Genomic DNA, 57,671 nt, shown 5'->3' with positions numbered 1-57,671 from the left:
CGGAAGATGCTTAACCATGCCGACGAGGTGTGGCTTGACATGAAGGAAAAAATGAGCCAGGGGGACAGGCGGGCTGCCCATCTGCTCAACAGCTCCGCACATATGAACAACGCGCTGGCGAACCTCATAAGATGCACTGAGGACCCAGATTTCTCACTGGAGGTTCCGGAGTACATTATAAAATATCTGGGAAAGCTTGCGACATTTGTATACAGGGAAGCAATAGGGCACGTTATGCTTTGATGTCATACTGCTTTATGTGGTTCGTGAAAAGAACAGGCTCTTTCACGAATCTGTCAATGTAAGTGTTCTCCCTGTACAGGTTCATGAGATACCTGTCTATCTCATATTCCTCAAATATCCTTGTTTCCTTGAGTTTCTCCACAGCACTGCCGTATCCCATTCCCTTTTCAACAATTCTTACAGGAGTCCTGCCGGTCTTTTCCCTTGCCAGGTTCACGGCTTCCGCAAATGATATCTTCTCTCTTGAGCTGACATCCACCGCGCCCTTCAGATCCTTTGCTGATTCGATTACCTTGATGAGGTCCAGGATGTGAACAGGTGAGATGTTCCCGTCGCCAGGAAGTTTTGACGGGGAATCAGCCGCAAGCTTGAAAAGCCTGGGCACAAAACGATCGTTGTTTCCAAATACAACTGACGGTCTCACATTGAGGTGGTTCTTGACCCTGGCGGCATTGTCTTCTGCAATGCCCTTGGACCTGAGGTAGTCTGTCTGTCCATAATAAACGTTGATTGAGGAAATATGGATAAGCCGCTGTCCGCTGTCATATTTCAGCAGTGGCTCAACGATGTTCTTCATCCCGGTCACGTGGACACCGAAAAATTTCTGGTTTTTCTCGCTGTCAACACCAGCCGCATCCACCACAGTATCGTAGTCTTTCACTGCTTCTGCCACCTTCTCAGCATCCAGGATGCTTCCCTCTATCCACTGAACACCCTTTGAGTCCAGTTCCTTATTTCTCGTTCTGGAATAGTATGCGACTGCATCTGCATGCATGTTTAAAGCAATGTTGCTGCCAATATATCCCGAACCGCCAATTACTATGAGCTTCATCTTAATGCGCTACCACAGATCAAGAATACTCAAATATGTTTGCAATCACGGCCGATATATCATGATAGTAAATTTAATTAGAAATAGACCTATGGCGAAATAGGTTAATTATGAAACACAAGGGACAGAATGTATACATGGTGTCCGGCGGTGTAACAAAATTTGCAAAGGCAACGCCGGAAATGGACTTCAGGTTAAGGGTTAAGAAGGCTTTCGATTATGCTACCAACGATATCCATCTTGACCCGAAGGATATTGATGGATCTGTGGCCTCCTATTTCTCAGATCATTTCCAGCGCCAGTTGATGGCAGGCATCATGGTTCAGGATTATCTCGGCCTGACACCGAAACCAAGCAAGAGGGTTGAGGGTGGAGGAGCCACTGGGGGCCTGGCATTCCAGGCAGGCTACGAGGAGGTTGCATCGGGACGGATGGATGTCTGTGCAGTTTATGGCTTTGAAACAATGTCGCATGTGAACACATGGAAGGGCAATGAGTTCATAGCTCTTGCAAGCGATACCAATTTCGACTACCCTGTGGGGGGTTTCTATACAGGTTACTATGCAATGATGGCAGTGAGGCATATGCATGAGTTCGGAACCACTGTTGAACAGCTTGCAAAGGTATCAATAAAGAATCACGGGAATGCGATTCATAACCCCTATGCCCAGAGCCCCATGAAACTCACCGTGGAGGATGTCAGGAATTCCCCAATGGTATCATATCCCCTCACGAGGCTTGATGTCTGCACAATGTCTGATGGCGCAGCAGTTGCCATCCTTGCTTCAGAGGATAAGGCGTTTGAACTGTGCGACAACCCCGTCCTGGTCAAGAGCATAGGAACAGGTACAGATACCATGCGTCTTTCAGACAGGCCATTCCAGAAAGTACCCCTTCTGGCAAACGAAAAGGAATCCGATTACCGCAATCTCAAATACCCTGGTGTGCACTCATTCAGGGCAGGCAGGACCGCCGCGAAGGAGGCATATGATGCTGCTGGCATCACTGACCCACTCAATGAGATTGACCTTGTTGAGCTGCACGATGCTTACACATCATCGGAAGTGCAGACGTATGAGGATCTCGGACTGTGCAAGTATGGCGAAGGCGGATCATTCGTTGAGGAGGGCAAGTCCGCACTTAATGGAAAGGTTCCTGTAAATCCGTCCGGCGGACTGCTGGCCTCAGGACACCCGGTGGGTGCCACAGGAATCATGCAGTCAGTGTTCATGTTCTGGCAGCTCCAGCACTCTATTAAGAAACACTTCAAGGACGACGCACTGCAGGTCAAGAATGCAAAGCGCGGGCTCATACACAGCCATGCGGGAACAGGGACTTACGTTACGGTTTCAATAATGGAGGCGGTAAAATGACAATAGATTATGACGCAAAGATGCCGGAGACCCAGGAAGGAACAGAAGTATACAACGTGGATCCGCTCATAGTGAAGTCGCACTATGACATAGACTACATCCACAGTTATGCACAGGATTCGGAATTTTTCAGGGCACTTGGGAAGAAGAAGCTGATGGGAAGCAAATGCCGTAAGTGCGGATACACATATGCCACTCCCAGAGGACACTGCATGATGTGCGGCTCCGAAACAGACTGGTATGAGCTTCCAAATGAGGGCAGGGTGCACACTTACACCACCTGCTATTTCGGGAGTGAGAAATTCCTGCCAGAAACTCCCTTCAACCTCATAATGGTTGAATTTGAGGGAGTGGATTCACTCTTCATGGCAAGACTCATTGGTGCAGACCAGGAGGATATCAAGATAGGCATGAAGGTGAAGGCAAGGTTCCGGAGGAATCTGCAGATAAGCCCCACAGATGTATATTTTGTTCCTGCCAAGGAATAAGCAAAAATTCTTTACAACTTTCCCATATTCTTTTTTTGTGACTGATTTTTCCAACTACGACAGAAACGTTTTCCTGGTTAAGCTCGACCGGATGATAGACAGGGGCGCACTTCTTTCCCGGTACAGCCGGGCATCCGAACTGGACATCAGGGATGTTTACCGGAAGGAATTTTCCGGAAATGAGAAAAAAGGAGAAGATTTCTACAGGCGAGTTTTTGTTGAATACGGGGACGAATCCATCGCTGAACTGGTGACCGCACAGGTTGCAGTCCAGAACGTGAGCAATATAGCAAGCAAGATTATGGAGGAACTGCGGGTTGGGCTGTCTTTCCTTGAGAAATCATCCCGGTATGTCAGATATGACAGGAAATCATCGGGCAGATACCCGTTCATGGAAGCTGAAACCGTGGGAATAACCGGACAGAATGCGGCAGATTATGAGCAGTACTGCAACGATCTTTTCGATTTCTATTCACGGAATTATGAGGTGGCACAGAATTTTTTCAAGAGGAAATACCCGCTGGATAGCATACTATTTTCAGATGGGCATTCTGCAATGAAGATCTCAGATGCCGGTGAGATGGAGAGGAAAACCATGGAAAAATCCTACAATTCGGCAGTCAGAGCCAGGGCCCTTGACGACCTCAGGTTTCTCCTTCCAGGCTCCACACTGACAAACATAGGCATTTCAGGCAATGGTCGATCTTTCATACACCTGATCCAGAAGCTTCAGAGCACAGGACTTCCGGAAGCGGTAAAACTTGCCTCTGAGCTATATTTCGAACTCAGCACAGAACTACCGGAACTGCTCAAATCTGCAGTCTCAGATCATGGGAAGGAGCTCACGCGTTACATGTCAGGGTTGGCCAATTTCACTGCTAATCCGGATCTTGAAGCCCCAGCGCAGCCAAAAACTGTAACTCTCCTGGAATCTGATGATCGGAGAAAGGCACTGATCCGGGCCGTCTCCATTTATGAATTCTCGTGCGGATACGGCGATCTTCAGACCCTGATGCTTTCCAATGGAGAAATGCAGGACCATATGCTGGGTGAAAAAATAAGGCGCCTTGCCGATATGAGGGAAAACCGGAGGCATAAGCTGCACAGGGCCTTTGAGACCGTATGGTATCTCTTCCAGATCAATACAAACTATGGTGCATTCAGGGACCTTCAGAGGCACAGGTTCATCAGCATTGTAAGAAAACCTCTCACCGCGCTATATGGTTATGACACCCCCGATCTGTTCCAGGATTCAGCAGAATTCCATGAGCTGATGCAGAAAGGCAAGGAACTGTGGAAAGCAATCGTGAAGAAGGATGGGCCCATGGTTGCCCAGTACTCGGTTCCATACGCCTACAGGTATCCGGTCTCGGCTTACCTGAACCTGAAGGAACTGGCATTTTTCTGTGAGCTCAGGTCCACTCCCCAGGCTCACTATGATCTGAGACGAATAGCATCTGACATGTATGATGCCGTGAAGGCAGTCCATCCTGAGCTATCTTCCATGCTCAAATTTGTGGACACATCTGATTATGCACTTGGACGGCTGAAGTCGGAGCATATGAAGGAGCGTAAATTGAGAGATATTAAGGAAAATGTTGAATAGATATAATACAAACCTGTTCTACAGAATAAGGTCGATTAAAAAAGTTTATATTGAAGAACATATTTATCTGCCTACTTGAGGTGAAAGTCAGATGTTATCAGGACAGATGCCAATACTCGTACTTAAAGAAGGAACGCAAAGAGAACAGGGAAAGAATGCCCAGAAAAACAATATTGAGGCAGCCAAGACCATCGCAGATGCTATCAGGACCACTCTTGGGCCAAAGGGAATGGACAAGATGCTGGTTGATTCCATCGGGGATATAATTATTTCAAACGATGGGGCCACAATTCTGAAGGAAATGGATGTTGACCACCCGACTGCAAAGATGATTGTGGAGGTCGCAAAATCCCAGGACAGCGCAGTTGGAGATGGAACTACATCGGCCGTCATACTGTCAGGCGAGCTTCTCAAGCAGGCAGAGACGCTGCTTGAGCAGGGTGTCCATTCCACGGTCATAACCAACGGTTACCGTCTTGCGGTGAACGAGGCCAAGAAGAACATGGAACAGGTTGCCCTGAAGGCCACGGACGACGCAACTTTGAAGAAAATATCCATCACAGCCCTATCCGGCAAGAACACAAGCCTTTCAAGCGATTTCCTGAGCGATCTTGTTGTAAAGGCCGTGAACGCAGTTGCGGAAAACAGGGATGGAAAGATTGTTGTTGACACAGCCAACATAAAGGTAGACAAGAAGAACGGTGGTGGAGTCAGTGACACCCAGTTCATCAACGGTCTTGTGATCGACAAGGAAAAGGTACATTCAAAGATGCCTTCCGTTGTGAAGAATGCAAAGATTGCCCTCATTGATTCCGCTCTTGAGATCAAGAAGACCGAGATAGAGGCAAAGGTGCAGATAACAGACCCGTCCAAGATACAGGATTTCCTCAACCAGGAATCTGACACATTCAAGACAATGGTTGAGAAGATCAAGAAGAGCGGGGCTAATGTCCTTCTCTGCCAGAAAGGCATTGATGACCTTGCACAGCACTACCTCGCAAAGGAAGGGATATACGCAGTGAGAAGGGTCAAGAAGAGTGACATGGAAAAACTGGCCAAGGCCACCGGTGCAAAAATGGTGACAAACCTTGACGATCTTACACCAGACGCGCTAGGCAAAGCTGAGAAAGTTGAGGAGAAGAAGATCAGCGATGACAGGATGACCTTCATAACCGGTTGCGCAAACCCCAAGGCAGTGAGCATACTCATAAGGGGCGGAACAGACCATGTTGTATCGGAGATCGAGAGATCACTCAATGACGCCATAAGGGTAGTTGCCATCACCAAGGAAGACGGCATGTACCTTCCCGGCGGAGGTGCAATCGAGGCTGAACTGGCCATGAAGATCAGAGCCTTTGCAAATTCAGTGGGAGGAAGGGAACAGCTGGCAATCGAAGCATTCGCAAAGGCCCTTGAGATAATTCCTAGGACACTTGCAGAGAACGCTGGAATGGACCCAATAAACACACTGATACAGCTGAAATCAGAGCACGAGAAAGGACATTTCTCCTATGGCATTGACATTGAAAAGAACGGCGTAGGCGACATGAACAAGGTCGGTGTCTTTGACCCACTCAGGGTAAAAAAGCACGCACTGGAGAGCGCTGTGGAAGTATCAACAATGATACTGAGAATAGATGATGTCATAGCCAGCAAGAAGTCCGGCGGCGGAGAAGGCGGTGCTGGCGGTCAGCCCGGAATGGGTGGCGGCATGGGTGGAATGGGCGGTATGGGCGGAATGCCACCATATTGAGAACCATCCAAAAATATCTTTTTTTTATCAATTCAAATCTTTTCAATACCTGGCAAAAACTTGTTTGCTTTGAAGATTATGTCTTTTCAGATCATTGGTTTTTCTTCTCATACTGTGCCATAAGATCATCGGGATTCTGCATTTTTGGCCTCATTGCCAGACCCACTATTGTCAGGACAAACCCTGCAATGGCCATCAGTATGCCAATAACAAGAAGAAATCCATAAATGGCTGCCTGCAGCAGATTTGAATCAATGCTGTATGATATATTGGGCGCACTGAAGGAGATCAGATAGTATGTTCCGGGGACGTGCGCATCAAAGATCTGCTCATCCGTACCGGCAATGCTTTCATCCACTGAAGGACTCAGGCTGTGGGATGATATATTTGAGGAGGATGGCGAGGTCACGTTGGCATAATTATCATAGCTGGTCTGGTTCATGAAATAAAATTTCGGGCTTGAAGATATACCGATTACCGTTACGGCGGCAGAGCTGCTGAGGTTCAATGGCTGTGACACATAAAGTCCGCTTGCGGAATCAAGGGTGAAATCTGTATATGTATGAATAAGGCTGTCTCCAGCGAATAGACCAACAGCTGAAACAACTATACCAACAACAAGCATAATCAGGCCGATCTTCAGCACTCTCTTCCTCAATAATTCACCGAGACGGTCTCTTAAGCAACTATTCGAATAAATACATTTGTATGCAGTACAATGTATAATTGCTGTCAATGCTAGATTTCACGACTCGTTTTTTCTGGCCGTATCGAAGTAAATATTTAGGCAATGTGGCAATTCAGTGTCATGGAATTCAACCTATCCATGTCCAGCCAGAAAATAGAAAACCGCGACTTTGATGCAGTAATTATAGGGTCAGGTGCAGCCGGGATGTCTGCTGCTGTTTACGCAGCAAGGTCCGGACTGAAGGTTGTAATACTGGACCAGAGTGTGGCGGGTGGTCTGACAGCAGAAGCTCCACTGGTTGAGAATTACCTTGGATTCAAAGCCATTAAAGGAACAGATCTTGCATCAAACTTTGCAAAGCATGCACAGGAATATGCTCAGATAATAGACAGCACTCAGGTTACATCAGTAAAACAGGCAGAAAAAGGCTTCTCGGTGGAAACGTCAAGGGGAGAGTTCACCTGCAGATCAGTAATTGTCGCCACAGGCACATCCCACAAGCATTTAGGCGTACCCGGTGAGAATGAGTACTATTCAAGGGGGCTTTCCTACTGCTCAACATGCGATGGCTACCTGTTCAAAGGCAAGAGGGTGATTGTAATCGGCGGCGGCAATTCCGGTGCCATAGCAGCCATAAGCATGAGTGAGTATACATCTTCCGTGACCGTCCTGGAATACATGGACCATTACATGTGCGAAAAAGCCTATGAGGACAGCATAAAATCAAGGAAAATCAAATACATAACAAATGCCCAGGTAATGGAGATAGTGGGGGACAGGAAGAAAGTCACAGGTGTTCGGTACAGGGACAGGAATTCCAAGAATGAATCAGTGGTGGAAACCGACGGGGTATTCATATACGTCGGCCTGGTACCACAGACAGATTTCCTGAAATCATCCGGAGTGGAGCTTTCCGACCGCGGGTATATCGTTACCGACAGAAAGGGACGGACCAGCGTTGCTGGCATATATGCCGCAGGTGATGTGGTCAAGGATACTGAAGCCCAGATAGCAACTGCCGTCGGAGACGGCTGCCGTGCATCCCTTGCCATGTATGGAGATATGGTAAGGGCAGGAAAGAGGTAAACCAAAACAAGTTTTTATCTAATTTGGAACTATCCTGAAGTGGTGGTTCATTGAATCTCTATGAATACATGGGTAAAGAAATCTTCAGAAAATATGGTGTACCCGTTCCTGACAGTTACGTGGTTGATCAGGCTTCAGAAATTAAGGAATACAGAAAGCCGGTAGTTGTAAAATCCCAGATTCTTCTTGGTGGAAGAGGAAAATCCGGCGGCATTAAATTCGCAAGAAGTGCCGACGAGGTCAAGTCATCTGTTAATGAACTGCTTGGTGCAAAGATAAGGGGACTCACAGTCACAAAGGTTCTCATTGAGGATATGATCAACATCAAACACGAGTATTATGTGAGCATCACGCTCAACAGATCAGATCGCGCACCTGTGCTCATAGCAAGCCCATCCGGCGGTGTGGAAATCGAATCGGTTCCCCAGAACCAGATATTCACCAGGCGGATAGATCCACTGCTGGGATATTCCGACTATATCGGTAGGGAAGCTGCAAAATTCATGAAGTTTGACAAAAACCTCTCTGCACAGTTCAGGGATATTCTTGAAAAACTGTACAGGGTATTCCAGGAGGAGGATTGTGAACTGGTTGAGATAAACCCGCTGGTTGAAACAGCCGAGGGAAATCTCATAGCAGCTGATGCCAAGGTCATTATGGACAATGATTCCATGTTCAGGCACAAGGACATAAAAATAACGGATCCGGAGAAGACCCCACTTGAGCTCGAGGCTCAGTCCAAGGGGTATTCCTTCATTGAGCTAGATGGGCAGATCGGTGTGATAGCAAACGGCGCCGGCCTGACAATGGCCACGCTGGATGCGCTAACATTGCACAAGGGCAAGCCTCGAAACTTCCTGGATCTCGGGGGAACGGACGACGTGGAGATTGTGGTGAATGCCTTTGATCTGGTGTTGAAGGCGGATCCCAGGGCAATCCTTGTGAACATATTCGGTGGAGTGACAAAGGCCGATACAGTTGCAAACGGAATTGCTGCTGCAAAGAAGCGGTTCAAGATAACAAAGCCTATCGTTGTCAGGCTCAGTGGAGTTCATGAGGATGAGGGAAGGAAAATTCTCAAAGAGAACGGTATTGAATCTTTCCCCACAATGATGGAAGCAATTGAGAGAGTTGTTAAAGTTGCAGGAGGCGCTTAAATGTCAGTACTGGTAGATAAGAATACAAGGGTTATAGTTCAGGGAATAACGGGTCATCAGGGTTCATTCCATGCGGGGGAGATGCTGAAATTCGGGACAAACATCGTAGCAGGAACCTCACCAGGCAAGGGTGGAACAAAGTTCCAGGACAAGGTGCCGGTTGTGGACAGTGTGGCTGATGCCATGGGCTTCCAGCCAAACGCCACAATGATATCTGTTGCTGCACCATTTGTCAGGGATGCGGCCTTCGAGGCCATAGATCAGGGCATAAAGCTCGTGTACATCCTGACGGAACACGTTCCATTCCACGACACAATGGAAGTTGTCCATGAAGCAAAACTCAGGGGAATAACCGTAATAGGCCCCAACGGCCCAGGGATCACGGTTCCATTTGACTGCAAGATAGGCATAATGCCAAACCAGATCTTCAAGCAGGGCGACGTGGCCGTTGCATCAAGGAGCGGTACCCTCACCTATGAAATCGTGGATGCAATAACAAGGAGCGGAAGAGGGGAAAGCGCGGTAATTGGCCTTGGTGGAGACCCTGTGGTGGGCCTGACATTCATCGATGTCCTTAAGATGTTTGAGGCAGACGAGAGGACCAAGAAGATAGTCCTGGTTGGTGAAATCGGCGGAAATAACGAGGAACTTGCAGCAAAGTACATCAAGGAGCACATAAAGAAGAAGGTTGTAGCATATATAACCGGCAGGAGTGCACCACCTGGAAAGAGGATGGGCCATGCAGGGGCCATTATCGAAAAAGGAGTGGGAACTGCGGATTCCAAGATAAAAGCCTTCAACGAGGCTGGAGTCCAGGTGGCAGAATACCCCATGGATGTTCCAAAACTCCTCTGAGGTGATCAACATGAAAAGAGACATAATCTCAGTACTTGACATGGAGGACGATCTTGCAGACATAATAGATCTGTCCATAAAATTCAAGAGGCAGAGATATCAGGACTACGAGGGAACATATAACAGGGTTCTGGGCATGATATTCGAAAAGCCCAGCACAAGAACTAGAATTTCACTGGAAACTGCAATGGTGCAGCTTGGAGGACATGCCATATACCTGAACCCCAATGATATGCAGCTGGGCAGGGGAGAAACTGTTGCTGATACGGCAAGGGTGCTATCCGGCTTTGTTGATGTAATATCGTACAGGGCTTTCAAGCATGAGAACGTCCTTGAACTGGCAAGAAACGCCACCGTCCCTGTGATAAACGCGCTTGATGATGTGGAACATCCCGTGCAGATAGTGGCAGATTTCATGACCATCTATGAGAAGAAGCACAGGTATTCCAACCTGAAGATGGCATACGTTGGCGATGGAAACAACATGGCAAATTCACTGATGCTTGGGGGCGCACTTCTGGGAACTGATGTCACAATTGGCTGCCCCAAGGGGTACGAGCCAAGGAAGGACATAACGGAAAAGGCCAGGGACATCGCCAGGGGCACTGGATCCAGGATTGAAATCGTAAATAGCCCCGAAGCAGCCGTTCAGGATGCTGACATTGTATACACAGATGTCTGGATATCAATGGGTGAAGAGAAGCTGAAGGAGCAGAAAGAGAAAGTCTTTGGCAGTTATCAGGTGAACTCGGCACTGGTTGAAAAGGCAAGCAGGGATTACATTTTCATGCACTGCCTTCCTGCGCACCGCGGTCTCGAGGTCACGGACGATGTCATAGAGAGCCTGCACAGCGTGGTATTCCAGGAAGCGGAGAACAGACTCCACACTGCAAAGGGCATTCTGCATACCCTTCTTTCCTAATTTTTTCAATAAAAATTTCATATTGATTTACCTACACAAACCTTATCTCTAACCTGATCATCTAACAACAATGGCTCTTCCTCTAAAACCGAATAAGGAGAACAACCTGAACAAGATAATAGAGGAGCGCAGGGAATCTGCTAATCTAAGGGAAATCCCTCACGTTCTTATTCCCGTCTGGCAGATAAAGATCAGGGAAAGATTCGGGATCAATGTTGACAGGGAAATTGCCGAATATATTGTGCTTGCTGCCCACGAAAGAGGTACATGGCGGAGGCAGCGTGCCATAAGGAAGATAGAGAAGATATTTTTGAGCAGAGGGGAAACCCAGGAAGCGTCGGCCAGGAAGGCCAGGGAAGTTGTTGACCTGGCAGTTGGTTCACCAGAACATTAGATGAGCTTCCGTATAAGATCGCAGAAAGACCTTGAGATTAAACTTCAGGGGCTTCATAAGCCTGATAGTTTTAATAACTCACTGGAACAGTATCCAACTGATCCGGCACTTGCTGCTCACGTAGCCGTGACGGCCTATCTGGATGGCAATATATCCGGGAAGAGTATTGCTGACCTGGGCTGCGGTTTTGGCGTTCTTGCCTGCGCAGCAGCAATGCTCGGGGCAAGCCATGTGGTCGCCATTGAGATAGACCCCTTGCAGGCTTCAATGGCTGTTCAGAATTGCCGCGAATATCCAGTATCTGTCATAAACTCTGATGTTTATGAAATGAAGGAAAGAGTTGATACAACATTGATGAACCCTCCGTTCGGGTCTGTCAATCCTCACTCAGATCAGATATTCCTCTCCAGGGCAGTAGAATTCTCCAGTCATGTTTATTCCATCCACAATAAGAAATCCTCAGATTTTGTCAGGGAATTTCTTTCAGCACATGGTAAAATAAAGCGCGAGGAAGCAGTTAGCCTCCTTGTTCCCAGGATGTATTCTCATCATACTAGAGACTACATGAGAATCCCTGCTGTCTTCTTCTCAACAGACGTATCGTAATGAGCTTCTGCTGAGCCTGAAATGAAAACAATAATTAAGATGCTTAAAATCAGGAGAAGTGCCATGGCCGGGGTGGGGTAGTGGGCATCCTTGGGGACTGTGGATCCCCGGACCCGGGTTCAATTCCCGGTCCCGGCCCCTTCTTAAAAGTTCACTGCCATACGGCTTCTGCAATTATTATCTTATCATTCTTATGCATCTTTCTGTCACTAAAGGTATTCTTAATGCGTTCGTTTGAACACTGAATAAAGGTGGATGACCTTCTGAGGCCTGCCACGAGGTTACTATTCAAGAGTTTTAAAAATGCCTGTTGATTATGATTCTACTTCGATTAAATTTAGAATCAGCTGAGCACTCCTTGTGGCTTACCATAAATTCTTCCAGCTTGCCCTTGACTGAAGGTTGATCAGAAAGAATTGTGACACTTGACTGTGGTGCATTGTTATCCTACTGCGCAGTTCCTTCTCCATCTTTCAATCGCATTTCGGACAGCACTGTTTATGAACTCCTTAAGCAGAACTATAAGATTTATTCTTCCCTATGATTTCTTCAATGTCCCTAAGCAGGCCTTCCGGTACAGGAACCTCATAACATTCATAACAGTGCCCAAATGGAACTACATAGATGCACAGACAAGAGGCCTCATAAACATCTTCTTTGAGGCCACAAGAGAACAGGGAGTGTTCAAGGTCAAGCTGCCGGAACCCAATCCATTCAGGGGGAGAGGATTTCCTTGTCTATCCCAGGGTTCAGGTTCCCAACAGGGGACTCCGTGCAAAAACAATAACAGTTAAAGCTGTGAAATTCAACCTCCTGCCAAAGTGGTTGATAGACTCATATGAGCAGAAAAGGTATGGCGAAATAAGAAAGAAGCAGAAAGAGGTTCAGAGAGTGCTGCATTCAATGTCGGATATCCAGAAAGAGAAGGCCAAACCTAAAAGGAATATGAACCCAAACTCGATTAAGAACCTCAAGTCATTCCGGGACAGAAAGCAACCAGAAGGATAAACAGAAAGAAAGCTAGTATTTTCAGGGAAAAATTCAGATTCCTATAGCTCCTGACATGTTACATAAATTTAAAACGCAAGTGAAGATCTTTCTTCAACTACCTCTGGTTTCAATCTCTTTCAAAAAATGGCCTAAGTTTCATGACTATAACCTTAAGAGAAACCTGTAGGAAAAAACCTTATACATTCGCTATGCATTGTTCTATGATGAAGTATACTGTTATATTTGAAAGGGATGAGGCTGGATTCTATGTTGTCAGTGTCCCTGCACTACCAGGATGTTTCACCCAGGGTAAAACGAAAAGTGAAGCTCTTGAGAATGCCAAGGAGGCCATAGAATCATATATAGGCTCCCTTAAAAAGCACAATGAGCCCATTCCTGAAGATGTTGGAGAGGAAGTAATACTGAATGCCTAAGCTTCCGGTGCTGTCCGGGAATGATGTAATAAAGGCTCTTTCTAGGATAGGTTATGATTTCGACCATCAAACAGGAAGCCACATTACGCTCGTAAACCCATCCGGAAAGAAGATTACGGTCCCAAATCACAGAGAGCTGGGTCCTGGACTTTTAAGGGCAATAATCAAACAGGCGGGCTTGAGCATAGAGGAATTTCAGAAACTCCTCTAATCCTGTTCTATCTATTATCCAGTTTCCAGCTCCTTACTCTCAAATTGGCCATTGTCAACCTTTTTCTTATAGTGTTGGGAGATACCAAGTATTCTGCTGCAAGTGCCTTTATAGATGCACCATCCCTGTATCTCTGAATTATGGCCTTCTCTGGAAGATCTTTCAGAGGACCATGCATGGGTTTCCCTGACCCGGTTCCATGAAGCATTGCCCTCATCCTGCCCTCCTGGGTCCTTTCCACTATAAGATTGCGTTCAAATTCTGCCACAGCTCCAAGTATCTGGAAAAGCATCTTTCCCATTGGTGAGCTCAGGTCGATATTCTGGTCCAGAAATACCATGCTGACATTATGAGCCTCAAGAAAGGTCATGGTCTCTATGAGTTCCTTGAGGGATCTTCCCCATCTGTCCAGTTTGGTGCATATCACCAGGTCAATCTTACCCTGTTCTGCAAGCTTGAGAATCCTAGATCTTTCCGGCCTCTGGTTGGATGCCCCGGACATCTTCTCCTGGAATATTGCCCCTTCCACGGCGGGAATAAGGCCACAATCTGAAATGTATCTCTGGATCCTTTCAACCTGGGAGGTCAGGTCCTGGTCCCTTGTTGAAACCCTGGCATACCCTACGACATGTCTTGATAACTCATTGCTCATATTTCATTATCATATTGAAACGGTAAATAAGGGTAAAGAAAAGGGGTAAGTTATTGAAATGTTTCAATGAGTGCAGAGACATTGAAGAGCTTTTCCCAAAACCGTCCATTCTTTGGTAATTCGGTTGATTAACCGCTGATTTAAGATAAGATTGCCTCGGATACACCACACTGGAGGTGATTCCACCATTTTTTCCTGAATGTCGATGGCTTACGCTATCCTGTGAAGGAATCCTCTAAAGGGAAGTGAACTAAATCACTTAATAAAGAATTAGATGCAGAGTCCATTCTGGGTACTTTGGGCCTTCACTACGTTCAGGCTTCGCTCGGCGGGGAGTGGGGATCTTCCCTAAATTTTTCACATAGCGATAATACGGGCAGGTAGTTGCGACAATACTTTTTCCAGAAAGAATAGATTAAAAGTGCTTTACACATTTATCTTCGATAGCGTCTTGAACCTTGAAACTATCACGGAAAGTACAACTAAACCAACTGCCATGATGTAAAATACATTTCCAGGAAACATTACGGTCATTATAACTCCTGCTAAAATGCCAGATACTGAATTGAATGATGTTCCAAAGGTATCCATTGCTCCCTGAATGCGCCCCATTTTCTCCCGAGGAGCATTACCAAAAAGGACGGCTGAAATAAGAGGAGAAGTGATTCCTGATAAAAAACCCACTATAAAGAAAACTGAGAGAAGGACGTAAATCGTCGGAAAAATTGCTATGAGTAGCACGCTTAGACCGCCAAGACCATAAAGTAGCGGAAGTTTTTTACCGACATTCTTCACGGATTTAAGTTTAGATGTTAAAGTTGAACCAATAATCCCCCAAGAGATATTGCAAAAAAGGTATAGCCAAGATAGGCTGAGGAGAGATCAAATACCCTGTTTATCATAACGCTAGATGCAGAATCTGACATTCCCCAAAATAGTGCAGAAAAAGATGAAATAAAGACAACTTCTGCAACTAACTTTGTCTTACCCATATATCGAATGCCATCTTTCATCACTTCCCTTAACGTTTCCCTTCCAATAGTCGTATCTTTGGAGGTATCTATAAATAGAATTGGCAGAAGGGATACGAAATACAAGGTCAAGATGATTATAATGCCTGTCCTTAAATCCATTGTAAATAAAACAGCTGAAACTAAAAATCCTGTCAGTCTTGATGTTCGTGAGACTAGGTTGGCTACGGACATACCCTTCAAATATATGGGTTTCCTGAGAAACTTCTGGCTCCAGATGGCTCTTACTGGAACCAGCAGGTCGATTGAAAATCCAAACGCCAATGCAGATATAAATAGGAAAATGGAATCTGAAATTAACGAATTGTTCTGGATTACAATCAACAAAATGCCAGTTGCCAAAGCTTTCAAAACTGGGCCAAAAATAGCAAAAATTTTCTTATTACGGGCCTTGTCAATAAATGCACCCACCACGATACTCAGAATCAAAGGTGCAACAAGCATTGCACTGGTTACTCCTGTTATCAAAGCCGATTTTGTCTCGGTTATTGAAATCCAAAGAATGAGAACGGTGAAGAGGGAGGTTGCGAAAGTCGATATGCCTGTTTCCGCCATAAGCAAAGAGAAATTTTTCTTGGTATAATTACCACCAACTGACTCGGTCATTGATACCACCTTCTGAGACGTTCGTAAAGATTCGGATCATTATAGGGTTCTCTATAGGCGTTAATGCATTCAAGAATGTAAGTAAGAGAACTAATTCCCACAAGTGCATTGTCTATTACACCATAGGAAAGGACAAATCCCCAAGCTACTCTTAGGCAGGTACTTATCCGGAACATGGGAAGTGTCCTGAATTTCGGGTAACGATCCAGAATGCTATTCAAATGGGCTATTTTCCACTTCCAGTAGCTGGAAAAAAGATCTCTCATTATACAGACACCCCGATGTACTTACCTTTGTTCATGCTTTTTGACATACAAATACAGGAAAGCTTACCATAATAGGTTATTTTTCACATGTCACCGTGATCCACATATTTTCAGGGATATTGACATTTATAGCAGCTTTCGTTTCTGCAATGTGACCTGCGTCGAGCTTGTAATGAACGGAAATGTAGAAATCAACGAGGCCGAAACCTTTGTAGAATTTCCCATCGCCCCACCCCCCTTTTGTAAGTACAATTGCCCCTGCAGAATTTCCTATTATTACTCCCGAGAATTCAAGTAACCTGTCCTGCAAAGTCCTCTGTTTTAACTCGCGATAAATGACCTCAGTGTCTCCACCTGGAAGATAAATGACGTCTACCTCAGAGAATTTCCGTTGGATTTCATTTTCAGAATCGGATTTTGCCAGAAGCAATACATCATCAAAGCCGCATTGTGAAAAATAGTCATAAAACATGCTAGAATATTCAGCTTCCTTTTCATCAGAATCCGATGTCCAAGGTATAACCAGGATTTTCCCTGAGCTTGACAACTTCCTCACATCCTTGAAATCATCAGGGAATGTTTCCACTATCATCTTTGTGGGAGTATCCACTACATCAGATTTCATTATTGCAGTTTCGATCTCCTTCGCCTCCTCCTTGAGTTTCTTCTCCGTCAGTGATTGGTCAAGAATCATGCCACATTTCCAGCAGAACCTCGCTTTTGGATCATTGGGTTCTCTGCACCTTGGGCATAGCGACGGTTTCTGAGATTCAATGGGTCTTTCTTCCTTGACCTCAAGGCCATATGCCTTCAGGATTGCATTGTCCTGATCCCTTCCGGATAGATGCACGTATGTCTGCGTCATCCTTGATCCATGAACCCATCCCATCTGTGCCTCCAGCGGTGCCTCAGTGACACGTGAGGCGAGGATCGTGGCCCTGGTGTGCCTGAACAGGTGTGGATATATGCGCCTCTCTATCTTTGCTTCCCGCAATCCCTTTCTCATAAATTTATACACATTGGCGTGTTCAAGTTTCTTTCCCCTGTTTTCCGATTCAATACCGCAGAAGTACCATGCATTGGGGTCATCCCTGCTGGGATGCGAATTCTGCCACTCCCTCAGGTACGATATGGAATTCCCAACAATTCTGACCTTTCTGTATCCTGTCTTTCCTGTGACCGACAGTATTCCCCCGTATTCATCAAATGCAATATCCTTATTTCTCAGCGTTAAAAGCTCGCCAATCCTGCATCCTGAATCGTATAAGGTGTATGTGAGGGCGCGATCCCTGGAATTCTTCAGGGATCCTACAAGCTTCTGCACTTCATCCTCTGTGATCATGTTATCAGGTTTCACGTTCTTGTTTGGGTGATTGTTAGGTTTCAGCCATGCAATACATTCCGACTTCTCTGTTTTGTATAGCCATCTGTAAAATTTCTTCAACGTAGTTTTATAATTCTCTATGCCTCAGTCAGAATACGTGCCGGATTTGTTCCAGCCTTTAATCATTCTGCCAATCTTGCCGTCCATGAGCCTAGAGATTAGAGCCTTTACGTCATCTACCGACGGCGAAAGGAATGAGTCAGGCATTAAGGAAGCAATCTGCCTCAGCCTAATTGCATAAAAGTACAGGCGGTCGTTTGATAGGCCCGCAAGTCTCCCGTCACTCAAAAACTGTCCAATCTTTTCCTGATATTCCTTTGGAATGCCGGACTTTCGTAATCTTTCTTGCTCCTTGGCCAACTCACTTGCAGGTAGCATGACCAAGATAACCAAATTGCATATTAAAATGTAAGGCACTGAACCTTTCAGTTAGTGCCCGGTCCCGGCCCTTCCGAAGCATTTTGCTGCAGTAAGGTTACTTTTCGGTCTTCGGTTTCACAATTTTCTTTATCTCCTGAACGTCGCTTTCCGGTGCGTCTTTGTATGTCAACCACCAGGCGTATCCCTTGAATTCCTTCATGCGGGCCGGTACGTCCCTGGTGTTTTTGGGCGGCGGGTTGAGTATCTTATCTCCAATGAGTTCGTTATAGGGCCAGTTGGCCGGAACGGCTGCCTTGTATTTATCCGCCATCTGCAGAGCTTTTATGGCCCTGAGAAGCTCATCAACGTTCCTTCCTATTTCAAGTGGGTAATACATAATAAGCCTCACAGTTGAGTTTGGATCAACGATGAACACTGCGCGTACAGTTGAGGAAGAAGATTCAGCCTGAATCATTCCCAGTCTGCTGGCAACCCTTCCCATTGCATCGCCGATTATGGGGAACGGTACTTCTATCTTGAGGTTAGCAGAGATCCAGTTGACCCATTCAATATGGCTGATGGTGCTGTCCACAGACAATCCAATAAGCTCAGTGCCAAGTTTCTGGAAATCATCATATCTTCTAGCGAATGAATAGAATTCTGTTGTGCATACGGGTGTGAAATCGCCCGGATGGCTGAAAAGCATGAACCACTTTCCCTTAAAAACGTCAGGAAGTTTCATGTTCCCATGCGTCGTTTCAATACTCATCTCGGGGAATTTCTCCCCTATCAATGGAAATCTGTTTTCTTCAGGCATAATGTCACCTGATATAATCAGTATCTTTCAAAATATATAGTTTATGAACTATCTGAAATTGTAAATTCAGCCTGAAAGCCAGATTTTCCTTCGAATCTTTGATATTTACAGGGACAATGTTGGGTGTTGGAAAAATCTCATACCGGCTCAGGTTTTCCGCTGTATTTAAGATCACTTAGGAACAATGCGCACTACATTGCTTCCCCGTATAATGACTGTTCCCAGCTTACGGGTAACTTCTTCGTCGCTTTCCTGGACCTCGTCCAGCACCATGTTCATGTATTCGTCATATCCGGAAAGAACTCCTTCCAGGACCCTGTTATCCTTCAGCAGCAGAGCAACATGTTTATTCAGATTCTCTTCAAGCATTTTCATAGGCATTATCATAATTAACCCTCAGTTATATTCGTCCTCGTCCAGGCCTTCTTCACGACTCATGATCACCTGTATGAGTCCCTTGAGAACTTCCTTGACGTCATCAAGCTCCTTCCTCATGGAATTTACCTCATTTGACAGCTTCTCCACGTCCTTGACATTCCCAACAATATTATTCTTCATCATGCATCCCCAACTATATTTATTTCACCGTAATCTTCCGCTACTTTTCTAACCTCACTCTTCTCGCAGTTTTCACAGTAAAGAACACCATCTTTCTTCACCATTGGAAGCCTGCATCTCAGGCAGAGTGTCTTCAGGACTCCAAGATTCCGGCCATTTATTGAAAGCTCAAAACCTCGATCACCTGTTCTCATGACCTTAGCTCTTATTATATCCCCAATCCTCAGTGGCGGCATGGAATTCCTGTCGTACTGCTGTGGAAGGTTGACATACCCATCCGCATTGAACTGGATAAGGCCAGTTTCAGGATCAAGAGCAGCACCTATCCTTACGGACGCCTTTCTCTGATCCATCCGGTATACCTGTCCATACACTGTTTCACCAGTCTTGATGGATGATCGCTTCTTCAGTGGCTGCACTGAGACTGTCAGGTTCCTGTCATCTTTCCTGACACTGCCAAAAGCAAGCGAGATTATTTTTCCCTCACTTTCGGACGTATTCTTGCCAGGAACATATTCCTCGGCAGTCGCAATGACGTCGCCCGGAACAACCATATGGACATTTGAAACACTGTTCTGTTCCATCTTTACCTGCTTATGTAGAGATTGTGCCAATGAATTCAATGGCAAGAGTAAATGCAGACTAATTAACCTTTCCACAGTGGAATGAGGGGAAATTGAATAAAGGAGCTTTGAAATAAGGGATAAATGTTCATAGACGAAGCTTTCTTTGGGATAGCCAGGACGGGTACCATGGATGGCGGCATCCGCTATCCCTTTATTTTCACATCAGGGCCAGGCGGTTCCGTCAAACGCACCGGGGACGGACTTGCCTTCTCCAGTGGGGACAGAATTCCACTTGAGACGGTATATCCCTACAAACATGACCTGAATGTCTTTCCGGTAGGTGACAATATTGTGATGCTTCCAGAGGGCCTGCAGCTTGCCCAGAGGCCAAGGAAGCTTCTTGAGGCCATATATGCCATAAGAAAGGAATATGGGCTTTCAAAGCTCATCTATGTGCAGGGATTATCAGATCCTTACCTTCTCCCTGCATTGGTATACGCAGGGGTATCACTCTTTGATGATTCCACGTTGAGAATGGAAAGCCTGGCAGGAATGAAGTTTACAGAACTTGGCTACACCCAATCCCATGAAAATCCTTTTCAGGAAAATCTGCAATTCACACAGAATATCCTCTCACTTCTGTCTCTATCAATCAGGAATGGGACGCTACGGGAGGTCGTGGAGAAATTCCAGTTCTCATCCAAGGCTTCTGAGATGATCAGGATAATGGATTCCACATACCTGAAGGAAAGTGAAGAAGCATTTCCACGCAGAACCCCATATATAAAGGCTAACTCGCTGGAATCACTTCGGAGGCCAGATATCTTCAGGTACAGGCAGTACATTTCTGATATCTATACAAAGCCGCCGGGAAGGGACATTGCTCTGCTCATTCCATGCTCTGCAAGAAAGCCATATTCGGAATCAAAGTCACATAAGAGGATCATTGAGGCACTGGGACCTTACAGAAGTGCACTTCATGAATTGATTGTTACATCGCCGGTGGGCCTGGTTCCAAGGGAACTTGAGTCCACATATCCCGCCAGGTTCTATGACATCCCGGTAATAGGGGACTGGTATGAGGATGAGCGTGTCATGATAAAGAAAATCCTTTCCGACTATTTTTCAAGGAACAGCTACAGTAAAATATTCACATTTGTAGGGCAGGATCTGGAATTCATTGGGGAAGTTCTTCCTGATGACACCGTAAGCATTCAATGGAATGATGATAGAGACGCATCAATTACGAGGCTGAGGGATGGGATTGCACAGTACATGAGAGATCAGGGCTCTATTGCTCCAAAACCACGTAAAATCGAGCCGTACGTGCAGATCGCTAGCTACCAGTTCGGGGACTGGATCAGGGAATATGTGGAAAAGTGCAAAATTGTGAGAAATTATAACAGTGAAATGCTCACAATGGATGGAAAACCATTTCTTGTTTACAACCCAGCCCTGGGGAAATTCACCATAAACAAGGCTTCCGGTTCAATCTTCCTTGATCACAATAAATTCGTGGTGGAAATTGACGATTTCAAGCCCACCGCAAGTGTTTACGCGGTGGGAGTCGTATCGGCAACTGAAGACATAAGGCAGGAAGACGAGGTTGTGCTTGCCCACTCTGGAAAGGTAATGGGTGTTGGCGTTGCCAAGATGCCGGGGATTGGAATGGTTTCACTGAAGAAGGGTGTTGCAGTGAAGGTCAGGAACTGACCTCAAATTAATTTATTTGTATATACTTATTTTCCACAGTATCCGTATAAAATGGTGAAATTGTTACATACATTATAGCAAACATTAAAATATATCCTATAGCTAGTTCATTATTGCAGACAAAATCAATTGCTCTGTTGCTGGTAGGGATACTCCTAATCTCAAGCGTATTCGTATTCTTCAATGTTGATTATCCATCTCAACCTGCTACACTGATCCTTCATCCCCCTAAAAATGTGAAACCCCCTCCTGAAATTATCTTCAACCGCCAGACCTTCAATTCCCCCAAACTTGGCCAGAATGTTACGACCTTCAGTCCAACCGGAAATGCTACTGTTGACATGGTTGGTTATGCGTATGGAAGCACATCAACGGGAAAAACACCTCTTGCTGACCAGAAAATATATGTGGCTGTGATGGAGGTCATAGTTTCTGCTCAAACAAATTCAAGTGGATTTTACAGCATAGAGGTCATGAAGTCTGGAAGTGGGATATTCGCATTCAAGGCATTCCAGTACAGGGCAACATATGTTGATGTATTCGTACCCTCCTCAGGGTCATACTGGGTCAACGTTACGCTGCCCCAGTCACAGAAATATGAGGTATCCGGCAATACCACGTCCACAAACGGTACTGTTGGGGGAGTAGTGGTCAACATGAAGGGATATTACGGCCAGTATTCCTTCACTACGGCTTCGTCAGGGTTTTTCAACCAGTATATTGTCAACGGAACATACAGTCTCAGTGCCATTAAAAAAGGCTTTTCCAATGTGACAGTTCCAGGTTCCATAACAGTAAGCGGCGCATCAATAAAGAATGAGTCAATACTCCTGCATCCTCTTACAACTGCCATATACAAAATAACTGGCTACGTGCGCAATGACCTAGGTTATGGAATAGTCAATGCAACCGTGTATTCAAGCACACTTTCAGCATCCGTGAAAACAGGACAGGATGGATATTATTCAATTCCTGCTACATATGGCTACAACAAGCTGCAGTTTTCCGGATACCAGTACGTGACCACTGGCGCAGGTGTAACTGCAACAAATAATACCATGTATAACCAGACAATGGAATCCAAGAATCCGTTTTATGCCACAATGCCCTCACAGAGCTCCAACATACCTTATTCGCCTGTTTCGATGGGAGATAACCTTTCAAAGGTTAATTACACCTATAATCTGCTATACCCACAGCCGGCACAGATTATGGACGGCTACATGCAATCCAACCAGACAGGACAGAAACTGGCTGATGTTAATTTCACCGCTTACACTTCAGTTAACGGTACCTATTCGTATTATGAATTCAGTACCAATGCTGAAGGATATTTCTCGGTTAACTTCAGCTATACCGGAAGTTATCGTCTTGTGATAGAATCCTCCAGGTTCCCCGCCTTCAACATGAGTTCAACACAGAATCAGGGAGGCACATTCCAGGTGAACGCTTCATCCGGAATATTCAGTGTCAACGGTTCAGTTGGAAACCCACTATCAGGAAATGGAGTATCCGGAGTCAGCATAGGAATAGGGGTTTCCTCCGGATCTTCCCCCGTGATCAATCTCTCTAGCAATTCAACGGGGAATTTCTCCGGCAAACTTCTTGGTGGAACTTATTATGTCCACTTCTCCAAACCAGGTTATTTGAACAGGACAGTGGAGATCAACCTTACAGGTAACACCACCATTCCCAAGGTGAATCTCACACCTGCTGACATTGGTCCGGGATTCGGATACTGGTCAACATCTGATGGGACTGGACTGCCGGGAATCAGTTCTGCAAACGTGACTTCTGCAATCAATGCCAGTTCGCCATCTCAAGCTGCAAGCTATTCTGATGCTCCGGTAAATTTCACTCTTCACATTGTGAACAGCACCGGCAACGTGCTTTCAAATGTACCTGTTGAGGTATTTGCCCAGGCAAATGGTGCGTATTTCCTTACAAAGGGAACAACAGATGCCAGTGGAAACATAACTGTCCATCTGTTGTTCTCAGGGAAGTATGTGTTTCTGCCTGAAATGATACAGTTCAGGGGACAGTCCAGACTGATCAATACGACCAATGGGTCTGCAACATTCAACATGACAAACCTGACGCTGATCCAGATGAAGTTTAACCTCACGAACCCCCTGAACTATAATGGTGATGGTGTTCCACTTGCATATATGAAAGTCGGGAACTACGCTCTACCCATATACCCCAGGTCTCCGTACAGCTCCAACACCACGGGACAGAATTACAGCGTTGCAACATTCTATCTTCCCGCCGGAAAATATAATGTGTCTTACATTGACAGATCATACGTTCCAGAATACTGGAACATCACCCTTCAGTCCTCAATAGAAAACACCACCATACTGAAGCCATATGTTCTGGAAATCACATGGGAATCACCAGTTGGCTGGAAATATGTGATTTCAAACACAACCTCACAGGTTAATTCCTCATCACTATCCGGTGGAACCGGGAAAACAATCATCCCACTTTATTCAGCTTACTTCAGTTTCGCGGCATACATATCTAATCAGAATGTGAATAAATCCTCTTTCAGCTTGAACAGCACTGTTTACAACTGGACAGAATCTTTCAAGGTATCTGGAGGATCCATTGAACTCAACACAACAAAATGGACATATAATAGTGGAAGTGAAAACTTCTATGCAAATTATTCCTGGAACCAGGCATCCAAAGTACTGGTAACAAACATCACGGAAAATGCAACTACAACTTCAACCGTGAACGTATCCATAGACGGGACGCCCATCACAAACCTTCAGGTTTCTGGCAGTACAATAAACATTACGAATTATTTCGCCATTTCAAAAACAGGGAACAGCACATTATATATCGATTTCTCTCACTACACGTTCAGTGATGACAAAACCATTTCTCAATACGCAAATGTGTGGGTTGGATACTATTCAACAGAACTGAAAGGAGCGTGATGACATGTCTTTATTTTCAAAGGAACCAAGAAAGGTGGTAAAGGGCCCGGTAGAAACGAAAAAAGTTGTCAAGGATGGCGGGAAAAAATTAAAGAAACAGAAATCACGGTTCAAGGGTCCCACAATGGAAAACGTGGAAACTGTGGTGGAAGTCAAGACCGTTGGTGACATCCCCCCTGCTCTGGAGGCACGGAAGCTCATTGGAGAAAACGACCTCATAGGTGCTGCAAAGCTCACCTTCCAGGCTGCCAAGAAGGATTATTCAAGATATTTTGGCGCCAGGCTATCAGATTCAGAGGGCAGCAGGCATTTCTTCATAAACGAACTTTCCTCAATGAATATAAAGGTTCCAGAGAACGGCTATGTGGACAGCTTCACCATTATGGAAGCATTTGATGACGTGGTGACCACTGAGGATGATTCAAAGAATCGAGCTCAGGCACTCAGGAAGCTTCTGACATTCTATCTCAATTTCTACGAACCGGCACGTTTTGCGCAGGAAGTAAGTTTTGATGGCGATGATCTCATGAACCGCTTTTCAGAGATTTACAATTACATGGATATCATGAAGCTCTATTTTTCGGACAGTGACGTAAGGGTATAAATCTATGACAGGGATAGGCCAGACATCTTCAGGGTTGAGCGCAATCGGACCGCAGCTGTTAACGAGCTTCGTCAACAGTGTTGAGCACAATCCTTTCTTTCTGCTGACTTTCATAATACCGGTAGTTCTCATTTTTCTCACATCTGCAGTGGTAAAGGTTAAGAGGAGAAGCACAAGGATCGACGGCCCGCCCACCCTGGAACAGAAAAAGGAAAAATTCATCATTCCGAGGGACTTTTTTACAGTGGAATCTGAAAAGGTCATTGCAGACGATTTCCACCATTTTTTAGACCCCATGGAAAAGGAATTCCATCACCTCAGGGAATACGATGAATATTTCAGGGTGCTGTTGAAGCGCTTCAATAAGTACGAGGCCATGTCGCATTCCACCAGGAAAAAGAAGAAACAGCGCGGTAATGATGGGAGAAAGGAAACATTCAACGAGATTTTGAACCTGTACAACAGGCTCAGGAAAGCCAAGAATCAGATAGTGGAATTTGAGCAGGAGGATGAAGGTATATTATGACTGAAACTGAATTTGTAGATGTTGGGGAGTTGAGGAACACAGTAAGGAGAATAGAAACTGCCATTGGTAAACGTGTAATAGGGTCAGAGAAGATAGTCCGGTTCATGTTCATTGCCCTCCTGAGCAACAATCATGTGCTTCTGGAGGGGGTCCCAGGACTGGCCAAGACAATGCTTGCCAGCGAGTTCTCCAGAAACCTGTGCATGGATTTCAAGAGGATCCAGTTCACGCCCGATATGCTTCCATCAGATGTGACTGGAACCATGGTCTTCAACCTTGAAGCCAAGAAGATAGAGTTCAGAAGGGGGCCCATATTTGCAAACGTGCTCCTTGCAGATGAAATTAACAGGACTCCGGCCAAGGTGCAGTCCGCCCTTCTGGAAGGAATGGAAGAAAAGAAGGTCTCAGTTGGGGGTGAAGATTACAATCTACCGGAACCGTTCCTGGTCATAGCCACGCAGAATCCAATAGAGCAGGAGGGGACATTCCCACTGGCAGAAGCTCTGATGGACAGGTTTCTCTTCAGGTACATCCTGACATACCCCTCCAGGGAAGAGGAAATGGGCATACTCAAATCACTCTCCCTGCCGGAAGAGGAAGTGCAGAACGATATTGATTCCAACAGGATCCTGTCCCTCAGGAAAGAGGTTTCAAAGATATATGCAAGCGATGAGATCATAACATATATTGTGGACATTATCCGCACAACGAGAACCAATGATCTTATACTTGTCGGCGCGAGCCCCAGGACTACTGCAAAGTATCTTATGGCGGCAAAGGCAAACGCAATGCTCAACGGACGGGAATACGTAATTCCCGAGGACGTCAGATTTCTGGCACACGAACTTCTGAACCACAGGATAATGCTCCGGCCTGAAGCACTGCTAGAAAATGGAGGAGATGCCATGAGCACAGTCAACCGGGTTATTGACCGGGTTATATCGCAGGTAGCGACGCCAAAATGATCAAGAAGTCCGGCTATGCTCTGATCTCAGCGGTCACAAGTGCGGTACTTGAGGCCCTGTTCTTCGGATACAGGTACTTCATAATATTCTCCCTTGTACTGTTCTTCGTCATAGCTGCGGACATTATACTCTTCAACAAGGGGACGGCAACAGATCTGTTCAGGATAAGAATCGAAAGGTTCCTGAAGGACGATCATGGCAGGAAACACCAGCCCAAGGAAATAAGGGTAAGGTTCACCAATCCCACATCCAGGACAATAACCTTTCACTATTACGACACTCTTTCGGATGTGTTCAGGACAGAAGGAGATTTCGAGGGTGAAATTGCCCTGTCTCCTGGGCAGACTGTTGAAAAGGCATACTCCATAGAATCCATAGCCATTGGGAAATACAAAATCGGTCCCCTCATAACCTACGTGCAGGACCCCATGAAGATATGCATCACCCGATCCATTCTGGAGAAGATAGATGAGGTGAAGATAGGCCCTGCCCTTTCAGATATCTACACGCAACGCAGCGAGAGGCTCAGCAATTTCCTTTTCACTGCAGGCATGCACTATTCCAGGAAATCCGGGCAGGGATACGATTTCTATGGTGTGAGGCAATATGTTGAATCTGACGATTTCCGATATATAGTGTGGGACAGGTACAATGGCGGTGATTATGAAGATCTCTTCATCAAGCAGATGGAGGAAGAGCGGCAGATCGATGTTTACTTTGTCATGGATTACAGCAGCGGAATGAATCAGGGGACTGCAACAAGGAGAATGTACGACACAGTTGTGACAAGCGTCCTAAATGCATCTTATTCAATCATAAAGAATCGTGATGGTGTGGGCTTCCAGGTAATATCATCCAGCCTCGATCACTTCATTCCTGCCCAGAAGTCGGAGGAACCCATCAAGAAGCTTGAAAAGCTTGTGGCAGAGATACGCCCTTCCGGTGACTTTTCCATTGAGGCTGCTGTGGAGAAAATCAGGAAGCGAATCAAGAAGAATGCAGTTGTGTTCATCATATCCGCCATGTCATTCCCTGAAAACTTTCATCCACACTCGCCAAGGGATTACCAGACCGGGAGGCCAACGTACCTGTTCCTTGTTGACGGGTATGATTTTGTGGATAAGCGTGAGGACGAGGTTTTCCGCAAGCTAATGATCAGTACGGCCAACAAGCAGAGGCGATATATCAAAGCCGTCTCGCACTTCTTCAATGGAATAGGCATAAAGACCGCAACAGCCAGGGAAAGGGACCTTCTGCTCAGGCTTATGGCTGAATATGGTTATGCTCGCACACTGAATCTTGGAGGATAAACATGAAGGATTTGACAGTCAGGACGGTCATAAACGGAATGATAATGCTCCCATCCATAGTGCTGATCATCTATGTGATTCCCCATCTCCTCGGTGACGTTTACCTGGCGCCCTTCATAGTACTTTCCCTGGTGCCGGTAATGTCAATATTCGTACCATCAAGGTTCAGGTCATATGTGAATCCGGTTGTAATACTCATCATTCTGATGTTGATCCTGATCTCCCTTGGCGTGGAGGTTGGAAATAGTGGGAGTCCTAACCTCTTTTCTGGTTTCAGTTCCTACATACAATCAAGTAGGCTGCTATCCCATCTTGTAATACCATTCACTCTCCGCACATTCATCACCTTCAGCATGGTAATCAGCGTAACTGCAACAATTGGCGGCATAAAGTCAGGCACCATACAGCGTTCCATATCGTATCTGGTCCTTTCCCTGCTTCCGCTCCTGGATCAGGTTTTTGTGTTATACCTCATGGCCAGGTATTCATACTCATACGCTGCAGCCTACACGCAGGCATATGAGATGCAGTTTGTTTCGTGGATTGCGCTGATCTTTACGGGGTCCACAAACATAGATGGACAGAGATTCCCTCCTCCTCTGCAGGAATATTCTTTTCCTGTAAATCCCGTTATGATGGTCGCCCTGATCATATCGCTGGTAGCCATAATATCGTACTTCGTCTTTGTGCAGGAGAAGCAGTTCAGATCGGAAGCTCTCGGTGGAATTGGTGCAGCAGCAGTTCTGGGAGGAATCATTGCGTTCATTGTCTTTGCTGTGGATCAGATGGTATCATCCATGGGTTTCCAGATACTTGCTGTGGCCATTGCAGTCTTCATTACAGCAATATATGTTGTAAGAAGTTCGCCAGAAAGAAAGATGAAGAAGCTTGGCAAGCTTCCCAGGACAGACAAGTGGTAGAATCCCCGGTTTTATGGCACGCAGACGTGCGCATCATGCGGCTTCCCGCATTTGGAACCGGTGTAAACGGATGTATTCTTAACAGAAATTTACCTAGTTTCCTGCCAGTGAATGTTCCAGAGGGCGAAATGATTCTTATCCTGTGTAAGTAATGGCAAAGGCATGGCATCGAGTTTCTGAATTTCTCATGGGCTCAACGCCATACATTCTTCATGGTTTCCATATTTCAGATGACTCTACGGGTTTTCGGATCAAATAAGGCCTGAGGTCATTTTATTACTGCAATTGAAATATCACCCACATGAAGAGCATGCTGATTCGCAACGCAATTATCGTTTCACAGGACATCAACAGGTCAGTCTTTATGGGAAATATACTGATTGAGGGAAACAGGATCACCTACACCGGACCGGAAGAGAAGGGGGCAGACGAAATCATTGATGGAACAGGCAGAATAGCCATGCCGGGGATGATCAACACACACTGCCATGTGGCAATGACGCACCTGAGGGGGCAGATTGATGACGTGCCCCTGTCCAGTTTCCTTGAAAGAACATTCAAGCTTGATGGCGAAAGGACTGAGAAAGGACTTTACAACTCTGCACTTCTTGGAATCAGGGAAATGGTGCATTCTGGCGTAACGTCATTCCTGGATCTCTATTACTCTGAGGACGTGATTGTAAGAGCAGTTGAAAAAGCAGGTATCCGCGGGTTCCTGGCCTGGAATACCCTGGATGAGGATAAGACCACACAGAGGGGGAATCCCGTGAAGAATGCACAGCATTTCATAAGTGAATTCAGGGGACGTGATCTGGTGACTCCAGCCATAGGTGTTCAGGGAATATATGTGGCAGGCGACGAGACCTATCTCTCTGCCCTGGATGTGGCAGACAGGGAGGATACCATAATACATGGACACCTTGCTGAGACCCGCCAAGAGGTTTACAATTTTGTAAAAGCTTCCAAAGGCGAAAGGCCAATAGAGCATCTTTCAAAAATCGGCTTCCTTGGCCCCAGGTTCATTGCTGCTCATTCAGTCTGGGCAACACTCAATGAAGTCAGACTGCTTTCTAAGGCATCAGCCAGCGTCTCATGGAATCCTGTCAGCAACGCAAAACTTGGCGTGGGAGGAATTGCGCCCATACCTGAATACCTGAACAATGGTGTTACTGTCTCCATTGGGTCGGACAGCACCGCTTCAAACAATTCCCAGGATGTGATCTCCTCAATGAAATTCGGCTCCATATGGGTCAAGAATGATCGGTGGAATCCTGCATTAACAAATGCCCAGATGCTGCTGGACATGGCCACAGTGAACGCTGCTGCCTCACTGAAGAGGAAGGATATAGGGGCCATAGCGCCAGGAATGCTGGCAGACATAGTTCTGATGGACACAAGGAATCCAAGGATGGCTCCCACCACAATCAGCAATGCCGTTTCAAATATTGTGTATTCTGCCGATACATCATGTGTCAGTGATGTAATGGTGAATGGGGTATTCCTGAAAAGGGATGGGTCACTACTGCGGCCTGAATATGAGGATTTGCCCTTTGAAGATTACAACTGATTTTCCCATTTATTATGCGTATCTCGCAATAGAAAATATATAAAGAGAGAGACCATTACGAAAAGAATCACATGAGCTGGCAGGAAGCCGAAGTTAGAGAACTTAAGGTAGGAAGATACATGCTTGTAGACGATGTACCGTGCAAGATAGTTGACATCACAATGTCCAAACCGGGGAAGCATGGTGAAGCAAAGGGAAGGATTGTGGCCATAGGAGTGTTTGACGGACAGAAGAGAAGCGTAGTTTACCCCGTCAAGCATAAGGTCAAGGTACCAATAATTGAGAAGAAGAACGCCCAGGTTCTGTCCATTGCGAACAATGAGGCTCAACTGATGGACTCTGAGACCTTTGAGACATTTGTTGTTCAGCTTGATCCCACGGAAATCGAACGGGTAAAACCCGGAACGGAGGTATCCTATTGGGAGACAATGGGCGTCAGGAAGATAATGTTCCAGAACTGAAAGATCTGTTTTCACACAGGAAAATCGCCGATGCTGTGTCACCTTACACAGAGGCCCGTTATGTGGTCTTCGGGGTGCCATTTGATGGTACATCCAGCTTCAGACGGGGATCGAGGCTCGCTCCTGATACAATAAGGCTTGCCTATGATAATCTTGAATCCTTCGAGTTTTCATACGGTGTAGATTTCCTGTCTGCAGGCATCTGCGACATGGGTAATTTGCAGGTAGGCGAGGACGTATCGGAAGTGGTTGACACCGTTGAAAGTGTCACGGGTACAATGATGAGATCTGGCAAGGTACCGGTAATGCTTGGAGGTGAGCACTCGGTAACTGTTGGTGCCGTCAGGAACATTCCAAAGGATACAGTGATGATCATAATAGATGCCCACTCAGATTTCAGGGATGAATACATGGGAAACAGGCTGAACCATGCCTGCGTCACCAGAAGGGCCCTGGAAATCCTTGGGGCTGGAAAGATATTCTCAATAGGCACTAGATCTGTATCAATGGAGGAATACAGATCGGAGGAATGGTCAAAGGTCAGGTTTTTTACGGCAAATGAAGTCAGAACGAAAGGTATCATGTCTGTAATTCAGGAAATTGAATCAAGAAATCCTGCAAGAATATACTTTTCCATAGACATGGATGGTATAGACCCATCTGAAGCGCCAGGCGTGGGAACACCGGAACCATACGGCATAAGTGCTGTTGAGGTGAGATCCCTCATCACTCACTTCGCCAAGAGGATCATAGGTTTCGACGTGGTAGAAATGACGCCAGTGTATGATAATGGGAACACGTCAATGCTTGCGGCCAAGCTTATTCAGGACTTCATCGGTTCCAGAGAAAGCATGCAGTCTCTATTCTGATCCATGCACGGACCTGGATTCAGAGGATTGCAATCTTGAATCCAATCCTATTTTCAAGTTCTCTTATGCCGTCACGGACAAGCTTCTCCCTCCTGTTCCTGAGACCATACATGATCCAGTATACAGGCACCATCCTGTGATAGAATTCAATTCTCCTGATGGGACCAGGACCTGCAAGTTCTCTCTGGTTCCTGATGAGCTGCAGGCCAACCCTTTCATTGAATAGCATGGAGGCATAATCAAAGGCCGGATCCCCAATCATGCTGTCCCCCCAGTCTATTATCCCTGATATCCTGAGTGAATGTGTGTCCCATATGAGATTCCTGGGATCAATGTCACCATGAATGAGGGCAGGCCGGAATTCGAAATTTGAATCATTTTCAACGAAGGTTCTGATCTGGTCCTCCAGATAACTTGAAAGATGGCCATCCAGGGCCGGGAAAACCGTTATTCTCAGATCCCGAAGAAATCCCGCATAGAAGTCTCGCCACCCAGGGCCGTCCAATAGGGGAATTCCACATTTGCTGAGACCGGGCGGCATATGATGATGGATTGCTGGCAGTATGCGCGTCATCTGCACCCATATTGAAGTTTCCATGTCCCTTGATAGCGGAGCTGCATCATCAAGGGTGATACCCTCTATGGCGTTGTAGGAAAGGAACTCCAATGTTTCACCTCTGAATTTCTTCATAACCAGTGCGATCCTGTCAGGAACTAGATCACCAAGAAGGGGCTTGACTGACTTCAGCACACAATATTCCCTTTCAAGTTTCTCATAGCCGTTTGCAAGTGGAATCTTAATTACAGTACCATTCTGCAGGAACAAAACCCTGCTGTCCCACCCATGAGTATCCAGGCGGGATCCTGATAAATCTATTTCAGTAAAGAGAGATTCAAAAATTTTTAGGGATTTTTCCCTTTCCATCAGAAACTAAAGACCAAGTTTTCCTGCCAGGTCCTTGCCCTTTGAGATTTCTATGCGGCAGGGTGTAGGAAGTTTCATGGAGGCCTTATGAAGCGCGTCCCTCATTTTTCTGGCTTTGTCCGGGGATGTGCGACCGACCATTATGATATCATCCGTATGTACACGGGCAGCTGTGCCCACAGGTCTGCCAAAGGCAGCTCTCATTCCACTTGATATTCTGTCTGCGCCTGCTCCTGTTGCCATCTTATGTTCCCTGATTACCTGGTGGGGATATGGCCTTATCTGCAGGAAGTAGCTGTCTGGGCTTGATCCTTCAAGCATTTTTCTGTTAACAGATACTCTTGCTGCCTCAAGTGCTATATGCCTGATCTGGCATGATTCCTTGGCTATGAGCCTGAACTCTATTTCAAAGTCCTTTTTCTGGTTTCCCTGAACAAAGTTTGTGATTTTCGGGTAAGGAACGCCGCCCATAAACTCTCTCCTCGTGTAGGCTGGCCCTGTAATTTTGCTATACATTCTGGCAGGTTTAGTTACCATTGAAGTTCTAACCAGAAGCTTTTCAGGATATAAAAACTCAGCGTTTCCTGTGCACAGTTTTTAGTGCCTGCCAACTCGCCTCATGATCGCAATGGTCAGCCGCAGCCCGCTGTTAGTATCGATACAATAATTATATCTCTTGCCACAATACCAATTCATGGATAAAAAGAAACTTCTGGAGGTTGCGCATATATCTTCAAGGGGCTCGTCCTTCAGGATAACTCTGCCAAGGAAGATTGTGGAACGTCTCGGCTTGAAGGCTGATGACATAATTGCATTCTATGAGGATGATGGAATTAAGATAGATAAAATTCAGTGAGCATCAGGATTATAGCCCGGTCTGCCATACCGCTGTGTGTCACGGAACGGTCTCACCGGTGATTCAGCAAGGCTGATTGCAAGCAGTTTTGCATTTGGAACTGGCTGGCTTGGGCTCAGCTTCACCTTTCCCCTCATAGCTGAACGCCTGGGATTCTCCTATAGTTTCATAGGCATCATAGGGCTGGCAAGCTCCCTGCCATTTCCTGTTGTTGCTTACATATATCGCAGGGCAGGATCAAGGCTGATGAGGGCCGGCGTCAGTGTGCCTCTGGCCATACTCCTGGCCATGTCTGTGGCCCTCCTCTTTGGATATAGATCGTACTTTCTTCCCATAGCCATAATCGCAAGCTTTTTTCAGGCTCCGTGGTGGATATCCAGCGAAATTGCACTGGGCTCTCTTCAGGGATCCAGAAATGCGGAAAAGTATTCCATTGCATGGGGTATTCCCAATGCAACATCACCTGCCATTATGGGGGTTATCATTGACCTTTACGGGTTCAAGTATGTATTTCTCATTGCTGCAGCAGCCTTTGCCATATCAATGGTCACAACTCCACGGATGAAATATAAGGAAGAGACCGCATCCAGGGAATCTCCAAGGTTAAGCTACATATTTCCCCTGTTCTATGCCGGCATATTTTCAGGTTTCCTGTATTTTGTAGTGGAACCGCTGCTGAAGGCCAACGGTTTCCCATATTACATCATAGGCGGAGTGACTGCAACATACGGGGCGGTGGTTGCAGTTGGGTTTGTTGTGCTCAACTTCGTCCCCGATCTCAAGATATGGCAGTATGGCGCAATTTCATCCCTGCTACTGTTTCCTGCTTTATTCCTTGCATTCAAGGTCACTCTCCCAATTCTAGTTGCCGTATCAGCCATTTCTGGCTTGGGGGTTTCAATCAGCATGTCAAAGATCTTGGCGTATATTTCAAATACCTCTGACACCAAGACTGGGGTCTTCTATTACGAATCAACGTTCGGATTCGGCTTTATTGTGGGTTCTCTGGGTGAGGATGTTCTTTATCAGTATTATGGTATATGGACAATAATTCCACTTTTCTTAATGCCCCTTGTATACGGTATATATTTGATTCTTAGGGAATACCCCAATATTTCAAGGCTTCCAGGTGACTCATGACATATCATTTGCTGAGGCATGATCGAGTTAGGATTCAGGCACCAACAATGCCAATGTTAGAATTTGAAAGTGATGGACATATATGAGTTTAAAAAGGCTATATGTTGACACGTTTTTTTTGCATTCAGACAAGCATAAAACTATGTGGAAATATTCGCTGGTCATCCTCTGCGGAACTGCCGTTCTCTTTCTCAAGACCTTCTTAGTTCCACCCTGACATTTGGCACTTCCATGGCATCCCTGGGGATCTCCTTTCCACACCTGGTGCATTTGAGGCTCATGTCAGGGTTCACATAAAATGTGGTATTACCACAATCAGGGCATGCGGACCTTATGAAAAGCTGTGTCTCAGGTACGTTCCTGGTTTTCGGGACTCTGTTGACATTATCCCGGCTTCTGGATGCAGCTAAAGAGGCGGAATATTTGAGTCCCATTCCCATGAAGACATATGCTCCCAGGAAGCCGAGGTAGATCAGCAGCACCGTAAGTATTATTGTACCGACAGGAGACGAAATAAGCGCCGAGGCCGTAACATTGATCATTGAGATTGAAAAATTTGCAAGAAAAGCACGCAGAAACCCGCTTTTCAGGAATATTGCGTTCAGTACAAAAAGCGAAAGGAAATCCGTGAATATGGCTAAGGCTGGCCCTCCAGAAACAATTGAGAATATCAAAGCCACAACTAGAGATATCAGGAGGGTTTCTCCGGTTCCTGGTGTTGCTGAGATGAAGTTTCTCAGATTGAGTTTTCCAGTGGCATACAGGAGCACTGCTATTGCCACAGCCAGTGGGAGAAGCTGGAAAAGAATGCTCTGCATCAGCACCTGTGAGGAATAGGCCAGTGCAACCACAGAGGGGTTCCTGGAATCGAAGGGGAATACCTCCGACAGGGCAGGGTTTGCGTATTCTATTACCTCAGAAACAATTATCTCGATGAACACAAAAACCAGGAGATATCTGTAAAACGCATCGCCGCGGGCGCCATTGAACGATCTTACATTCCTCTTCTTCTGGTCGAATAGCGAGAAAATGGCCAGCCCGACAAGTACGGCTGTTGGAATTATTATGGCCGCGGCCAGATAAACCGTGGCAGTTATGTTAAATATAAAGAAACTGGATGCCGGGTGTCCATAAAGTGGGAGTTTGGTGATGAAGATATCAGGAAGGGCAATCAGAAAGGAGATTATGGCAATGGCTATGAGCAGGTATCCTGAATATCGGACTATCCTGGACTCCAGCCCAGCCCCATTTCCCGGCATTTTTCACCATTATTCCATTGAAAGAGTTATATTGATTCTCCTTCCAATCTTTCCCTTGATCAGTGTGGTCTTGTAATCCACTTTTCCTACTTCTCCGGTTTTTGCCACATTTGTGCCAAACTCCATCTGGGACGGAACACCTTCAAGGTCCATTATCCTGATGTTCTGGAGGTCCGGTACCCTTCCCTTGCAGATCTTCATCATGTCAGCATCTTTTATGAATTCATCTCTTGGAATGTACCTGAATGATGTCTCCCGGTCCGTAGAAATGACTTTATTCACTTCCTGGAAAAGGCTGACAACGTCATCATTGGATATTTCATCTTTTTCAAAATCAAACCATGCCTGATCATCATATGTCTGATTTATCCTGGTCGTTGCACCGAACATGCTATACGCAAGGCCGCTGATGACCTTCAGGGCAGTTCTGAATCGCATGTGCATATACCTTACATCCCAGTCAAGCACCTGATGGACTTTCTTTCCCTTGGTGTCGTCAGGAAAAGTGTCATGCGACATCAGGTGAATATTGTCACCATCTGACCATGTATCGACTATGACGTATTCCCTCCCGTCAATAATTACTTTCCCCCTGTCGTTGGGCTGTCCATCCGAAGTTGGATAGAAGACCGTCTGATCTATGACAAGGTCCGTGAACTCGAACCATGATGCTGTACTATCACATTCTTTCTGATACTGATTTTCCAGATAAACCAATCTGGTTTCCATGGGCTCTTAAATGCTCTTAAATATTTATAATATTGTTAAGAGTTTGATGGAATAAGTAAGATTTCAATGCACTGGCATGGAGATACATGGACTTCCATCAACGGAAAAATGAATCTGTCTGCCTGGATAATATCACATAAATGTTTAACACCATCAGGGCAGTGTATTTCCAGTTGGGAATCAGAGGGTGCTCACCGAGAAGCATTTCTGATCCGCAGTATTTGCCCCGAATCATTTCCTATAGAAGAGGATTCATGAATATCATGAGGGTAGAAAATCCATGTCTGCTTTTGACATAATGAATGACCTGAAGAACATGAAGAAAGAGCATGATGGGCTTGGTGAAATCAACTACCCCCCAACATAAGGAGCTTGCTTCCGGTCTCACTCAGGCCCTCAGGCATGGGTTCTTTGAATTGCAACCATTGGCTGGTTGACACTTCAGCGCCAGAGGAAGGGGGATGCCAGAATATAAGTGTTGGAGAGAACAGCAACCTGACATAACTATTTTAGATGGGCAGCTATTGCCCAGCGTGGACTCCGAAAACCTGACATTCCTCTACGGACTTACCAGGGAAGGCATCAAACTCGATCTTTCTGTCACCAGTGAATTTGCTAAGCTGCTGGGTGAACCGCAAAATGAATTCCGAAGTGTACATGTGGCTGGAACAAATGGCAAGGGTTCCACTTCAGCTTATGTCTACAACATCCTGAGACGGAAGTACCACACTGGATTGTACACATCCCCACATCTTGTAAATTTCAATGAGAGGATTGTATTTGATAGGGAACTGATTCCGGATGCATATCTTGAGGAATTTGTGGAGACTTACAGAAAAATTATCCTGGAGCTCGGAGAGTCCAAAAGGAATCCCACATTCTTCGAGGTCACAACTCTGCTTGCTTTCAAGTACTTCGCCGAGAGAAAGGCACAGTATGCTTCGGTTGAGGTAGGTCTGGGGGGGCGTCTCGATTCCACCAACATAATTACTCCTGAGGTAAGTGTAATCACCCAGATCGGTTTTGAACATGCTGACAAATTGGGATGTTCCCTCACTTCCATTGCGATGGAGAAGGGCGGTATCATAAAGCCGGGAAAACCCATAATCCTGGGGGATGGAAAGCCGGAAGTGGTAGATACCATAAGAAGGATCTCGCAGGTGAGAGGTTCTCCGCTTATAATTTCAGAGAAAGAGGCCACCATATCTGACATTGAATCGGACATTTCCGGAAGCCGTTTTGTCCTGGGTACGCGTAAAAATGAATACAGGATATCAACCTCGCTGGCCGGGAAGTTCCAGGTGAAAAACGTCACAAATGCCATTCTTGCAGTTGAGCAAATGGAAGATCTCCGCATCACAAGAGGGCAGATTGAGAAAGCAATAGCCGCCACAAGGTGGCCCGGCAGGATGGAAATCATAAGAAGGGATCCAATACTGATGGTGGACTGCGCCCACAATCCTCCAGCCGCAAACGCCCTGGCACAGGCATTTTTAGAATTTCATCTTCCGGAGCCAGTCCTGGTCATAGGGATGCTTTCTGACAAGGATATCTACTCTTTCCTGCACGCTGCCAGGAAAATTTCCAGCAGGGTCATATTCACAATACCGGACGAACCAGAGCGTGCGGTTCCGCCTGAGAAGCTTGCTGAGATAGGCCGGACAATCTTCACTGAGGTGAAGATCATTCACGATCCCGTGGAGGCATACAGGAGTGCCATGGAATCTTCCCCAATAACACTTGTTCTGGGCTCCATGTATCTTGTTGGGGTGGTTATGGCAAAGGAAAAAGTTCCGGTAATGCCTTTTCATGATGATTAATCTTGTGGTAACCTTTCTAGTTACAGAGCGGGTCAAAAAAGGTTTTAGTACTCCCTATGGCTTCGATATTCTTACCGGTAGTTACCATGAATCTCTTCTCTAAGTTTTCGGCTGAATCACCACTTATCAAAGGCGATCTGGAGAAGCTGAGCGGGTCCTTCATGCCCAATTCATTCCCCCACAGGGAAAAAGAAATAGATCACATGGTGATGGTTCTGAGCAGCATTATGCGGGATATGAAACCATCCAACATGCTGCTTTATGGGAAAACTGGGACAGGAAAGACATCCACGACCTCATATGTTACATCAATGCTGAAGGAGGCCGCTGAAGACAGGGTGAATGTGTGTTACGTCAACTGCCAGATTTACGATTCCCCATACTCCATACTTGTTACCATTGTGAACTCAATATCCACGGGAACCCAGGACCAGATTCCGCCGATGGGATGGCCAATGGACAGGATTTATGGAGAACTGGTCACGAGAATGAATGCCCAGAAATCGTTCTACGTCCTGGTGCTTGACGAAGTGGACAAACTCATACAGAAGAACGGCAGTGACGCCCTTTATGTGATCCTCAAGATCCTTGATGACACACGCATGTCCAGGGCATCAATAATAGGGATAACCAATGATGCCAATTTTCTTGATACGCTTGACCCCAGGGTCAGAAGCAGAATGAACCAGGAGAGCATTATGTTCTCATCATATAATGCACAGCAGCTCAGGGATATAATCGCATTCAGGCTGGAAGGAATAGTAAAGGAAGGCGCAGTTGATGAATCAGCAGTAAATCTCTGTTCCGCAATAGGGGCTCAGGAGCACGGAGACGCAAGGAAGGCACTGGACCTCATGAGAATATCCATTGAAATTGCCATAAGGGAAAACAGGGATAAGGTCACGGACAGGGAAGTGTATGAAGCCAGGGACAGGTATGAGATGAACGTGGTGCATGCTGCCATAACAAGCCTCCCATTACAGTCAAAGATGGTACTTCTCAGCGCGGTTGTTACGCAGGAGCTCAGCAAGAGACTGATGATCACCGGCGAGATATACGAGAATTACAGAAACATCTGCACAGAGCTGGGATTCATACCCCTGACATCCAGGAGGATAGGAGATATTCTTTCCGAGCTTGAGGAATTCGGGCTCCTGTCAGCAACCACCAGAAGCATGGGAAGGTACGGAAGAACCAGATTTATACGTGTAATGGGTGATCCGGACCAGTACAAGCACTACCTCATGGAAGATGAGAATCTGTCGCATTTCATGGGGTCAAAAATCACGAGGCAATCACGCTTTGAGAATCTTGATGGCGTACAGAAGGGAATGAATCTTGATGCAATGGATCGCGCCCTCTCCGATTTCGCAGATGGTGAGCCCGACAGGGAATGAAGGCGTCAGATTCAGTTGCTGTTTTAAACCTCCCACAGCCAGCTTAAGTTCAGTGAACGTACCTCATCCGGGATAAATGAAGCACATGTCATCTGCGATTTTTACCAGCTTCATGCCATGATCACGTGCAAAGTCAACCGGGGCTTCAGTCCAGTCATAATTGTCCACAATGATGATGAATCTCTTTTTCAGGTGAGGCAGCGCAGTGGAAAGCTCAAATTTAACGTGATCATATGTGTGCTCTGAATCATGGAAGAATATATCAATCAGGCCTATCTTAGAGAGGGTCTGCTCAAGGGTGTTCTTGGTATTTCCTATTATAAGATGCCACCTTTCCCTGAGATTGTCCTCAACCAGGAATCCTAAGGGCCGCCGTTCATCCTCCCCATATTTTTCTCCCAAGTCAAAGCTCCACAGCTGCCCAGAAAAATCCCTGGAAGCCTCAAGTATAACTGCGCTTGAACTCCCGGGTCCGACCCCTGTCTCAACGGTTACCTTGGACCTGAAATTTTCAACGGCTGCGTAGAGCCAGCACATCTCTGTGTAAGAAAGCTGCCAGTAGTTTTTCCCTCCAATCCTGGAATCAATATGGTCAAGCAGTGAACCTGCTGCAGCAAAGGACCTCTCTATGTTTTCACTGTCAGCTTCCATGTATTCAAGCAGTTCTTCCTTGCCTTTGAAATCAGGTTTTATCTGCATGCAGCCATCATGCCACAATGGTCCATGAATTTATTTATTATTGTGTTGTCATAAGGTCATAATTTTCATGTTGTATTTTCCGGTGCTTGCGGGGATAGGTATACTTCTGGGGATATCTCTTGCTGGCCCGCCGGGTCCCATAACCGCCATTCTGGTGCAGAGGTCCCTGAAATCAGTTTTCAGGGGCATGGCTGTTGGGTTCGGTGCCATGACTGCAGATTTCATTCTAATGATCATAATTACTGTATTTGGCAGTGTCCTGGACCTTAAATCCTATGACAGGTACATCTACATACTTGGGGCTATATTCTTCCTTTATCTCGCATTCAGGATAGCAGCTGCTGACGATGCATCACAACAATCCGGTAAGGCAGGATCAGGTTATCTTGCCGGATTGACCATCGGATTGGTGAACCCAATGCAGATAGCCTGGTGGCTCACTGCAGGGCTCAGTGTCCTGCAGAAGTTCGGGATCATAACCATCATATTCCTGTTTGTTGGTATCGTAATCTGGATATTTTTCCTGTCTGAACTTGTAAACAGGGCTTCTCTCAAATATGAACGGGAGGTTGTACTTGGTGTCAGAATATTCAGCATATCTGCACTTGCAATCTTCGGGATACTGTTTCTGTTGCTTGGAATCACGGCCATGCTGCATGTGATGCTGTGATATTCACTGGGCCAAAAATCAAGTACATGTTAAGTAGCGTGGAAAAGATGTTTTCATTCAGAATTTGAGGGAGAAAATTAAAAATTTAAAAAAAAGGGTAAGGATGTTCAGATCAACTTTTCAGCGAAAGTACCGTATGGGTCCACTGGCGTGTAGCCATCCTTTCCCGTTACTATCTGCTGGGAAGGCGGATAGTCCAGGTAGTTCGGTACAAACTCGTTGAGTCTCTTGGTAAAGCTGGGCACTGCCCTGTTATCGTAGAAAACTCCTGTTGGGATACGGTCTCCCCACTCCATTCCCTTTGTGTATGCTTTCTGGAACTTCTCTTCTGCGGTGTTCTCGTTTCCGGGAGTGATGACCGGATCCCAGCTCTTGTCTTCCTCTTCCAGCTTGTAAACTCTCTGCCTGTACCATTCCATTGTGTTGACATTGTTGTATGTTGGGCATGGCTGAAGAACATCAATAACGGCAGAGCCGTCATGCATCACAGCCATCTTTATGAGATCCTTGAGCTGCTTCATGTCAAAGCTGAATCCCCTAGCTACAAAGGAATAGCCGGATGAAAGAGCCAGGGTGATTGGATTCACCTTGCCGAATACATTGGGTCTTGCCAGGCTCTTGGTCTGCTCGCCAAGCTGCATTGTTGGCGCTGCCTGGCCTTTGGTGAGACCGTAAACCTCGTTGTCATAGATTATAAGTGTTAACCCAGTGTTCCGTCTCCCTTCGGCCACGAAATGGCCAGCTCCGATTCCCAGCATGTCTCCATCACCGCTGGGCACTATTACCTTCAGGTTGGGATTGGCCAGTTTAACTCCAGTGGCAAATGGTATTGATCTGCCATGAAGCGTGTGGACTCCACCCATGTTCAGGTAATGTGGTGTCTTTCCGGAACATCCTATGCCTGATATGGCAACAACATCATTTCCATTCAAGTTCAGTTCAGACAGTGCCTGGGAAATTGATGTGAGTATTCCGAAGTCCCCACAGCCAGGGCACCAATCCACAGTTACGTCGTTCTTAAAATTATGCGCCATTCTGTAACACCTCTATTTCATTTTTGCTCTTGCCGGAATAGATATCCTTAGCAGCTTTCAGTATCTCATCCTCAGTCATATGCCTGCCGTTGTACTTTAGAATTGATTTCTCAATGCTGATTCCGGTATTCAGTTTTATTACCATTGCAGCCTGTGCCAGCATGTTGCTCTCCACGTCTATTACAAGCTTGGCCTTTCCAAGGACCTTCTTCACAAATTCAGACGGAAACGGCATGAACATCTTCAGATAAAGCAGGTTGGCGCTGATTCCTTCTTGCTTCAGGTCTTCCATTACATCCAGGATGGGACCCTTCTGGCTGCCCCACGTGACGAATGTTATATCTGCCTTGTCCGGACCGTAGAGCACAGCCTGGTCATTTGCTGGGATTTCCTGAAGTGCGGTCTCCAGCTTCTTGAATCTCTTCCTCATCTGGGAATCCCTCATTTCCGTATCCTCAGTTACATGACCGAGTTCGTCGTGTTCATCGCCAGTCATCCAGAATATGTCCTTTCCCAGAATTCCCATTTCTGATATTCCGGTTTCAGTCTTGAGGCTGTACCTGTGGAAATCCTGTGATGGGACAGTCTTGAGTGTCTGGGGTACCTGAACCCTCTTGAGGTCAATGTCAGGAACCATATCCGTTGAGTTTGCGAGATTCTTGTCAATAAGGTGTATTACGGGCAACTGGTATCTCTGTGCATAATTGAGGGCCTTCATTGCATCGTAAATGCACTCTTCAACATCTCCGGATGAGATGACGATTCTCGGAAATTCTCCGTGACCTGTGTTCAGTGCAAACAGAAGGTCAGACTGGCCATTTCTTGTGGGAAGTCCAGTACTGGGTCCGCCTCTCTGGTAAAGCGTAACCACAAGTGGAACCTCATCCATTCCAGCAAAACCTATGCCTTCAGCCATCAGTGAAAACCCTGGGCCACTGGTTGCTGTGGAGGTTCTTGCACCTGTTAATGCTGCGCCCTGGGCCATGGTAACAGCTGATATTTCATCCTCAGTCTGAACAACGACGACCCCGCCTCTTTTCAGCCGATTTTTCTCAGCTTCTACGAATGAGTATTCCTCATGCTCCTCCAGTATGGTGCTCTCATCACTTGCGGGAGTTATTGGGTAATAGGTCTGCAATCTCAGGCCGCCCATCAGTTTGCCTATGGCTGAACCGTCATTCCCTGTTATGAGGAATCTCTGCTTCTTCTGCAAAGTCTTGAGAGGCTTACCTGCCAAACCATTCTCATTGGCATATCTGTATGCGGCTTCCACGACCCTTACGTTTTCAGCCACTACTTTTTCCTTATTTGAAAAGACCTGCTTTATTGCTTCTACTGTGAATTTTTGATCCAACCCGGCTATTGAAAGTGTCACAGCCGATCCGAGCGTGTTGAAGTATCTTGCAGCAGGACCCTCAGCGTTGGCAGAAGCCACTACATCGTTAAATGGAATTGCCATGGGAATGCCTCCTCTGCTTTTCATGTAATCTACTGCACCCTTAACGGTGTTTGGGAACTTTGCCGCGTCCAGAGTTTCCTTGATTCTTCTGGCTGTGTCGCGCATGATCATCCTGGCCTGTGCCAGATCAGAGCTTTCGAAGCTCCGGTCATAAATTATCTTGGTACCGGGTCCAACATCCTCGAGATGCTCAAAAATAGTGTCGGCATCAAGAGCTACGATGATATCCACGGGATACTTAAGAGATCTTGGGCGATCTTCCTTCACCCTGAGATGGTTGTAACTGTGCCTTCCCTTTATGTTTGAGTGGTACTCCCTTACGCCAAATACATTATAACCAGCTTCCGCAAAGGCCCTGTTGATCATGTTGGATGAAGTATCTATACCTCCACCCTGGGGGCCTCCAATTGCTACATTTAAATCCATTGGACTTTCGCCTTTCGGATGGAGATTATAAACGAATTAAAATATTTTATCTGGCGAACCTGTCATATATTTGTTAGAATGCATAATACTGATTGTTTCATGAACGGTGCATTGAACGTGAATTCTGTTCTTTTTAATTTTCAGGACATTTTCACACTTTTGGATTCAGACTCTGAAAAAACTTCCGAACTTATGGGTTCAATGTGGTTCAAGAATCCAAATCCAGCTTGTGGGAATCAGATGTCAGGCATGTGGGCATTTAAGTGGGACCCGGACGATTTGAAAAGTTCAAATTTGCTCTTTTGGATGACATTTTCCTGTTTGCTGAATTTATAAATTCTGCTCTGTGGAGTATTTCATGAACATTTCACCGCGCCTTTACTTGATTTCCCGCCAACATTTTCAATCAAGATAACACACAGCGATATCCTGCAAATTCATTTATTGTACTGTTTAATATGGGTTCGAAATGATTGCACTCTACATTCTGCAAAAGGCCAATAAAGGCGTATTTGATCAGATCGCTTCCGATGATATTCTTGGAAGGCAGACACTTAACCTGAAAGAAGCCGCCAACTACATTCCAAACGCTTCCGATCTTATTCTATATTACGAGGGATCGGATGATGGCAGGAAGAGACTTGAGCAGCTCTTCGGAAATTATCTGCAGAGAATGGCAGCCAAAACAGAAGAAGACGTAATAAAGCAGATCAAGGAAGAAGATTCACGGGCCGAGGATGGCATGGGTTTCCTCTTCGGATAAATTCCCACTATTAGTGGAGCATTTTCTATGATAATTTTGACCGGAATGCCGGGTTCGGGAAAGGACGAATTCGTAAAGGTTGCAAGAGAGCTGGGTTATTCTGATGTTCACATGGGCGAGACTGTAAAGGAATATGCCAAGGAGGCAGGGGTACCCATGATAGACAGCGAGATAGGCCAGTTTGCCAGTGCCGAGAGGAAGTCGCACGGAATGGATATATGGGCTAAGAGAACAGCTGAGCGTATTAACGATCCCGAGAAGACAATTGTTGACGGGCTCAGGAATATAGAAGAGCTTGATTTTTTTAAAAGGCATTACGATTCCGTGATAGTTGTTGCAATTTACGCTAATAGGCAGGAACGTTTGAACAGAATATTGAAAAGAAATAGAATTGACGATGTCAGGAGCGAAAATGAACTGGAGATGAGGGATGGAAGGGAGCTCACGTGGGGCATAGGACGCACAATTTCACTTGCAGATCATATGATAGTCAATGATGGCACTCTGGAGCAATTTCACAATAAAGTCAGGGTTTTTCTCTCTTCGCTGGTCAGCAGTCATTCCTCATAATGTAATCCCTGACTGCAGTGAAGAATTTCTGTCCAACTGCCGAGTTTCCATAGGTTTCCTGATCCACTTTTCTGTAGTAATAAAAGAGTCTCTCAGGATGCGGCATCATTCCAATAACATTCCCGTGGCTATTGGAAATTGCTGCCACTGAAGATACGGAGCCATTTGGATTCCACGGGTATCCGTCCAGGGTTCCATCCGCAGTTGAGTACCTGAATAGAATCTGTCCGTTTTCTTCCAGTTTCGCAAGATTTCTTTCCGGTTCCATTATCCTGATTTTACCTTCAGCATGGGCAACCGGTATAAGATGATGTGAGCCAACTTCAAGGGATGAAGCCAAAATGGGATTACGGGTTTCAACCCGTATATAGGTATACCTGCATTCGTATCTGTTGGAATCATTTGGGGCAAGCACTATCTCCCTAGACTGCCCCTGAGACCATCCAGGCAGGAATCCCATCTCAGTCAGTACCTGGAAACCATTACATATTCCTATTACTGGCTTACCGTCATCAACAAATCCTGAAATATCCCTCAGAGCCGCATCCTCAAGCCTTCGTGCAAATATCACTCCCGCCCTTATGTAGTCACCCGCAGAGAAACCGCCGGGAAGAAAAATAGCAGAAAAATCCTCAAGGCTCACTGATTTTCTCTTGAGCTCATTAATGTGAATATAATGTGGTTCCAGGCCTACTCTGCTGAATGACTGGAAGGCTTCATATTCATTGTTTGTCCCTTCCATTCTGATTATGGCTACCTTTCTTGCAGCCACGGAAGACGTTTACTGTCCTCCCCTTCTCTCCTTAGCCTTCATCCTGAGGCCGGTATAACCGCACTTTCTGCACCTTGTGGCATTGGGTGAATTCCTTGCGTCACATCTCATGCAGATCTTCTTGTTTAATCTTCTTTCAACAGCTTCTGGAAATGCCATATTTATCAAACCGTGTACTTAGCAATTGCTAATGTTGGCTTAAATTGTTATTGAGTATAATAAGGTACTCATACTATTCTTGGCACTATGATTTCCCATAGGAAGAGAAATAGCACTAGAAATCCCACAAAGGTCGTTATCTTCCTCACGTTTGCGTCACTCCGCAGAAACTTCAGCCTTTCCTTTTTACCGGCAATGTAAAGCGTATCCCTGAAGAACTGCCCGCCATCAAAGACAAAAAGCGGAAGCGCATTTGTTATGGCAAGCAGAAGGTCCCACCAGAAAAGCCAGTAAAACACATTGACAACGCCCCAGAAGACAAGAGGACTGAAAGGTGTTGTGAAGAGGGATGCAAGAGAACTTGGAACAGGATAAAGATAAGCAAATGGTAGGGATATGAATTCAAGTATCCCGTTCCATGGTACCGTAAATACCTGGCTTCCCGACAGAATTGTCTGCATTCCTGAAAGAGTCAGCCCGCCAATCCCCAGATAGCCCAGGGTAATACCCACAAAACTCTTGTTCATGTATGATTGCGAGTTGGAAGAAGGATCGTATTTGCTGTAGTAGTAATAGAGGGAAGTTGTTGTGATTGCATAGGTTTTAATTGTATAGGTATGGGTGGTGGTGTTGTATATATCAACACTCATATTCACCTTGCTCCCAGGTGTAACACCATCAAGGTAACTGGACAGGACAGAATCGTTGTATGCCACATTTCCATCTACTGAAAGAATTATGGAACCCACAGGAACAGAAGCATTGTATGCAGGAAGTCCCTCAATAACGGATGCAATAACAATTCCTGCTGGAACAGAAACTTTGGATAAGGTACCACCCTTGCTAATTTCTGCAGTATAATTATGGCCGGGGATCAGCACGGAATCCATAGTCATGTTCACAAGTGCGTTTCCGGAATAATTGACAGTGCTGTTACCATAGGATATCAATTCAGTGCCAGTTGGAATAAAGGCAGCGGCAGCCGACCCGCCGGTGGTTGATTCAACGTACAGCCCCTGGTGTGTTGGAGTAACGGCAGGGAACAGCAGGAAAGTAACAATGATCAGGGAGATAATTGCTATGACTATGTTAATTCCAGGTCCTGCAGCTATCACTCTCCTCCTGATCACGGGGTCTGCAGACGTTATTTCTTTCTCGTCAGGTTCTACAAATGCCCCAAGTGGTATGATAAAAAACAGTGCACCAACTGAACTGAGCTTTATCCCCTGCCTTCTTGCAACCACGCCGTGGAATATTTCATGGATTGCCACGGCAGCTATAATTGTAACGACACCGTATGAAATTGGTATGGCGGGATTAATACCCGGCAACCCGATTAGCAGGCTGAGTGATGGGGCGTTAGAGGGTTTAATGCTGAGAGAGAGAATTGACCCATAGACCAGGAGTATAACTGCGAATATTGAACTAATAATGACTAGAACTACGGAAATTTTTCCAAACAATATGCCGGGAAACCTCTTTGCGATTCGGTCGATGATATTCCTGTTTTTTGTGGACTTTACCATGAGGGCAGGACCCAGAAGGCCGAAGTGTTTGGATCCGCTTATTCTGGGGGCAAGATACATTATTGCCATTGTCCATAGAATAACCAGAAGAAACACTATGTAGAGCCAGTTGATCATTTAACAACCCAATTGAAACTGATCTATTTAGTCTTGTCAATTGTATCGCAAATAATGCCGATGTAGTATTGTATAATTTTTAACGAATGACGATGTCATTTTCGCGCTATCAAAATATTAAAATAGTGACTTTCGGCTTATAGTAACATGAAAGTAACAATATCGCACATAAAAGCAGACATAGGAAGCTTACCTGGGCACACCACAGTTTTTGAGCCGGTCGTCAAGGAGGTTGAGAATTATGTAAAGGAAAAGGGAGCCTCCCTTCTGAGTGATTTTTACATATCCCATGTTGGCGACGATATACAGATAACCATGATACACAATGGTGGAATAGACAATCCTGAGGTGCATGAGCTCGCCTGGAATGCCTTCAAGGCCGGGACTGTCGTTGCAAAGAATTATGGGTTGTATGGCGCCGGGCAGGATCTCCTGAAAGATTCATTTTCTGGCAACATCAAGGGAATGGGCCCCGGGATTGCGGAAATGGAAATTACACCAAGAACATCTGAGCCATTTATTGTTTACATGATGGATAAAACCGAGCCAGGAGCATTTAATTACCCTATTTTCAAGATGTTCGCCGATCCGTTCAATACGCCAGGTCTCGTAATTGACAACAACATGCATGACGGATTCACCTTTGAAATATGGGATATTATTGAAGCAAAACGGATTTTTCTTTCCGCCCCGGAACATATGTACGATATTCTTGGAATGATAGGTTCCAAGGGGAGATATGTTATCAAGAGAGTTTTCACCAAGCCGAATCACGAAAAGTTGCCGGATGAAAATGTTGCAGTGATAACAACGGACAAGTTATCTTTCATAGCAGGCGAGTACGTGGGTAAGGATGATCCGGCAGGCATAGTGAGGATACAATCGGGTCTTCCCGCTTCAGGCGAATCTCTCGAAGCTTTCTCGCACCCATATCTGGTTTCCGGATGGATGAGGGGCTCTTTCAATGGCCCTCTTATGCCAGTTGGCATGAAGTATGCAAAGATGACCAGATTTGATGGCCCACCAAGGGTTGTCTCCCTGGGTTTTGTCCTTAAGAATGGAAAGCTTTCAGGTCCTGTTGACATGTTTGACGATCCGGCATTCGATGGAGCAAGGAGAACTGCAGTTGACGTTGTTGATTACCTGAGGCGCATGGGTCCATTTGAGCCACACAGACTTCCAGAGGAGGATATGGAATACACTTCCCTTCCAAGAGTTCTGGAAAAATTCAAAGGCCAGTTTGAGACCATCGAGAGCGGAATTAAGAAGAGGAAGGAGACGAAAGTTTCTACCAGGGAAATGGATTAATCCCCAACAACACCTTCTTTTATACATTTTTAAGTATCGCATGAAGTTAGGGGGCGTCCAGAATCGGGAGAAGCCGTGTGGCAGGCTTTATACACCCCTACGGCTGAGACAATTTGTGCCCAATTAAAATTATATGAACTTCCAATAGTCTTAATAGTTTTCCTGGGTTTTACTTAGGAATTTCCGATGCTGTCTTTCAACCTAACAGTGGTACTCACAGTCTTTGTTATCTCAATAGTACTTCTGATATCAAACAGGGTAAGATACGACCTCATAGGTATAGGTTCGGTCTTTGTCCTGATGGCATTTGGAATTACGAAGCTCTCAACCGTAACTGCAGAAATAGGGAGCCTACCGGTTCTTCTTCTGGGCATCGTGATGATTGTGAGCAAAACAGTCTCAGATTCCGGAATTATCGACAAATTTGCGGAGGTTGTTTCAAAGAAGATAAAGAATGAATATGTACTCCTATTTGCCCTGTTTCTCATGGTCGGTTTATTTTCCGGCTTCCTCAGCGACGTGGCCCTAACATTGATGATGGTACCCCTCAGTTATTACCTTTCGGATAAGCTTAAGAAATCACCTTCTAAGTATCTCATGCCGTTTGCTTATATCGCAGTTCTTGGCGGCAGGTACACGGTTGCAAGTACATCATCAAATGTTGTGCTTTATGATCTGTGGTATTCCAAAACCGGCCAGTTTCTGAGTTTTTTCCAGTTTTCTAATCCGGGTATTTTCATAGTCCTGGCAGGGATTCCCGTTGCAATACTCATATCATTTCTTCTCCCAAACAGAACGAAGAAAATTACAAGCATAGATGAATTCAAGACGGGCGAATATCTTACTGAAGTTCAGGTTCAGAAAGAAAGCGAGGTAATAGGCAAATCCATAGATGACTTCGAGAAGACATATGGCATCAGGGTTGTGGCAATATATCCAGGAAGAATAAGCTGGCGGCAACGGACAATATTCGGTGGAGATGTGCTTCTGGTAAGGCTTAAACCAGAATCCCTGACAACATTATCGGGCATCAAAGGTCTCAAGATGACAATTCCAAATACAGCCTCTGAAAATCTCTCAATAAGGGAGGTTTTTGTCATGCCGGAATCGCGCCTGGTTGGCCAGCAACTGAGTCAGATCAGGGAAGCGGGAAGATATAACATATCGGTTGTGGGTATCTCGGCCTATGGGAAAAAGATATTTGGAAGGTTCAGGACCATAAGCGTGGAGGTAGGCGATGTTTTGATGCTTTCCGGTTCTGATGAGGACATTGCGTCATTCATAACGGACAATTCACTGGGCCCTCTTTCCGAGAGAGAAATGCGTGTATTCAATCCCAGCAGAGGCATCATCGCAATAGGCTCCCTTGGGTTTGCTGTTGTTCTGGCATCGTTCGGAGTTAACCTGATCATAGCATTCGGCTCCGCTCTCCTCATAATGCTGATTACCAGAACATTGAACTTCAAGTCCATGTACAAAAGCGTGCAGTGGCCCATACTCATATTTGTCGGTACTTACCTGATTCTTGGGGCTGCAATAATATCTACAGGGCTGTCCGTTTATATTGCTGGCATTATTCTTGGATCTCCTCTCATACTTTTTGTCGTCACAGTGATTCTTGCCAATACAATAGGAAATGTTGGATCAGCCGTCATAATGGGCCCTGTGGCAATGGGTTTCCCGGATCCGCTTAAGGCAATTGTTGTGGTGGCAATGGCTGCGTCCTGCACATTTATCACCCCGTTCGGGAACCAGTCCAACCTGATTGTTCAGGCGGCGGGTTCCTATACAGCAAAAGATTATGCGCTGTATGGCTCGATGATTACGGCTATAGCATTGGTCATCACTCTATTATATGCCTATCTGTAGTCCGTCATAGTCCTGCAGAAGGCTGGCAGTTCTACGCGGTTTTAAATGGATTTACTGATTTCAGAGCAATGTGGTCAGGTATATAAGAACATTCGTGCGCGAAAATAATCATATAAATTGATTTATCAATTATTATAAAACTATCTGCAACAAAGGTGTTGAAAAACCTTTAAATAAATTGGTAAAATAGAGCTCACATGGATGAAAAAGGTCGGCTCATAGTGACCTTTTTGGTAATAGGTATAATAGTGGGCTTTGCTGCGTATTATCTGCTCAGTTATCTTCTTTCAACTTATCTGTACACAGGATACCCAGCAATCGGTGCTGTTTCAGAAATATCATATATCTTAGGGGTGGGAATCGCATCGGCCGCATTCTCCATTATTCTTTTGATGTATCCTGTGTATAAATATGGGGACAGGAGCTCCGATGGAGATGATTTTAGATGAACAGAAGACAGGTTGAATACCTTTTTACGGCGGTGGTGTTAATTGTGCTTATTGCGTCAGCGCTGGTGAATCTTGGTTATGTGCTTGGGCATACACAGAACATACCGCAACCAGCCGACAATAAGACTGTGCCTGCAAATTCCACAGTGATACAGGTGCTGGGCTACCAGTGGGCATGGCAGTTTACGTACTCAAACAATACCACAAGCACCGACACCCTTTATGTTACTGTAGGTCACGAATACACGCTTCAGGTAAGGTCAAAAGATGTAATTCACGATCTTCTTATCCCGTCTCTTGGAGTTCAGGTGTATGCAGTTCCAGATCATCCTAATCAGGTAAGCTTCGAGCCAGAAAAAACAGGAAAATACATATTTGAATGTGTTGAGTACTGTGGTGAGGATCATTACCTGATGAGAGGCTATATGGTGGTGAGTCCATAATGTCAACAGAGACTCTTCTCATCGTGGCCGGCATTCTCGTTTCGCTGGTATTCATAGCATCATTCTATGTTTACTATCTCTATTCCACCAGGGCAGAATTACTCTCTCACGTTGCAGAGGACGAAGGGTATTCTGACAGGGATGCATATGTGAGAGACTCGCTTTATGGGAAGCCACGTCCTCTGTCATGGTCCATTCTATTTTATGATGATGCTAAATCCATAGGTCTCAGATACATATTCACCGGACTGCTTTTCATGTTTGTTGGGGGTGCCTTTGGCGTCCTAATGAGGGTTAGCCTGACAGATCCAAACCCCACTATACTGACCCCTACAATATATAATATTCTGCTCACACAGCATGCTACCCTTATGATCTACATGTTTGCCATTGGGATGGCCATGGGATTTGCATACTACATCCTGCCGTCCAGGTTAAGGCTGAAGAGAGACAACATGGGACACCTATCATCTGTAGCGTACTGGATGTGGGTTCTTGGGGGCTCACTTTTCGTTTTATCCAAATCAAGCATGAGATGGTATATGTACCCGCCATTATCATTGCAACTTACACCACTGGGAGCAGGATCTTATAACTGGCTAGCGGTCATAGCAATGGAACTTGTGTTCATGGGTATGGTGATGGCAAGCGTCATAGTGCTGAAAATCATATTCATTGACCGGGCCGATGACATTCCGCTTTCAAGGATGCCTGTATATGCGTGGGCAGTTGTGTTCACTCTCATAATGCTTGTCTCCTCTGCTCCCCCTCTGATGGTTGGACTGGGGATGCTGTTCTACGACTTCTTCAATCCAATATTCTTCGTAACAGCAACAAGCACTCCGCTGTCATTCGCCGTATTATTCTGGTTCTGGGGCCATCCCATCGTTTACATAGCAGTAATTCCGTTCTTCGGATTGATGTATGATATTATCACCAGATTTACCGAAACTAAGGTTTACAGCTATTTCTCAGCCATTCTTTCTCTTGGCCTTCTTCTTATCCTCAGTGAACTGGTATGGGGGCATCATCTCCTCAACTCTGGGCTGGGCGTTGACTGGGTCATATTCTTTACCACCATGTCATTTATCGTGGTAATACCGTCCGCCCTGACAATATTCAATATGATTGCCACTCTGTGGACGGCCAAGAAGATCAGGCTCACGACCCCCATGCTATTCGTAATAAACGCAATATTCGATTTCATAATCGGAGGAGTGATGGGCGTAATGCTCGCTGATGATCCCATCAACCAGGCAGTGCACGGTACATACTTTGTAACAGGGCATTTTCACTTCATATTTGTTGGATTGACACTTGGCGTTTCCATGGCCACATTCTATCTTCTGTTCCCAACATTCAGCAACGGAAGAGTATACGATGAGAGGCTCGCCCGGTGGCACTTCTACATCACAGCTGTGGGGTCATTTTTGATGTCGTTCTCATGGGCAGTAGGCGGTTTTCTTGGCATGCCAAGAGCAGTTGCCGGTTATTTCGCCATATTCCAGCCATACCAGGATAGTGCAATACTGGGAGGTGTCATAATTGGAATAGGTCAACTTGTATTCCTGTACAATATTGCTTCCAGCTGGTCCAAGCAGCCAGTAACCGATCCCTATAATATTCTGGAATACAGGACGGAGACAAATCAGGCACTGACATCAGAATCAAATCAAATAGTGGGAGGAGGAAAGTAAGTTGACTGCGAGAAACGGAGGAGTTGCATTTACAATAATAGTTGTGCTGGTTATTTCCATGGCTTTTGGATATATATTGACCTCTGGATCATCATCCAACCTTATTCCCCCAACAAATGCTGTTACAAAACATGTGGGGAATATAACCATGTGGGCAGATGCTGGCGGCTGGGAACTAAAGCAGGGACCTGCCGCAACAAGCTATGATCCATCTGCAACCAATTTGATAAACCAGATATTCTATTTCAATGAGAGTACTCTGGTTTACATTAATCTCACGGAGGCAGACGGAGCGCCACATACGTTCACAATAGCTTACGACGGGGCCAATACATCATCTTTGTATTCCAGCATAACCACAGGTATATATCAGAACCCAACAAAGTACGAGAGTTCAAATTCTTACACCATTGTAACAATCTCTGAGCTTACGCAGAATGTTGGGCATTTTGTTTCAAAAACATATCCCTTTGAGAAGCCAGGAATATATACCTACTGGTGCACTGTGCATCCGACTTCAATGTACGGATTGATAATTATAAATGGGGCATCATCATAATTTTTTTTATTTCTTGCGATGAATTTAGAAAACGACTTAATCCAGGAAGGTATTACCGTGAATATAGGATGTGGTGAGGAGTCTTTTGAACTTTAGGGAGTTCTTTAAAATCACGAAGATGGAGATCACATTTCTTGTTGACCTCGTTGCGGTTGCAGCATTCTTCTCAGACCTGGCATTCTCATCGCATTATATAATGATAATACCTCTTCTGATAGCCGGCAGCCTTGCCTCAATGTCGGCTGCTGTGTTCAACAATCTTTATGATATGGATATAGATAGGGAGATGAAGAGAACCAGGTACCGCGAGAACATTGTTAATTCCCGGACATACACATCAACGTTCGTCTATGGTTCAGTTATGCTGATCGTTGCTCTTGCTGTTGCCACACTGGTTATAAACCCTCTTACGTCTGTTTTCATATTCCTGGGATTCCTCAGCTATGTCCTACTGTATACAATTGTATTGAAAAGAAGGACAACCTGGAATATTGTGATAGGAGGCATTGCAGGGAGTTTCCCCGCCCTTGCCGGATGGGCAGCAGTATCCAATGATGTTTCAGCAACAGCGCTGTTTATTGCATTCCTGGTTTTCCTATGGACGCCCACTCATTTCTGGGCCCTCGCCACCAATAACTCTGAGGACTACAGGCAGGCGGGCATTCCCATGCTGCCTGCTATGGTGGGAGTCAAGAAGGGGAGCAGATGGATTCTGATTAATTCAATAATTCTGGTGGCGTATTCTTTGATTCCAGTATGGGTCAGGCAAATTCACGTTGGCATACTTTACTTTGTACTTGCTGCAGTAATGGGTGGAATGATTCTATACTATGTGATTCGGCCGATGGTTCATAATTACTCACTTCCGGAGTTCAGGAAAGCGTTTCATTTCTCAAACTATTATCTTATGCTGCTGCTGATTGCAATTTGCCTGGTAAGCATAGTTCATCTTTAGGCAGGATGCTGGTGAATCCTGCATATGCAGATTTATTCTTCAGAACGCACCATGGGGATACCATAATCATCGATTCGAATTGTGAAAATTCTAAGTGACATTTTTAGGTAATGAGGGAATGCGATATTCATAAGGATCAACGAAGCGCATCAACCACGTTAACTGGAAATCTGATGAAAAAACCTATTGGGCGGCTACAGAGATGGACGGCAGGAAATGGTCTGAACTTACGGTATTCACGGTGGGCGAGTTTATCATCATCGCACTGTTTTTCTTTCTTTCAAAGGGGCCCCTGGTATTTTACCTGTATATGGGTCTTTCTCCACTGATTTTCGTGCTCCTGTGCCTCTATCTTAGGGATGTGAGGTCAGCAGTCAGGAAAATGCTCATGTCAAGAGATCTGGTTATATTCGCATCAGTTTTTTTCATTTGGCTGTACCTTTATTCAGTTTCCAGAAACGGACCGCTTTTCGTTGTGGAGACAGCATACTTTCCGGCTTTTCTGGAAGAATTCAATTTCAGATTTATTATTGTTGTATTCCTGAAGAGGTACATCGGCGAAGGAAGAGCAGTAGTCCTTCAGTCGCTGTTATATTCAGTGGCATACAGCAATTATCTGGTATTCTCTCCAACGGGATACCCTGGATTTTATCTGGAACTCTTCATTATAGATAATATAGCAATGGCCTGCATATATGGGGCTATCTACTATTTGAGGAAGAACATATACATCGATATCTCCATTCACATGAGCCTTTATCTGATGGACGTGTTTCTTCCCGCTTCAATGGGATGGATTGCCTATATTTCCACTCCCGTCTGAATAGGTATTTCTGATGGCCTCTGGAACTGGAACAGGCCTTCTGTTTCTGTCAATGAATACAGCTGTAACTTTTGCGACGGAATATGTTTCTTCACTGGACTCGGCAACTATCCTCTGCAGGAATCTGACACTGGTCCTCCCCATGGATTCGATTGATGTTTCAAGAGTAATGGCATCGTCCAGCATAATGGACTTCTTGAAATCAATCTCAATTCGTGCCAGTACGATGTTGGGCATCATAGGGTCATACTCCGGAAGATTCTCCCTCAGAAATTTCATCCTGCCCATCTCCAGATATGATAGATAAGCAGCATTGTTTACGTGGCCAAGAGGGTCAAGGTCTCCGTATCTTACCTGGATTTCAGTGAAAACGTTCTTAGAAGGCATTTTTCTCGAATTTGATAATGGCATTAAAAACTTGGGACTTAAGTTCCAGCAGGGGATTGATTGCAGAGGACCTTACGTTTACCATTTCAGATCCGGATATGAGATCGTGATATGATATTGCCTGAGATCTCAGTGCCCAGTTCAGCTCTGCTGATGATATAATCAGCACTGGAATCTCCAAAAGGTGGAGTTTCCTGCCAACATCACTCCTGAATTCAGGGTTTATCAGCACAACACGGTGGAATGTTTGCTTTTCTGTCTGCATCTGAATCAAGTCAGGGGAGATTTGTCTGTCGGCTATGGCCACCAGTCTGGATGATTCATTGCTCTGCCTCAAATCCGGTGCATTACCGGGATTCCACAGTGGAGTGAACTCCGGGAATTCGGTTCTTCCATAGGGCAGGAGCTCCGTCGAAATCTTCTTCTTCACATGGTCTTCAACAGGCTGGGAGAAAAAAATAAAAAAATTACTATTTCCCTGCTGAACTGCTGTGTTGAGATTTTTGTCCGAGCCTCCGTCAGCATCAGTTCGGTTCAAGTGCTTCCTTTATCCCTTTGAACATCTGGTTGATGATCTTTTCAGCCTGTCCAGTAATAAGCCGCTGTCCCATGGATCCGATCTTTCCACCTACGTTTGCCTGAGCAGTCCACAACATAGTGCTTTTTCCATTATTCTCGGTAAGATGCATATCTGCCGTTATGTCCACAGTGCCGCTTTTGCCGGCACCCACGCCTGCCAGCTTAGCGTGTGAAGGAGGCTCGCTTTCCAGCACAGTGAATTTTATGTTGAAATCCTCCTTTATGAAAGCTATACCGACCTTAACCAGCACAGTGAACTCAGTATATGAAATCTTTTCCATCTTCTTCAGTCCTGGAATGCAGGAGGCCAGTTTTTCAGGGTCCATGACAAAGCGGTATATGTTGTCCATGGACGTGTTCAGCTCAAATGTTCCATTGAAATCCATAGTTTCCTCATTTTTTGATTTCAACAGTGCTTAAATACTTGACTGTATGAATGCACGCAGCAGAGGTCCGTCTGAATTTTCCACCTGATCAACACTCTAAATGAGTTATGCTCATGTGTTGGGTATAACAATAT

General features: G+C 45.5%; 64 protein-coding genes and 1 tRNA gene (1 of these 65 only partly in view). 41 read left to right on the top strand and 24 right to left on the bottom strand.

Annotated features, from left to right (window positions below; genetic code table 11):
* Positions 1-243, top strand: the 3' portion of a protein-coding gene (locus RE469_01835) for a DUF1940 domain-containing protein (GenBank protein WMT44954.1). The gene continues 237 nt to the left of window position 1, outside the view; the window shows 243 of its 480 coding nt (coding positions 238-480); its start codon lies beyond the left edge, outside the window; its stop codon occupies positions 241-243.
* Here RE469_01835 and RE469_01830 read toward each other — a convergent pair.
* The gene (locus RE469_01830; GenBank protein ID WMT44953.1) at positions 233-1,075 is read right to left on the bottom strand and encodes an NAD-dependent epimerase/dehydratase family protein; all 843 of its coding nucleotides are present in this window, start codon (positions 1,073-1,075) and stop codon (positions 233-235) included. The two genes, RE469_01835 and RE469_01830, sit on opposite strands and share 11 nt — an antisense overlap.
* Positions 1,076-1,185: 110 nt before the next feature.
* On the opposite strand from RE469_01830, the gene RE469_01825 reads away from it, so the two are divergent.
* The 4 genes from RE469_01825 (at position 1,186) to thsB (ending at position 6,295) form a co-directional block, all read left to right on the top strand.
* The gene (locus tag RE469_01825) at positions 1,186-2,448 is read left to right on the top strand and encodes a thiolase domain-containing protein (GenBank protein WMT44952.1); all 1,263 of its coding nucleotides are present in this window, start codon (positions 1,186-1,188) and stop codon (positions 2,446-2,448) included.
* The gene (locus tag RE469_01820) at positions 2,445-2,936 is read left to right on the top strand and encodes a Zn-ribbon domain-containing OB-fold protein (GenBank protein ID WMT44951.1); all 492 of its coding nucleotides are present in this window, start codon (positions 2,445-2,447) and stop codon (positions 2,934-2,936) included. The genes RE469_01825 and RE469_01820 overlap by 4 nt, the downstream gene beginning before the upstream one ends.
* Before the next feature lie 37 nt (positions 2,937-2,973).
* Complete coding sequence (locus RE469_01815; GenBank protein ID WMT44950.1) at positions 2,974-4,542, top strand: FAD-dependent thymidylate synthase; 1,569 nt, start codon at positions 2,974-2,976, stop codon at positions 4,540-4,542.
* 91 nt (positions 4,543-4,633) lie between these two features.
* Complete coding sequence (gene thsB / locus RE469_01810; GenBank protein WMT44949.1) at positions 4,634-6,295, top strand: thermosome subunit beta; 1,662 nt, start codon at positions 4,634-4,636, stop codon at positions 6,293-6,295.
* 91 nt (positions 6,296-6,386) lie between these two features.
* Here the strand turns inward: thsB and RE469_01805 are convergent, their stop codons facing one another.
* Complete coding sequence (locus RE469_01805; protein WMT44948.1) at positions 6,387-6,953, bottom strand: hypothetical protein; 567 nt, start codon at positions 6,951-6,953, stop codon at positions 6,387-6,389.
* A gap of 150 nt (positions 6,954-7,103) precedes the next feature.
* Between RE469_01805 and RE469_01800 the strand changes: the two genes are divergently transcribed.
* The 11 genes from RE469_01800 to RE469_01750 all read left to right on the top strand — a co-directional run bounded on the left by RE469_01800 (position 7,104) and on the right by RE469_01750 (position 13,638).
* The gene (locus RE469_01800) at positions 7,104-8,069 is read left to right on the top strand and encodes an NAD(P)/FAD-dependent oxidoreductase (protein WMT44947.1); all 966 of its coding nucleotides are present in this window, start codon (positions 7,104-7,106) and stop codon (positions 8,067-8,069) included.
* A 50-nt stretch (positions 8,070-8,119) separates the two neighbouring features.
* Entirely contained in the window at positions 8,120-9,226 is a 1,107-nt protein-coding gene (gene sucC / locus RE469_01795; GenBank protein WMT44946.1) for an ADP-forming succinate--CoA ligase subunit beta, read from the top strand.
* Positions 9,227-10,081, top strand: a complete 855-nt coding sequence (gene sucD / locus RE469_01790; protein ID WMT44945.1) for a succinate--CoA ligase subunit alpha — start codon at positions 9,227-9,229, stop codon at positions 10,079-10,081.
* A 10-nt stretch (positions 10,082-10,091) separates the two neighbouring features.
* Positions 10,092-11,003, top strand: a complete 912-nt coding sequence (gene argF / locus RE469_01785) for an ornithine carbamoyltransferase (GenBank protein WMT44944.1) — start codon at positions 10,092-10,094, stop codon at positions 11,001-11,003.
* A 70-nt stretch (positions 11,004-11,073) separates the two neighbouring features.
* The gene (locus tag RE469_01780; protein ID WMT44943.1) at positions 11,074-11,397 is read left to right on the top strand and encodes a hypothetical protein; all 324 of its coding nucleotides are present in this window, start codon (positions 11,074-11,076) and stop codon (positions 11,395-11,397) included.
* Positions 11,398-12,003 carry an METTL5 family protein gene (locus RE469_01775; protein ID WMT44942.1) on the top strand — a complete coding sequence of 202 codons (606 nt, stop codon included), beginning with the start codon at positions 11,398-11,400 and terminating at the stop codon, positions 12,001-12,003.
* 66 nt (positions 12,004-12,069) lie between these two features.
* A tRNA-His gene (locus RE469_01770) sits at positions 12,070-12,141 on the top strand.
* A 362-nt stretch (positions 12,142-12,503) separates the two neighbouring features.
* Positions 12,504-12,797, top strand: coding sequence for a hypothetical protein (locus RE469_01765; protein WMT44941.1), 294 nt, complete (start codon positions 12,504-12,506; stop codon positions 12,795-12,797).
* Positions 12,798-12,828: 31 nt separating this feature from the next.
* Positions 12,829-13,011, top strand: a complete 183-nt coding sequence (locus tag RE469_01760) for a hypothetical protein (GenBank protein WMT44940.1) — start codon at positions 12,829-12,831, stop codon at positions 13,009-13,011.
* A 203-nt stretch (positions 13,012-13,214) separates the two neighbouring features.
* Positions 13,215-13,427: a type II toxin-antitoxin system HicB family antitoxin gene (locus RE469_01755; protein ID WMT44939.1), complete on the top strand. Its 213-nt coding sequence runs from the start codon at positions 13,215-13,217 to the stop codon at positions 13,425-13,427.
* Positions 13,420-13,638 carry a type II toxin-antitoxin system HicA family toxin gene (locus tag RE469_01750; GenBank protein ID WMT44938.1) on the top strand — a complete coding sequence of 73 codons (219 nt, stop codon included), beginning with the start codon at positions 13,420-13,422 and terminating at the stop codon, positions 13,636-13,638. The genes RE469_01755 and RE469_01750 overlap by 8 nt, the downstream gene beginning before the upstream one ends.
* 7 nt (positions 13,639-13,645) lie before the next feature.
* Here RE469_01750 and RE469_01745 read toward each other — a convergent pair whose 3' ends face one another.
* The 9 genes from RE469_01745 to RE469_01705 all read right to left on the bottom strand — a co-directional run bounded on the left by RE469_01745 (position 13,646) and on the right by RE469_01705 (position 19,896).
* The gene (locus tag RE469_01745; protein WMT44937.1) at positions 13,646-14,290 is read right to left on the bottom strand and encodes a recombinase family protein; all 645 of its coding nucleotides are present in this window, start codon (positions 14,288-14,290) and stop codon (positions 13,646-13,648) included.
* Between the two features lie 426 nt (positions 14,291-14,716).
* Positions 14,717-15,085, bottom strand: a complete 369-nt coding sequence (locus tag RE469_01740) for a hypothetical protein (protein WMT44936.1) — start codon at positions 15,083-15,085, stop codon at positions 14,717-14,719.
* Between the two features lie 17 nt (positions 15,086-15,102).
* Positions 15,103-15,927, bottom strand: a complete 825-nt coding sequence (locus tag RE469_01735) for a hypothetical protein (GenBank protein ID WMT44935.1) — start codon at positions 15,925-15,927, stop codon at positions 15,103-15,105.
* A 342-nt stretch (positions 15,928-16,269) separates the two neighbouring features.
* Complete coding sequence (locus tag RE469_01730) at positions 16,270-17,535, bottom strand: tyrosine-type recombinase/integrase (GenBank protein ID WMT44934.1); 1,266 nt, start codon at positions 17,533-17,535, stop codon at positions 16,270-16,272.
* Between the two features lie 126 nt (positions 17,536-17,661).
* Positions 17,662-17,955 carry a hypothetical protein gene (locus RE469_01725; protein ID WMT44933.1) on the bottom strand — a complete coding sequence of 98 codons (294 nt, stop codon included), beginning with the start codon at positions 17,953-17,955 and terminating at the stop codon, positions 17,662-17,664.
* A gap of 97 nt (positions 17,956-18,052) precedes the next feature.
* Positions 18,053-18,754, bottom strand: coding sequence for a peroxiredoxin (locus RE469_01720; protein WMT44932.1), 702 nt, complete (start codon positions 18,752-18,754; stop codon positions 18,053-18,055).
* 171 nt (positions 18,755-18,925) lie between these two features.
* Positions 18,926-19,141, bottom strand: coding sequence for an LSM domain-containing protein (locus tag RE469_01715; protein ID WMT44931.1), 216 nt, complete (start codon positions 19,139-19,141; stop codon positions 18,926-18,928).
* Positions 19,142-19,150: 9 nt separating this feature from the next.
* Positions 19,151-19,315 carry a hypothetical protein gene (locus RE469_01710; GenBank protein WMT44930.1) on the bottom strand — a complete coding sequence of 55 codons (165 nt, stop codon included), beginning with the start codon at positions 19,313-19,315 and terminating at the stop codon, positions 19,151-19,153.
* Positions 19,312-19,896 (bottom strand): exosome complex RNA-binding protein Csl4, encoded by a 585-nt coding sequence (locus RE469_01705; GenBank protein ID WMT44929.1) that lies wholly within the window; start codon positions 19,894-19,896, stop codon positions 19,312-19,314. Before RE469_01705 ends, RE469_01710 begins: the two co-directional genes overlap by 4 nt.
* Before the next feature lie 123 nt (positions 19,897-20,019).
* On the opposite strand from RE469_01705, the gene RE469_01700 reads away from it, so the two are divergent.
* The 10 genes from RE469_01700 (at position 20,020) to speB (ending at position 31,761) form a co-directional block, all read left to right on the top strand.
* The gene (locus tag RE469_01700) at positions 20,020-21,591 is read left to right on the top strand and encodes a DUF5591 domain-containing protein (GenBank protein ID WMT44928.1); all 1,572 of its coding nucleotides are present in this window, start codon (positions 20,020-20,022) and stop codon (positions 21,589-21,591) included.
* Positions 21,592-21,704: 113 nt separating this feature from the next.
* A complete protein-coding gene (locus RE469_01695) occupies positions 21,705-24,539 on the top strand; it encodes a hypothetical protein (GenBank protein WMT44927.1) in 2,835 nt (944 codons plus the stop codon).
* 4 nt (positions 24,540-24,543) lie between these two features.
* Positions 24,544-25,143 (top strand): hypothetical protein, encoded by a 600-nt coding sequence (locus tag RE469_01690; protein ID WMT44926.1) that lies wholly within the window; start codon positions 24,544-24,546, stop codon positions 25,141-25,143.
* Between the two features lie 4 nt (positions 25,144-25,147).
* Positions 25,148-25,669, top strand: coding sequence for a hypothetical protein (locus tag RE469_01685; protein WMT44925.1), 522 nt, complete (start codon positions 25,148-25,150; stop codon positions 25,667-25,669).
* On the top strand, positions 25,666-26,634 hold the full coding sequence (locus tag RE469_01680; GenBank protein WMT44924.1) for a MoxR family ATPase: 969 nt from the start codon (positions 25,666-25,668) through the stop codon (positions 26,632-26,634). Before RE469_01685 ends, RE469_01680 begins: the two co-directional genes overlap by 4 nt.
* Positions 26,631-27,944 carry a DUF58 domain-containing protein gene (locus RE469_01675; GenBank protein WMT44923.1) on the top strand — a complete coding sequence of 438 codons (1,314 nt, stop codon included), beginning with the start codon at positions 26,631-26,633 and terminating at the stop codon, positions 27,942-27,944. The genes RE469_01680 and RE469_01675 overlap by 4 nt, the downstream gene beginning before the upstream one ends.
* 2 nt (positions 27,945-27,946) lie before the next feature.
* Positions 27,947-28,864: a hypothetical protein gene (locus RE469_01670; GenBank protein ID WMT44922.1), complete on the top strand. Its 918-nt coding sequence runs from the start codon at positions 27,947-27,949 to the stop codon at positions 28,862-28,864.
* Between the two features lie 301 nt (positions 28,865-29,165).
* On the top strand, positions 29,166-30,431 hold the full coding sequence (locus RE469_01665) for an amidohydrolase family protein (protein ID WMT44921.1): 1,266 nt from the start codon (positions 29,166-29,168) through the stop codon (positions 30,429-30,431).
* 71 nt (positions 30,432-30,502) lie between these two features.
* Positions 30,503-30,892, top strand: coding sequence for a translation initiation factor IF-5A (locus RE469_01660; GenBank protein WMT44920.1), 390 nt, complete (start codon positions 30,503-30,505; stop codon positions 30,890-30,892).
* Positions 30,850-31,761, top strand: coding sequence for an agmatinase (speB, locus tag RE469_01655; protein WMT44919.1), 912 nt, complete (start codon positions 30,850-30,852; stop codon positions 31,759-31,761). Before RE469_01660 ends, speB begins: the two co-directional genes overlap by 43 nt.
* Before the next feature lie 19 nt (positions 31,762-31,780).
* Here speB and RE469_01650 read toward each other — a convergent pair whose 3' ends face one another.
* On the bottom strand, positions 31,781-32,686 hold the full coding sequence (locus RE469_01650; protein ID WMT44918.1) for an aminoglycoside phosphotransferase family protein: 906 nt from the start codon (positions 32,684-32,686) through the stop codon (positions 31,781-31,783).
* Positions 32,687-32,692: 6 nt separating this feature from the next.
* Positions 32,693-33,223 (bottom strand): 50S ribosomal protein L16, encoded by a 531-nt coding sequence (locus tag RE469_01645; protein ID WMT44917.1) that lies wholly within the window; start codon positions 33,221-33,223, stop codon positions 32,693-32,695.
* 157 nt (positions 33,224-33,380) lie between these two features.
* Here RE469_01645 and RE469_01640 point away from each other — a divergent pair, with 157 nt between their 5' ends.
* A complete protein-coding gene (locus RE469_01640) occupies positions 33,381-33,542 on the top strand; it encodes an AbrB/MazE/SpoVT family DNA-binding domain-containing protein (GenBank protein WMT44916.1) in 162 nt (53 codons plus the stop codon).
* 36 nt (positions 33,543-33,578) lie between these two features.
* Complete coding sequence (locus RE469_01635; GenBank protein ID WMT44915.1) at positions 33,579-34,682, top strand: hypothetical protein; 1,104 nt, start codon at positions 33,579-33,581, stop codon at positions 34,680-34,682.
* A 191-nt stretch (positions 34,683-34,873) separates the two neighbouring features.
* On the opposite strand, the gene RE469_01630 is transcribed toward RE469_01635, so the two are convergent.
* Both RE469_01630 and RE469_01625 read right to left on the bottom strand, forming a co-directional pair.
* Positions 34,874-35,941, bottom strand: a complete 1,068-nt coding sequence (locus tag RE469_01630; protein ID WMT44914.1) for a hypothetical protein — start codon at positions 35,939-35,941, stop codon at positions 34,874-34,876.
* Between the two features lie 9 nt (positions 35,942-35,950).
* Positions 35,951-36,670: an alanyl-tRNA editing protein gene (locus tag RE469_01625; GenBank protein ID WMT44913.1), complete on the bottom strand. Its 720-nt coding sequence runs from the start codon at positions 36,668-36,670 to the stop codon at positions 35,951-35,953.
* Positions 36,671-37,203: 533 nt separating this feature from the next.
* On the opposite strand from RE469_01625, the gene RE469_01620 reads away from it, so the two are divergent.
* Both RE469_01620 and RE469_01615 read left to right on the top strand, forming a co-directional pair.
* Positions 37,204-38,490 carry a folylpolyglutamate synthase/dihydrofolate synthase family protein gene (locus RE469_01620; protein ID WMT45667.1) on the top strand — a complete coding sequence of 429 codons (1,287 nt, stop codon included), beginning with the start codon at positions 37,204-37,206 and terminating at the stop codon, positions 38,488-38,490.
* Between the two features lie 86 nt (positions 38,491-38,576).
* Positions 38,577-39,887 (top strand): ORC1-type DNA replication protein, encoded by a 1,311-nt coding sequence (locus tag RE469_01615; protein WMT44912.1) that lies wholly within the window; start codon positions 38,577-38,579, stop codon positions 39,885-39,887.
* Between the two features lie 63 nt (positions 39,888-39,950).
* On the opposite strand, the gene RE469_01610 is transcribed toward RE469_01615, so the two are convergent.
* Positions 39,951-40,586 (bottom strand): class I SAM-dependent methyltransferase, encoded by a 636-nt coding sequence (locus tag RE469_01610; GenBank protein ID WMT44911.1) that lies wholly within the window; start codon positions 40,584-40,586, stop codon positions 39,951-39,953.
* A 67-nt stretch (positions 40,587-40,653) separates the two neighbouring features.
* Between RE469_01610 and RE469_01605 the strand changes: the two genes are divergently transcribed.
* Complete coding sequence (locus RE469_01605) at positions 40,654-41,256, top strand: LysE family transporter (protein ID WMT44910.1); 603 nt, start codon at positions 40,654-40,656, stop codon at positions 41,254-41,256.
* Positions 41,257-41,363: 107 nt separating this feature from the next.
* Here the strand turns inward: RE469_01605 and RE469_01600 are convergent, their stop codons facing one another.
* Together RE469_01600 and RE469_01595 are read right to left on the bottom strand one after the other, a co-directional pair.
* Positions 41,364-42,290, bottom strand: a complete 927-nt coding sequence (locus tag RE469_01600) for a 2-oxoacid:ferredoxin oxidoreductase subunit beta (protein WMT44909.1) — start codon at positions 42,288-42,290, stop codon at positions 41,364-41,366.
* The gene (locus tag RE469_01595; GenBank protein ID WMT44908.1) at positions 42,280-44,175 is read right to left on the bottom strand and encodes a 2-oxoacid:ferredoxin oxidoreductase subunit alpha; all 1,896 of its coding nucleotides are present in this window, start codon (positions 44,173-44,175) and stop codon (positions 42,280-42,282) included. The genes RE469_01600 and RE469_01595 overlap by 11 nt, the downstream gene beginning before the upstream one ends.
* A gap of 469 nt (positions 44,176-44,644) precedes the next feature.
* On the opposite strand from RE469_01595, the gene RE469_01590 reads away from it, so the two are divergent.
* Together RE469_01590 and RE469_01585 are read left to right on the top strand one after the other, a co-directional pair.
* Positions 44,645-44,938 (top strand): hypothetical protein, encoded by a 294-nt coding sequence (locus tag RE469_01590; GenBank protein ID WMT44907.1) that lies wholly within the window; start codon positions 44,645-44,647, stop codon positions 44,936-44,938.
* Positions 44,939-44,965: 27 nt separating this feature from the next.
* Complete coding sequence (locus RE469_01585; GenBank protein ID WMT44906.1) at positions 44,966-45,508, top strand: AAA family ATPase; 543 nt, start codon at positions 44,966-44,968, stop codon at positions 45,506-45,508.
* On the opposite strand, the gene purQ is transcribed toward RE469_01585, so the two are convergent.
* From purQ to RE469_01570, 3 genes are all read right to left on the bottom strand, one after another.
* Positions 45,489-46,280, bottom strand: a complete 792-nt coding sequence (gene purQ, locus RE469_01580) for a phosphoribosylformylglycinamidine synthase subunit PurQ (protein ID WMT44905.1) — start codon at positions 46,278-46,280, stop codon at positions 45,489-45,491. The two genes, RE469_01585 and purQ, sit on opposite strands and share 20 nt — an antisense overlap.
* 9 nt (positions 46,281-46,289) lie before the next feature.
* Complete coding sequence (locus RE469_01575; protein ID WMT44904.1) at positions 46,290-46,439, bottom strand: 50S ribosomal protein L40e; 150 nt, start codon at positions 46,437-46,439, stop codon at positions 46,290-46,292.
* Between the two features lie 68 nt (positions 46,440-46,507).
* Positions 46,508-48,082: a site-2 protease family protein gene (locus RE469_01570; GenBank protein WMT44903.1), complete on the bottom strand. Its 1,575-nt coding sequence runs from the start codon at positions 48,080-48,082 to the stop codon at positions 46,508-46,510.
* Positions 48,083-48,229: 147 nt separating this feature from the next.
* Between RE469_01570 and fbp the strand changes: the two genes are divergently transcribed.
* The 8 genes from fbp to RE469_01530 all read left to right on the top strand — a co-directional run bounded on the left by fbp (position 48,230) and on the right by RE469_01530 (position 56,185).
* On the top strand, positions 48,230-49,390 hold the full coding sequence (gene fbp / locus RE469_01565; GenBank protein WMT44902.1) for a fructose-1,6-bisphosphate aldolase/phosphatase: 1,161 nt from the start codon (positions 48,230-48,232) through the stop codon (positions 49,388-49,390).
* A 186-nt stretch (positions 49,391-49,576) separates the two neighbouring features.
* Complete coding sequence (locus RE469_01560) at positions 49,577-51,259, top strand: SLC13 family permease (GenBank protein WMT44901.1); 1,683 nt, start codon at positions 49,577-49,579, stop codon at positions 51,257-51,259.
* A gap of 197 nt (positions 51,260-51,456) precedes the next feature.
* Positions 51,457-51,708 (top strand): hypothetical protein, encoded by a 252-nt coding sequence (locus RE469_01555; GenBank protein ID WMT44900.1) that lies wholly within the window; start codon positions 51,457-51,459, stop codon positions 51,706-51,708.
* On the top strand, positions 51,705-52,151 hold the full coding sequence (locus RE469_01550) for a hypothetical protein (GenBank protein ID WMT44899.1): 447 nt from the start codon (positions 51,705-51,707) through the stop codon (positions 52,149-52,151). The genes RE469_01555 and RE469_01550 overlap by 4 nt, the downstream gene beginning before the upstream one ends.
* Complete coding sequence (locus tag RE469_01545) at positions 52,151-53,848, top strand: cbb3-type cytochrome c oxidase subunit I (protein WMT44898.1); 1,698 nt, start codon at positions 52,151-52,153, stop codon at positions 53,846-53,848. The genes RE469_01550 and RE469_01545 overlap by 1 nt, the downstream gene beginning before the upstream one ends.
* A 1-nt stretch (position 53,849) precedes the next feature.
* Positions 53,850-54,407 carry a hypothetical protein gene (locus RE469_01540; GenBank protein WMT44897.1) on the top strand — a complete coding sequence of 186 codons (558 nt, stop codon included), beginning with the start codon at positions 53,850-53,852 and terminating at the stop codon, positions 54,405-54,407.
* A gap of 85 nt (positions 54,408-54,492) precedes the next feature.
* A complete protein-coding gene (cyoE, locus tag RE469_01535; GenBank protein ID WMT44896.1) occupies positions 54,493-55,362 on the top strand; it encodes a heme o synthase in 870 nt (289 codons plus the stop codon).
* A 202-nt stretch (positions 55,363-55,564) separates the two neighbouring features.
* Positions 55,565-56,185 carry a CPBP family glutamic-type intramembrane protease gene (locus RE469_01530; GenBank protein ID WMT44895.1) on the top strand — a complete coding sequence of 207 codons (621 nt, stop codon included), beginning with the start codon at positions 55,565-55,567 and terminating at the stop codon, positions 56,183-56,185.
* Here the strand turns inward: RE469_01530 and RE469_01525 are convergent.
* From RE469_01525 to RE469_01515, 3 genes are all read right to left on the bottom strand, one after another.
* Positions 56,147-56,572: a thioesterase family protein gene (locus RE469_01525; GenBank protein WMT44894.1), complete on the bottom strand. Its 426-nt coding sequence runs from the start codon at positions 56,570-56,572 to the stop codon at positions 56,147-56,149. The two genes, RE469_01530 and RE469_01525, sit on opposite strands and share 39 nt — an antisense overlap.
* Positions 56,562-57,002 (bottom strand): hypothetical protein, encoded by a 441-nt coding sequence (locus RE469_01520; GenBank protein WMT44893.1) that lies wholly within the window; start codon positions 57,000-57,002, stop codon positions 56,562-56,564. The genes RE469_01525 and RE469_01520 overlap by 11 nt, the downstream gene beginning before the upstream one ends.
* Positions 57,003-57,096: 94 nt before the next feature.
* The gene (locus tag RE469_01515) at positions 57,097-57,561 is read right to left on the bottom strand and encodes a carbon monoxide dehydrogenase subunit G (protein ID WMT44892.1); all 465 of its coding nucleotides are present in this window, start codon (positions 57,559-57,561) and stop codon (positions 57,097-57,099) included.
* Between the last annotated feature and the right edge of the window lie 110 nt (positions 57,562-57,671).

Origin of the sequence: Cuniculiplasma divulgatum (genome assembly GCA_031200235.1) — an archaeon.
In the GTDB taxonomy this organism is placed as follows: domain Archaea; phylum Thermoplasmatota; class Thermoplasmata; order Thermoplasmatales; family Thermoplasmataceae; genus UBA509.
Note: the sequence above shows the minus strand (reverse complement) of the source record. Positions and strands in the feature narration are given on the sequence as shown.

Coding starts and splice junctions, on each gene's coding strand:
- RE469_01830 (WMT44953.1), bottom strand. CDS start 1,075: ATGAAGCTCATAGTAATTGGCGGTTCGGGATATATTGGCAGCAACATT.
- RE469_01825 (WMT44952.1), top strand. CDS start 1,186: ATGAAACACAAGGGACAGAATGTATACATGGTGTCCGGCGGTGTAACA.
- RE469_01820 (WMT44951.1), top strand. CDS start 2,445: ATGACAATAGATTATGACGCAAAGATGCCGGAGACCCAGGAAGGAACA.
- thsB (WMT44949.1), top strand. CDS start 4,634: ATGTTATCAGGACAGATGCCAATACTCGTACTTAAAGAAGGAACGCAA.
- RE469_01800 (WMT44947.1), top strand. CDS start 7,104: ATGGAATTCAACCTATCCATGTCCAGCCAGAAAATAGAAAACCGCGAC.
- sucD (WMT44945.1), top strand. CDS start 9,227: ATGTCAGTACTGGTAGATAAGAATACAAGGGTTATAGTTCAGGGAATA.
- argF (WMT44944.1), top strand. CDS start 10,092: ATGAAAAGAGACATAATCTCAGTACTTGACATGGAGGACGATCTTGCA.
- RE469_01780 (WMT44943.1), top strand. CDS start 11,074: ATGGCTCTTCCTCTAAAACCGAATAAGGAGAACAACCTGAACAAGATA.
- RE469_01775 (WMT44942.1), top strand. CDS start 11,398: ATGAGCTTCCGTATAAGATCGCAGAAAGACCTTGAGATTAAACTTCAG.
- RE469_01765 (WMT44941.1), top strand. CDS start 12,504: ATGAACTCCTTAAGCAGAACTATAAGATTTATTCTTCCCTATGATTTC.
- RE469_01755 (WMT44939.1), top strand. CDS start 13,215: ATGATGAAGTATACTGTTATATTTGAAAGGGATGAGGCTGGATTCTAT.
- RE469_01750 (WMT44938.1), top strand. CDS start 13,420: ATGCCTAAGCTTCCGGTGCTGTCCGGGAATGATGTAATAAAGGCTCTT.
- RE469_01745 (WMT44937.1), bottom strand. CDS start 14,290: ATGAGCAATGAGTTATCAAGACATGTCGTAGGGTATGCCAGGGTTTCA.
- RE469_01735 (WMT44935.1), bottom strand. CDS start 15,927: ATGACCGAGTCAGTTGGTGGTAATTATACCAAGAAAAATTTCTCTTTG.
- RE469_01730 (WMT44934.1), bottom strand. CDS start 17,535: ATGATCACAGAGGATGAAGTGCAGAAGCTTGTAGGATCCCTGAAGAAT.
- RE469_01725 (WMT44933.1), bottom strand. CDS start 17,955: ATGCTACCTGCAAGTGAGTTGGCCAAGGAGCAAGAAAGATTACGAAAG.
- RE469_01720 (WMT44932.1), bottom strand. CDS start 18,754: ATGCCTGAAGAAAACAGATTTCCATTGATAGGGGAGAAATTCCCCGAG.
- RE469_01715 (WMT44931.1), bottom strand. CDS start 19,141: ATGATAATGCCTATGAAAATGCTTGAAGAGAATCTGAATAAACATGTT.
- RE469_01710 (WMT44930.1), bottom strand. CDS start 19,315: ATGATGAAGAATAATATTGTTGGGAATGTCAAGGACGTGGAGAAGCTG.
- RE469_01705 (WMT44929.1), bottom strand. CDS start 19,896: ATGGAACAGAACAGTGTTTCAAATGTCCATATGGTTGTTCCGGGCGAC.
- RE469_01700 (WMT44928.1), top strand. CDS start 20,020: ATGTTCATAGACGAAGCTTTCTTTGGGATAGCCAGGACGGGTACCATG.
- RE469_01690 (WMT44926.1), top strand. CDS start 24,544: ATGTCTTTATTTTCAAAGGAACCAAGAAAGGTGGTAAAGGGCCCGGTA.
- RE469_01685 (WMT44925.1), top strand. CDS start 25,148: ATGACAGGGATAGGCCAGACATCTTCAGGGTTGAGCGCAATCGGACCG.
- RE469_01680 (WMT44924.1), top strand. CDS start 25,666: ATGACTGAAACTGAATTTGTAGATGTTGGGGAGTTGAGGAACACAGTA.
- RE469_01675 (WMT44923.1), top strand. CDS start 26,631: ATGATCAAGAAGTCCGGCTATGCTCTGATCTCAGCGGTCACAAGTGCG.
- RE469_01670 (WMT44922.1), top strand. CDS start 27,947: ATGAAGGATTTGACAGTCAGGACGGTCATAAACGGAATGATAATGCTC.
- RE469_01665 (WMT44921.1), top strand. CDS start 29,166: ATGAAGAGCATGCTGATTCGCAACGCAATTATCGTTTCACAGGACATC.
- RE469_01660 (WMT44920.1), top strand. CDS start 30,503: ATGAGCTGGCAGGAAGCCGAAGTTAGAGAACTTAAGGTAGGAAGATAC.
- RE469_01650 (WMT44918.1), bottom strand. CDS start 32,686: ATGGAAAGGGAAAAATCCCTAAAAATTTTTGAATCTCTCTTTACTGAA.
- RE469_01645 (WMT44917.1), bottom strand. CDS start 33,223: ATGGTAACTAAACCTGCCAGAATGTATAGCAAAATTACAGGGCCAGCC.
- RE469_01640 (WMT44916.1), top strand. CDS start 33,381: ATGGATAAAAAGAAACTTCTGGAGGTTGCGCATATATCTTCAAGGGGC.
- RE469_01630 (WMT44914.1), bottom strand. CDS start 35,941: ATGCCGGGAAATGGGGCTGGGCTGGAGTCCAGGATAGTCCGATATTCA.
- RE469_01625 (WMT44913.1), bottom strand. CDS start 36,670: ATGGAAACCAGATTGGTTTATCTGGAAAATCAGTATCAGAAAGAATGT.
- RE469_01615 (WMT44912.1), top strand. CDS start 38,577: ATGAATCTCTTCTCTAAGTTTTCGGCTGAATCACCACTTATCAAAGGC.
- RE469_01610 (WMT44911.1), bottom strand. CDS start 40,586: ATGCAGATAAAACCTGATTTCAAAGGCAAGGAAGAACTGCTTGAATAC.
- RE469_01605 (WMT44910.1), top strand. CDS start 40,654: ATGTTGTATTTTCCGGTGCTTGCGGGGATAGGTATACTTCTGGGGATA.
- RE469_01600 (WMT44909.1), bottom strand. CDS start 42,290: ATGGCGCATAATTTTAAGAACGACGTAACTGTGGATTGGTGCCCTGGC.
- RE469_01595 (WMT44908.1), bottom strand. CDS start 44,175: ATGGATTTAAATGTAGCAATTGGAGGCCCCCAGGGTGGAGGTATAGAT.
- RE469_01590 (WMT44907.1), top strand. CDS start 44,645: ATGATTGCACTCTACATTCTGCAAAAGGCCAATAAAGGCGTATTTGAT.
- RE469_01585 (WMT44906.1), top strand. CDS start 44,966: ATGATAATTTTGACCGGAATGCCGGGTTCGGGAAAGGACGAATTCGTA.
- RE469_01575 (WMT44904.1), bottom strand. CDS start 46,439: ATGGCATTTCCAGAAGCTGTTGAAAGAAGATTAAACAAGAAGATCTGC.
- RE469_01570 (WMT44903.1), bottom strand. CDS start 48,082: ATGATCAACTGGCTCTACATAGTGTTTCTTCTGGTTATTCTATGGACA.
- fbp (WMT44902.1), top strand. CDS start 48,230: ATGAAAGTAACAATATCGCACATAAAAGCAGACATAGGAAGCTTACCT.
- RE469_01560 (WMT44901.1), top strand. CDS start 49,577: ATGCTGTCTTTCAACCTAACAGTGGTACTCACAGTCTTTGTTATCTCA.
- RE469_01555 (WMT44900.1), top strand. CDS start 51,457: ATGGATGAAAAAGGTCGGCTCATAGTGACCTTTTTGGTAATAGGTATA.
- RE469_01550 (WMT44899.1), top strand. CDS start 51,705: ATGAACAGAAGACAGGTTGAATACCTTTTTACGGCGGTGGTGTTAATT.
- RE469_01545 (WMT44898.1), top strand. CDS start 52,151: ATGTCAACAGAGACTCTTCTCATCGTGGCCGGCATTCTCGTTTCGCTG.
- RE469_01530 (WMT44895.1), top strand. CDS start 55,565: ATGGACGGCAGGAAATGGTCTGAACTTACGGTATTCACGGTGGGCGAG.
- RE469_01525 (WMT44894.1), bottom strand. CDS start 56,572: ATGCCTTCTAAGAACGTTTTCACTGAAATCCAGGTAAGATACGGAGAC.